Consider the following 56192-nt stretch of genomic DNA (forward strand, 5'->3'; position numbering starts at 1 on the left):
GAAGCGGGCCCTCGGCCCAATCTGATCGGCTCGTCCGGGATTGCCGTTCAACAAGCAAAACGCTCGCTGTATACGCCCGCGATCGCGGTGGTGGCTGCGCAGCAGTCTACCGCCCCACCCTCGGCGGAGCGACCATCCATTTGATGATCGCCATAGCCGGGAGGATCCAGAGGAGCCCGGTCACCAGGAAGAAGACGAAATGGGTAAGCGGCCCGGATTCGGCAAGCTGCGCTACCGCGATCGTCGTCGCCACCAGCGCATAGACGATCACCAGCAGGATCAGGAGAACGGTTCCGATGAGCTTCTTCAGGCGGACGGGCATTGTTTTCGGGTCCTGTGCGAGGTTCGCAATAAGGTCTCCCAGACCTGCGCACAAGCCGTCGGCGGCCTTCCGTGCCCGGCGCGACGGCGTGCCGCGCCGGGCAAAGCCTTGAAAGCGCCGCGCGATTGGTCCACCACTCGGCCGAAAACATCGGAAATGGGCTGGAATGGCATCGATCACGACAGGCGGCGAACCGATCGCTATACGCGACCGCGAATTGCGCAACCGGGCGCTGGTGCGCGGCTGGCTCTATTGCGTGCTCGTCGTGCTGTTTGCTCTGGTGCTGGTCGGCGGCGCGACGCGGCTCACCGACGCCGGCCTGTCGATCACCGAATGGAAGCCGATACACGGCGTCATCCCGCCGCTTTCGGATGCCGACTGGCAAGAAGAGTTCGAAAAATATCGGCAGATTCCGGAGTACCAGCAGATCAATCAGGGCATGAGCCTCGACGCCTTCAAGCGCATTTTCTGGTGGGAATGGGCGCACCGCATCCTGGCGCGCGGCGTTGGTTTCGTCTTCGCGCTGCCTCTGCTGTTCTTCTGGGCGACCGGGCGCATCGAGCGCGGCCTGACGCCGAAGCTTCTGGGCATACTGGCTCTCGGCGGATTGCAGGGCGCGATCGGCTGGTGGATGGTGGCTTCCGGCCTCGTCGAGCGAACCGACGTCAGCCAGTACCGATTGGCTATGCACCTGACGCTGGCGGCGGCAATCTTCGCCGCGACCATGTTCGTGGCGCGTGGGCTGGCGCCGCATTCCGAGGCGGAAGCCGGGCAGGCGACGCGGCGCTTCGCCGGTCTGCTGGTCCTCTTGACGCTGGTGCAGATCTATCTCGGCGGGCTGGTCGCCGGGCTCGACGGCGGCATGAGCTACAACACCTGGCCGCTGATGGACGGGAAGGTTGTTCCCGGCGACATGTTCATCCTCGAGCCCTTGTGGCGCAATTTCTTCGAGAACCCGAAGACCGTGCAGTTCGTCCACCGCCTCGGGGCCTACATCGTCTTTGCCGCCGCTCTCTGGCATATGATTTCCGCCCGCCGCCGCGAGCCGGGAACGACGCATGCGCGCCGCGCCCTTGTGCTGTTCCATCTGGTGCTGGCGCAGGCGCTGATCGGCATCGCCACGCTCGTCATGCAGGTGCCAGTGCACTGGGCGCTGCTTCACCAGGGTTTTGCGCTGATCGTGCTCGGCTTCGCCGCAGCCCATTGGCGCGGAACCAAGGGCGCTTACCCCGCTACCGATGAAGATCGTGGTCGCGCGCTGAGCGGCCGTGCTCGTTTACCGGCCCTGCATGATGCGGATCACCTTGCTGCTGTCAGCTGTCGGCGTGGATAGCTTTCGATAGTCCGCGTAGGTTATGCGCCCGCTTGCAACTGCATTCCACAGACGGGTGCAGTATGTGGCCGGGTAATTTGCCAAGTTTATATTAAACACTTCAGCCGTTTCTCTTTGTGTGGATAGCGGCATGGCCCGTTCTCTCTCAATGCACTCCTTTATTGTTGCCCGCTTACCGGCAGGGCTTCCTCCGACAACTGCTTGAACGTTATTGAACTCGCCTTCGCTCATTGTGGTGCACCCGGCGAGCACCGCAACGCCGAGGATAATGGTCGCAAAACGTATTCTGGTATTCATGAATTTCCCCCTTGAAGCCCGTTGAACAGTTACAGAGCCTCTCGCCACAAGTACAGGTTGCGACAGGGATGTTTACATTTTTTGGACGCTTGGCCGGTCCTTACCCTGAAACCTCTTAATCTGCGCCTAGCGCACGGCCTCACCGCATTTGCGATCGACAGGGTGGTCCAACTCGCCGGGAAATTCCGGAGACGTCAGTGCTTGAGGCCGAGCATGATATCCATGTTCTGGACCGCGGCCCCGGAAGCACCCTTGCCGAGATTGTCGAGCAGCGCGACCAGATTGACCTGCCCCTGGCCCTCCGTGCCGAAGACGTAGAGCTTCATCAGGTCGGTGTCGTTGAGCTCGGTCGGATCGAGGCGGGTAAGCTTCGCGCTCTCCGCAAGCGGCACGACCTGCACGATATCCTGGCCGCCATAGTGCGCCTCCAGCGTCGCGTGGATCTCGCCGAGCGAGGATGTGCCGTTGAGGTCCGACAAATGCAGCGGCACCTGCACGATCATGCCCTGCGCGAAGCGGCCGACGCTCGGCGAGAAGATCGGCCGGCGTTCGAGCAGCCCGTGCTTTTGCATTTCGGGCACGTGCTTGTGCTGCAAGTTGAGGCCGTAGAGGAAATGCGGCGCCGCGATATAGTCCTCGCGCGAGGTGTCCTCCATCTGCGCGATCATCTGCTTGCCGCCGCCCGTGTAACCGGAGACGGCGTTGACCGTGACCGGATGATCCGCGGACAAAATGCCGGCCGCAACGAGCGGACGGATCAGCGCGATCGCGCCGGTCGGGTAGCAGCCGGGATTGGCTACCAGCCGCGCCTCCGCGATCTTGTCGCGCTGTTCAGAATCCAGTTCGGCAAAGCCATAGGCCCAGTCGGGATGGACGCGGAACGCCGTCGAGGTGTCGATGATGCGGGTAGAGTTGTGACCTTCGAGAATGGCGACGGCTTCCCGCGAGGCGTCGTCGGGCAGGCACAGCATTGCAATGTCGGCCGATTTCAGGAAGTCGGCGCGCATGTCCATGTTGCGCCGCTCCGCCTCCGGGATCGACAGGATGTCCAGATCGGCCCGCCGGGCGAGCCGGCTGCGGATCTGCAGGCCAGTGGTGCCGTGTTCGCCGTCGATGAATATCTTTGGTTTCATGCCTGCCGTTCCGTCCAAATCTAGATGCCGCTGCCCTGGTTCAGCGCCGTAATATTGTTGTTGTTCAGCGCCTCGAGCCGCGCCTTACGCTCCGCCAGCAACCCGATATAGTGCAGCGCCACCGACGCGCCTGCAATCGCCGTAATATCGGCATGGTCGTAGGCGGGCGCAACCTCTACGACATCGGCGCCGATAATGTCGATCTGCGTCATCTGCCGCAGCACCGAAAGTATCTTGGCCGAGGACGGGCCGCCGGCGACCGGCGTGCCGGTGCCGGGTGCATAGGCCGGGTCGAGACAGTCAATGTCGAAGGTCACATAGGTCTTCCTGCCGCCGGTGCGCTCGGCGATGGCGTAGGCGATGTCGGCCGCGCGCATTTCCTCGATCTCATAGCCGTGAAGGATCTTTATCCCGAATGTGTCGGGCGCATGGGTGCGCACGCCGATCTGGATCGAGCGGCCGGGATCGATGATGCCTTCGCGCACCGCGCGGGCGACGAAGGAGCCGTGGTCGATGCGCTTGCCGTCGTCGTACCAAGTGTCCTGGTGGGCGTCGAACTGCACCAGCGCCAGCGGGCCGTGCACCGCCGCATGCGCCTTGAGCAGCGGCCAGGTAACAAAATGATCGCCACCGAGCGTCAGCAGGAAGGCGCCCGAGGAGATCAGCCTTGCGGCCTCGCGCTCAATCGTCTTCGGCGTCTTTTGATGGTTGCCGTTGTCCAGCAGGCAGTCGCCATAGTCGACGACGCCGAGCTTGTCGAACAGGTCGAGATGGAAGGGGTATTGCGGGTCATTGTCGAAGATAGCCGAGGCGCGACGGATCGCCTGCGGGCCGAAGCGCGCGCCGGGCCTGTTGGTCACCGCCGCGTCGAACGGAATGCCCCAGATCACGACGTCCGCGCCTTTCACGTTTTTCGTGTAGCGGCGGCGCATGAAGGACAGCGCGCCGGCATAGGTCGGATCGCACGCGGCGCCTGTGTTTCCGCGCGCGGTGAAGGCGTGATCGATGGAGCTGGCTGGCATCGTGCGGGATTCCCCTCTGTTTTGCGGAGGGCAAGCTATTGGCCGGATATGACGCAGGCGCAACAAAAAAGACGGCCGCCGCCAGCCGGGCGGTTCGCCGGGGCTTTCCGATTTCATTTGCCTGTCATGACCGGCCGCTAATGCGTCGCGCAACCACTCGGCCACGGAGCGATTCGCATGCGCATCATTTCCCTGAGCGCGATCATTATCGGGCTGCTCGCTGTTCCTGCCGCCGCGCAGGATTCGCGGATGCAGCAGATTTTGGACCGGCTCGAAAACGCCAACCAGTGGCGCGACCATGTGATGATCGTCGCCCACCGCGGTGGCTGGAAGGAAGGCGGCCGCATCCGCAACGCCGAAAACTCGATGGCCGGCGTCAGGCGCTCGATCGAGCTCGGTGTCGAGATCGTCGAACTCGACGTGCAGAAATCGAAGGACGGCGAGTACATCGTCCTGCACGACAGCTGGCTCGACCGAACCACGACCTGCAAGGGCAGGGCGGTGGAACGGACGCTTGCCGAGCTGCAGGACTGCCGGCTGGTGGTGGAAGGAACCGGCGAGGTCACGGCCGAAAGCGTGCCGGCGCTGCGCGACATGTTCGCCGTCACCCGCGATCGCGTGATGGTCAACATCGATAACAAGATGGAGGTCGAGGATCTTGCCGGCGTCGCCGCGATCGCCCGCGAGATGAACATGGCCGATCAGGTCATCATCAAGCAGAACCTTTGGAATTCCGAGAAGCTCGGCGCGATGACGGAGGCGATGGCCGCGATAGGCGAGGGCGTCCGCTTCATGCCGATCATCGCCGACGATGCGGTCGATGATGTGCGCTTCATTGAAAAAGTGGGCCGGACGTTTTCGGCCGATGTGGTCGAAATGATCGCCTGGCGCGGCGAGGACCAGGGCATGACAGCGAATGGCGGCGCGCTGTTCGGCGCCCGCAGTCGTGCCGTTTCGGCGCGCGGCGACTGGCATTTGTGGGTCAACACCTTCACAATCATCAACAAGCCGGGCGGCTATCTTGCCGGCGGGCGCGGCGACGAACTGGTGCAAGCGGATTACCCGCAGGAGACATTCGGCTTCTGGGCCGAGCAGGGCGCAACGATCATCCAGACCGACGAACCCAAGGCGGCGATCGAATGGCTGGAGAAGAACGGCTACCGCGTTCCCTATGCCGAGCGGATCGAGCCCGCCGACACCGCCAGCATCAATTAGATTGCGAATATTTGGTGCGCATTGAGCACAAACAAAAAGGCCGCCCGGGGGGCGGCCCTTTTGCATCTGCAGAAGAGCGGATCAGCGCTTCGAGAACTGGAAGGAGCGGCGGGCCTTCGCTTTGCCGTACTTCTTGCGCTCGACGGTGCGGCTGTCGCGGGTCAGGAAGCCGCCCTTCTTGAGCACGCCGCGCAGGCCGGGCTCGTAATAGGTCAGCGCCTTGGAGATGCCGTGGCGAACCGCGCCGGCCTGGCCCGAAAGCCCGCCGCCGATGACGGTGGCGACGATGTCGAACTGGCCTTCACGGGCTGCTGCCACGATCGGCTGCTTCAGGATCATCTGCAGCACCGGACGCGCGAAATAGGCCGCGAATTCCTTGTCGTTGACGACGATCTTGCCGGAGCCTGGCTTCACCCAGACGCGGGCGATGGCGTCCTTGCGCTTTCCGGTGGCGTAGGCGCGGCCCTGCTTGTCCAGCTTCTGGACATAGACGGGCGCGGCCGGCTGCGCGGTCGGGGCGACCGTGCCGAGATCGGCGAGCGAGTTGAGATCGGCCATATCAGGAAACCTTCTTGTTCTTGCCGTTCAGCGCGGCGACGTCGAGCGTCTCGGGCTGCTGGGCGACGTGAGGATGGTCGGCGCCGGCATAGACGCGGAGATTCTTCATCTGGCGGCGGCCGAGCGGGCCGCGCGGGATCATGCGCTCCACGGCCTTTTCAAGCACGCGCTCGGGGAAACGGCCCTCGAGCAGCTGGCGCGCGGTGCGCTCCTTGATGCCGCCGGGGTGGCCGGTGTGCCAGTAATACACCTTGTCGGTGTACTTCTTGCCGGTAAACACGACCTTGTCGGCGTTGATGACGATGACGTTGTCGCCGTCGTCGACGTGGGGCGTGAAAGAGGGCTTGTGCTTGCCGCGGAGACGGTTGGCGACGACGGTGGCGAGACGGCCGACGACGAGACCCTCGGCGTCGATCAGCACCCACTTCTTCACCACGTCCGCAGGCTTCTGCGAAAAGGTTTTCATGGACTTTGCTTTCTTCAGGGGACCTTCCGGGGAAGGCGTTTCTTGTTGCTTGGATTTGGAGGGCCGGCAGTTTCCGGTTCGCCAAAAAAGAAACCGCGGCCGGTGGGCCGCTGTTTCGTGACGGCTTATAGGGGAGGGCAAGGGCGGCGTCAAGGCGACATTGTCGAAATTGCGAGCCGAAAAGCAAGCAAAAACAGATATTTGCCTGCAAGGTATTATTTTACCGCATTTTGATTTGACTCTTCTTGTGCCGCAATTAGCAAAATGCTAAGTTAGGAATATGAAGCGAGTGACCTATAGCCGTGATGCTTTGCGGGTTCTCGCGCGAATTCCGGCGAATACGGCAAGGCTGATCCGCGCCAAGATTGACCAGTATGCAGCCGACCCGACATCGCTGGGAAACAATGTGAAGGCGCTCAAGGGAGAGCCTGGCTACCACCGGCTTCGAGTGGGTGACTGGCGTGCACTGTTTCGCGAGGACGGCGTAGTGCTTCTTGTGACCAGAATAGCCCCACGCGGCAGTGCGTATGACTAGGCGGGAAGACCGATGACCAAACAAATCATTACGACGCCGAACGGTGAAAGGATGATTGTTCTTTCCGAAGCGGAATATGAGCGATTGGTGGATCGACTCGAAGATGCGGAAGACATCGCTACCATTCGCCGGTTTGAGCAGAAACTTGCCGCAGGCGAGGAAGAAATGATCCCGGCGGAATATGTCTACCGCATTCTTGACGGCGAAAATCCGGTCGCGGTCTGGCGCGAATATCGCGGCCTGACGGCCAAGGCGCTGGCCGAAGCCGTGGGGATTACGCAAGCCTATCTATCGCAGATCGAGACCGGAAAACGCGACGGCACGGTGGGTACGATGAAAAAGATCGCCGAAGCGCTGAAGGTGACGATCGACGATCTCGTCTGAGACCTCACAATCCGACGCGCTTCGGCGGGATTGAATAGGTTCCCGTCGCGTGCGCCACCGTCTGGCCGTCCGGTCCCGCAACGATGTCTATCTCGAACACCATCAGGGCCTTCCCGAGTTTCAGGATGCGGCAATGGCCGTCGATCGGTCCGGCCGCGGCCTTGCGCACGAAATTGATGTTGAGGTTCGTCGTCACAGACAATGCGTCTGGCCCGGCATGCGAGAGCACGCAGACATAGCCGCCGATGTCGGCGAGCGTGAACAGCGAGGGTCCCGAAACCGTGCCGCCGGGGCGCAGGTGCCGCTCGTCGGCGTTGAGCCGGACCGTGCAGCCGCCGGGAAAAACGTCTACGGCCTCGTAGAAGTCGATCTTGTCGTTGAGTTGCGGATAGACGGATTTCAGCAGTTCGTTGACCTCGCCGGTCGTCATCATCGGTGTCAGGCCTGCTTGAACCGGCATTTCGCGTCTCCGTCGGCTTCAATGATGGCGGCAGTGCCGCTTCCGTTCGCGTAAACGGAAGCCAGAAAACACACGCCGCCCCTGTTCATCAACCCGGTGCGTGATATTTATTCGTCGAGACAGGGAGCATGAGATTGAAATGGCGGAAGTAGTAGCGATCAAGCGCGCTCCGGAAGGACCGGTCGTCTCCACGCTGGAAAACGGCATACTGCGCATCACGCTGGCGCGGCCTCCGGCCAATACACTCTCCATTGCGGCCATGGAGTCTCTGCAGGCGGAGCTCGACCGCGCGCGCGACGACAGTGCGGTGCGCGTCATCGTGCTGGCCGCCGCCTCCGACAAGGTTTTCTGCGCCGGCCATGATTTGAAGGAGATGAACGCGCGTCGAACGGATGCCGACAAGGGCAAAGCGTTCTTCGAGGAGACCTTTGCCATATGCTCACGGTTGATGCAGTCGATCGTCAGGCATCCGAAGCCGGTTGTCGCCGAAGTCGACGGCATCGCCACGGCGGCAGGCTGCCAGCTCGTCGCGTCCTGCGACCTCGCCATCGCCTCCGACCAGGCCACATTCGGGGTCAACGGCATCAATGTCGGATTGTTCTGCACGACGCCGGGCGTGGCTCTTGTGCGCGGACTTAAACCCAAGCATGCAATGGAAATGCTCTTGACCGGCGAAATGGTCGATGCGTCGACGGCGAAGGACTTTGGCCTCGTCAACCGCGTGGTGCCGCGCGAGTACCTGACGCAGATTGTGACGAAGTACGCCCAAACCATTGCGTCCAAATCGCCTTTGACCCTGAAGATCGGAAAGGAAGCATTCTACGCGCAGGCCGAGATGGGCCTGACGGAAGCCTACGAATATGCCTCGCGGGTGATGGTCGAGAACATGCTTGCCCGTGATGCCGAGGAGGGCATCGACGCCTTCATCGGCAAGCGCGATCCGAAATGGACGGGGGAATAGGATGGAACCGCGCATCTCGATCATCACGATTGCGGTCGACGACCTCGATCGCGCGGCGAAGTTCTATGAGGACATGGGGCTGAAGCGTCACCGCATCGCCGACGGCGTGGCATTCTTCCAGATGGGCGGCGCGATACTGTCGCTGTTTCCGCGCGAAAGCGCCGAGCAGGATTCCGGCGTCGGTTTCGGCAATGGGCCGTCGCGCGTCTACCTCGCCTACAACACGCGCTCCGATGCTGAAGTCGACGAGGTTCTGGCTACGGCTGAAAAGGCTGGTGGCCAGGAGATAAAACCGGCGCAGCGCGCTTTCTGGGGCGGATGGTACGGCTATTTCGCCGACACCGAGGGCAATCTTTGGGAAGTGGCACACAATCCAGACTTCCCGATCGACGCGGAAGGCAGGATTTCGCTGCCGGAATAAGCGCCTAGACACCGAAACAGCGGAAGAATTTCCGAAGCCCCGCTGCCGCACCAATCTCCGCCAGCGCTGGCGCCCACCTCCAGGAACAAAACCCCTCCGGCCACCGTTGTCGCTTGGGAGCATTTTGATGCGTGGCCTGGGCCGTTTTCGTGCGTCCGCGGCAATGCAAATGGCGAGCCTTAGGCGATCTGGAGAGGGAAGAGCCGACACTCCGGAAGCGGCGAAACGGAGCGGCCGGCAATCGGCGGGCGCGACGCTGCGGTCTCACGCTGTCCCTGCTAAGGCATGACCATACGCGCCTCCCAGCGACCGTCTACGACCGAGCGGCGCACGAGGTCGAGTATCAGGCTGCGGACGGCCTCGAGCGCATAGGTGGCCGGGCGATCGGCCATCTCGCAGACATAGAGCGTGCGCCACAGTTCCGGCTCGACGATCGGACGATAGTGCAGCAGGCCGCTCTCGATGTGCTCGTACATGAACAGCTTGGTGCCGATGGTGCAGCCGAGGCCTGCGGCGAGCGAGGCGCCGATGGCATGGACAGAGTTCATCTGCAGCTTGGCGCGGCCTTCGAGCTTCTTGAGAAGGTTGGTGTCGTCCATCAGGGCGCGGGCCGAGATGCCCTGCCTGAGCAGGATCATAGGGAGATCGAGAACGTCGGCGAACCGGACCGGCTGGTCGCTGTCGCCGATGATGGCGCGGGTGCCGACCAGCACCATCTGCTCCTCCAGCACAGCTTGCGTCTTCAGGCGCGGGTCGGCAGGCGGATTGTAGACCAGGGCGATGTCGACCTCCGACGCCATCAGGTGCATCAGCGTCGAACCCGACAGGCTCTCCGACAGTGACAGCCGGACCTTGGGATAGTCTGCAACGACACGGCGGGCCAGATCGACTGCGATCGCCTTGACCGCCGAATAGGCCATGCCGACTGAGACCTCGCCCGAAATCTCGGTGCCGGCTTCGCGGATATCCTTCTCGGCCGCGGACATCGCCTTGAGGATCGACTTGGCGTGAACGTAGAGCCGCTCGCCGGCCGCGGTGGGTTGCAGGCCGCGCGGCTTGCGCACGAAAAGCGGCGCGCCGAACTCCGCCTCGAGATTGGCGAGGTGATGGCTGAGCGCGGACACGGCGACGCGGCAGGTCTCGGCCGCACTGGACAGCGTGCCCTGCTCGTAGATGGCGGCGAAGTAGCGGAGCTGGCGCGAGTCCATCGAAGCTTTCTGGATTTTCGAAAGGTGAGTTAGAAACATTATGATTTTCTGACGGCGCCGGCAACGCTAGCGTACGGCGTTCGAGGAGGATGAGATGGACCAGAGCTTCCGGCCCCTGGAGGGGATCAGGGTGGTCGAGATGAGCCACATGATCATGGGCCCGTCCTGCGGCATGTTCCTCGGCATGCTTGGAGCGGAGGTGATCAAGGTCGAGCCGCCCGAAGGCGACAAGACGCGAAACCTCACGGGGATGGGAAGACCGTTCTTCCCGCTGTTCAACCGCGGCAAGAAGTCGGTGCAACTCGACCTCAAATCGGAGGACGGCCGCCGCGCGCTCGACTCGCTGCTGGCCACTGCCGACGTTTTTGTCGAAAACTTCCGGGACGCCTCGCTGTCGAAAATGGGCGCGGATCTCGACGAACTGCGCACGCGCCACCCGCGCCTGATCATCGCCTCGCACAAGGGATTCCTCAGCGGCCCGTATCAGGACCGCACGGCGCTCGACGAAGTGGTCCAGATGATGACGGGCTTGGCCTACATGACCGGACCGACCGGCCGGCCGCTGCGAGTCGGCTCCTCGGCCAACGATATCATGGGCGGGCTGTTCGGGGCATTCTCCGTTCTGGCGGCGCTGATGGAGCGCAAGGAGACCAGCAAGGGCCGCAGCGTGCGCGTCGGTCTGTTCGAGAACTGCCTGCTCCTCGTGGCTCAGCACATGGTGCAGTTCGAACTCGAGGGCACCAACCCGCCGCCGATGCCCGAGAGGACCTTCTCATGGCCGGTCTATGACATTTTTGCCACGGCCGATGGCGGCCAGATGTTCGTCGGCGCCGTTACCGAAGGGCAATGGGCGGCGCTGTGCCGGCTGCTTGGGCTCGATGAGCTGCTCGCCGACCCCGGACTGCAGGCGCGCATGGACCAGATAGACGCGCGCGACCGCACCATCCCGATAGTGGCAAAGGCCATCGCATCGCGTCAGTCAGGACCGCTCGCCAAGGCATTCGAAAAGCTCGGCATTCCCTATTCGCCGATCGCAAAGCCGTCGGACATGTATTCGGACCCGCATGTGATGCGGCCGGGAGGGCTGGCGACGTCGAAGCTGCCGGACGGCCAGAGTTTCCGCGCGCCCTCGCTGCCATTCGATGTCGACGGGGTCATGCTGACGGGCGGCGGCGATGTGCCAGCGCTGGGACAGGACACGGGCTCGGTGCTGGGCTCGCTCGGCCTTGATGCCGAGGCGATCGGCAAGGCGCAGGGCGCGGCGAGGAAAGCGGCATGAGCCGGGTCGCCGCAGCCTATCCGGCCGACCGGGTGAGCCTGCGCGAGGTTGGCCTTCGCGACGGGCTGCAACTGGTGAACGCCTGGCCGTCGACCGACGAGAAGCGCGAATGGCTGACGCGCGAGCATGCCGCCGGCGTGCGCCATTTCGAGGTGGGCTCATTCCTGCCGGCGAGCCGCATGCCGCAATTCGCAGACGTCAGGCAGATGATCGATATGGTCAGCGGCCTCGACCACGCCCGATCGGCGGCTTTGGCGCTCAACGAGCGCGGCTTGGCCGATGCGTTCGAGACAGAGGTCGACGAGGTCGTCTGCGTGATCTCGGCGACCGAGGAGCACAGCCAGGCCAACATGCGCCGCTCGCGCGTCGAGGCTATCGACCTGGTGCGCATGGCGGCGCGGATGCGCGATGAGCGCGGCCACAAGGCGATCGTGAATGCAGGGATCGCCATGGCGTTCGGCTGCTCCATCACCGGCAAGGTCGATCAGGCCGAAGTGCTAAGGCTGGCCGGGGGCTGCATCGAGGCCGGGGCCGACATCGTCGGCATCGCCGACACGGTCGGTATCGCGGGGCCGCGCCAGGTGGCTGAACTCTCGGCAGCCATGGCGAGGCTTTCCGGCGGCGGGGTCTTCATTGTCCATCTCCACGATACGCGCGGCATGGGGATCGCCAATGCATCCGCCGCGCTCGACGCCGGCTGCCGCGTGCTCGACGGGTCGCTCGGCGGGCTCGGCGGCTGCCCGTTCGCGCCGGGCGCGACCGGCAACGTCGTTTTCGAGGACCTGGTCTTCCTCTGCGAGACCAAGGGCTTCGCGACCGGCATCGACCTCGACGCGCTGGCCGCCGTCCGGTCCGTGCCGGAACACGCTATGCCAAAGGAGAAGTTCTATGGCGCCATCGCGCGCGCGGGCCCGCCCCGCATGCTCGACTGGCGCGCATGACCGGGAACGGAGGCCCGGAGCCGTCATCCAAAGAAACCAAAGGGAGGAATGCCATGAACCGCTACACAGCAATGCTCGCAGCAACGCTGCTGCTCTCGGCCTCGGCCGTCACCGTATCGCAGGCGGCAACGCCAATGCGCTGCAGCCATCAATTGCCGCCTGCGCATCATATCGCCATCGTCGTCGACAAATGGGCTGCGGAGGTCGAGAAGCTCTCCGAAGGCGAACTCGACGTTCAGGTGTTCGGGGCCGACAGCCTGGTAAAGGCCAACGACAACATCCTTTCTGTCGCCAAAGGCGACATCGAGTGCGCGTTCTCGCTAAATTTCCAGTGGGGCAAGACGCTGCCGATCATGAACGTCACGGTCGGCCCCTACACAATGTCCTCTATTGAGGCGTGGAAGAAGTGGCCGACATCCGAAGCTGCCGCCTTCCTGGAGGAGAAGCTCGCCGAAAAGGGCGTCAAGAACATCGCCTGGATGTTCCAGACCAATACGAGCGTGTTCACATCCAAGGGTAAGGCCTTGATTACGCCGGACGACTTCAAGGGAATCAAGATGCGCGGCATCGGCCCCGCTTTCGATCGCGGCCTGACGGCAATGGGCGCGACCACCGCCGCTATGCCCGGCAGCGAGGTCTATCAGGCGCTGGCGACCGGCGTCATCGACGCAGCCATAACCGACGTCGCCGCCGCCTATTCGCGCAAATATTTCGAGGTGCAGGATCACATGACGGTAGTGCCTGTGCTGGCCGCTTATCTGCACGGCTATGTCAACCCGGCCTGGCATGAAGGCTTGAGCGACAAGTCCAAGGCGGCGCTGAAGCAGGCCGGTGAAGCCGCCTCGCAATGGGCGCTCGAAGCCTCCATCCAGGCCGCGGCCGACGCGCCGAAGCAGCTCGAGGAGAAGGGTGTCAAGGTCCACATCGCCACCGACGTCGAGAACGAGGCTTTCAACGCGGCGATGCAGCCGGCCTTTGCCGAAGGTTTCGCGGAGGAAACAGGCGAGGACGGCAAGGTGCTACTCGGATTGATCGAGAAGATCCAGTAGCCGCCGTGTCGGAGGACATGTCGACCGACGGGGAGGCGCCGCGCGCCTCCTCCTTTCCCGAACGCGCCGCGGCGGCGATCTCCCGCCTGGGCGGAGCGTTGAGCGCGCTGCTGATCCTTGTGGTTCTGGCGATCACCGCCGTCAGCGTCTTCAACCGCTACTTTCTCGGCAGGCCGCTGATGGGCGTCGACGAAGCGACCGGCTTCCTGGTTGTCGCCATCGTCATGTTCGGCGCGGCCGAGGCCCTTAGACGTGGCGACCATATCCGGATCGACCTGCTGTTCGCCCATGTCGGGCCCAAGGCGCGCTGGTGGCTGGAATTGTGGTCGCTCGCCAGCATGATCGTTTTCGCCGCGCTGCTGCTTGTCACCTCCTGGCATACGGTCGTGTTCTCGCGCCAGTTCGGCGCCTATTCGACCGGCTATCTCAGCCTGCCGATGTGGATCCCGCAATCGACCATGGTCGCCGGCGCCGTGCTGATCGCGCTCGCCGCGTTGGCCGCGATTCTCAGGCTGTTCGGCGGGAAACGGCCATGACGACCTTTCTGATCCTCGGCTTCCTCGTCCTCCTGCTCCTGACGGGTATGCCGATCTTCGCGGCGCTCGGCCTGTCCTCCGCTGCTGTCCTGATGATCTACGAGGGCAGGATCGACTCGATCGCCGACACGATCTTCGCCAGTCTCAACAATCCGCTGCTGGCCACGATCCCGATGTTCGCCTTCATGGCGCATGTCATGATCAAGGCGAAGGTGGTCGACGATCTCTATGACATGGCCAACAGGCTCGTTGGACACATCAAGGGCGGGCTGGGCTTCGCGACCATCTTGTCGTGCACGATCTTCTCCACGATTTCGGGCTCGTCGGTCGCGACCGCCCTGACGATCGGCTCGACCGCGATCCCGCAGATGCAGCGCTTCGGCTATCGCCCACGCGACACTTACGGCATCATCGCCGCCGGCGGAACGCTCGGCATCCTCATCCCGCCGTCGGGGCCGATGATCCTCTATGCGATCGTCACGGACGCCTCGATCGGCGCGCTCTTCCTGGCGGGCATGATCCCCGGACTGATCATGGCCGCCGTCTTCGCCGTCTTCTCGTGGTTCCAGGCAAACGCACATGGCGAGACGAAGACGCAGGCCTGGCCCGGAACGAAGGCGGTGCTTGCCGCCTTCATGAAGTCGATCTGGGCCGTGATGATGCCGCCCATAATCCTCGGCGGCATCTATCTCGGCATCTTCACCGCGGCCGAAGCAGCAGCCGTCGGGGCGGTCTACGCGCTTCTCGTCGCGCTTCTGGTCTACCGCAACGTATCAGTGGCCGATCTCTGGGACTGCACGTGGCAGACCATGCGCACGAGCGCTATGCTGTTCATGATTATCGCTGGCGCGGGGCTGTTCGGCCATGCGGTGACGATCATCCGCCTACCGGCCGAGATCATGGAGGGTGTGACCGCGCTCGGCCTGTCGCAGACCGGCTTCATCCTGGTGGTCATGCTGGCGATCTTCGTGCTCGGCATGTTCCTCGAAACGATCGCCATCATCCTGATCACCACGCCGATCATCCTGCCGGCCATGGTCGCTCTGGACATCAATCTGATCTGGTACGGCGTCATGCTGATGATCAATTTGGAATTGGCGCTGATCACGCCGCCGGTCGGGATGAACCTGTTCGTCATCAAGGGCATCACAAACGCGCCGCTGTCGCAGATCATCCGTGGCTCCTCGCCTTATGTGGCGTTGTTGGTCAGCGGACTCGTGCTGATATGGGCCTTCCCGCAGCTGTCGCTATGGCTGCCGACAAGCGCGGGGTTTGGTCGATAGCCTCGATAATGGGCAGCCCGTATCCGGTCCGCGGTCATGTCAGCGTTGGAATAGCGGTTGCGTTGTCCGACGGATCGGCGGCCGGAAGAGCCACCTGGGTTTCGGCGGGTCCGGTCGAATGACCCTCTATAGAGCGAGATCATCTCGCATGTCGATGACACGAGAGGACCCCGCAATGACTGCCATGTCTATTAACCGGCATTGCAGGCGCGCCCACTGATAGCCCTCGTCGCAATTGCGCCAGCTGCCGCAGGCCTGGGAGAGGGCAGCTCCGGCGGCTGCTCCAAGAGGACCCAACTGCATACAAGTTGATCGCGGGTTTACCGTGGATCGGCGTCCCAGCGCGACCCGCCCAGCATTGAGATTTCAATCGCTTGTCGTGCCGATCGGCACGGAAAACCACGCCGATTCACAGCCTCAGCCGGGCTTAATTCGCAAGGCCGATCCGCACTTCGGCCAGCAGGCAAGCTCAGAAGAACTGGCTGTGCGCCTGCCGGATCTCATCGACCTTTGCGAGCGTGCCCGAAAGATGCCGGCGGACGGCTTCCTGGGCTCCCGGCGCATCCAAGGCCTTCATCCGATCGAGGATCTCGCGATGCGCCGTGAGGATCGTCGCGCCTTTGCCCGGATCCATGAGGTTGAGCTGTCGAAGCCGGTCGATATGACCTGAGCGGGATTGGACGAGCGTCCACAGATCCGGCACGCCGGCGGCCTCGAACATCGTCTGGTGGAACCGTCGGTCGAGTTGGCTGAAGCGCTCCAGATCCTCGTCGACCTTGAGGGCCGTTTCCTGCAATTGGACGATACGGCTGGCGTGAGCGACCACGCTCCGGCCCGCCTCGGTGCTCAGTGATCGAACGACCTCAAGCTCAAGCGACATGCGCAGGAACTGGGTCTCCCGCGCCTGATGAATATCAATGCGTGTCACCTCCGTGCGGGACTGCGGAATGACGGCGATTAATCCCTCCTTTTCCAGCATCTGCAGAGCGTCGCGCACCGGCGTCTGGCTGACACCATAGAACGCGGCGAGATCATTGCGCGACAACTGCATTCCCGGCCGCAGCTCCAGCGAGATGATCCGGCCGCGCAACAGCTCGTAGAGCTGATGCGACGTTGACGTGCGTTTCAGCGCACCGACGAGCGGCTGAGCCAGGGCGGGATCGGGCAGGGCGGAAGGCAATGTCATCTGGTCGTCCTCGATGTGGGATTCACTATAGCGCGGCGGTTGACACGAGAAAACTAATATATTAGTGCATTTCAACAGGAGATGGAGGTCTCCTAATTTCCCATGGGAGGACAGAATGAACGTCAAACTCGCCCTTCTCGCCGGCTGCGCCGCGCTCGCTTTTGCGTCGACCGCACGCGCCGATACGCTTTCGATTCAATCGTCGTTCAATGCCGGCGACTTCTCAATGCAATATCTGACCGAGACCTGGCTGCCCAAAGTTCCGGAGATGACAGGCGGCAGAATCGAAATCACGCTGACGCCGAACGCTTCGGTGGTTCCGGCGAAGGAAACGCCGGACGCGGTGGCGGCGGGGGTGATCGACGGCGACTTCACATCAGTCAACTATTTCTCCGGAATCGAGCCTGCCTTTGCGATCATGGCCGACCTTATCTCGGGTTACGACACGCCGGCACAAATGCTGGAATTCTGCAAGAATGATCGCGGCGAGGAGATCCAGCAGAAGATTCTCGACAGCGTGACCGACGGTGAGGTGAAGCTGATTGCCTGCGGCCCGTATAGCCGCGAATCCCTGCCTGCGCGCATTCCAATCCGGACATTCGAGGACCTGAAGGGCAAGAAGATCCGCGCGCCCGAGGGGCTGGCTTCCGCGATCTTCGCCTCCGCCGGGGCAAGTCCGGTTTCCATTCCCTTCTCGGAAGTCTACGGGGCGCTCGAAAAAGGGATCGTCGATGCGGCCGATGCTTCCGCCTATGTCAATAACGTCGCGACGGGTCTGCACGACGTAGCGCCCTATCCGCTCTATCCCGGCATTCATTCGATGCCGCTCATGCAGTTCACGATGAATCGCGAGCGCTGGGACGCACTTTCGGCCGAAGACCAGAAGGCGCTCAGGGACTGGTGGTATGCAGCCATGGAGGACCTGACCAAGGTCGTGGACGAGCAGGACCAGGAAAAGGCCGCCGCAGATTCCAAAGGCGGAAAGATTGAGGTCATAAACTGGGCGCCGGAAGACCGCGACCAGCTGCGCGAGGTGGCCCGTGCGGAATGGCTCAAATTCGCCGAAAAGAGCGAGCTCGCCCGCGAAGCGCTGGATGCGAATCTGGCCTACATGAAAAAAATTGGCCTGCTCAAGGACTGAATGAGCGGCCTCTCCGGCCGCCCCCTGGCGCGGCCGGAGATAGGCGCGGCAGCACAGCCGGCCCGCAGCATGGCTTTCCGTATGTGTTGGTTCGCTGGAGCTTCAAGTCGCCGCGCGGTGACTAAGGTTCTTTCGTATCGTCGAAACAGAGGAGGAAAATTGCTGTGGGAATGACACGCCGGGATATTCTGTCCCTCGGCAGCGCGGGGCTCGTTGCAGCCGCTGCCGGCAAAGCATGGGGGCAGTCTCTCCCATTTAAGCCGAACCTGCGCTATCCGGACCCTGCAATAGAGATCCTGGACCCGAGCTTCGCCAAATATCGCATTTATGCAAGCTCCGTGGAACAGCTAGCGTCCGGGATGCGGTGGGCGGAAGGGCCGGCCTATTTCCCGGAGGGGCGCTACGTACTTGTCTCCGACATCCCCAACAATCGCATTATGAAATACGACGAGGTGAACAACACCTTCACCGTCTTCCGCTCTCCTGCCAATTTCGCCAATGGCAACACCCGCGACAAAGAGGGTCGCCTGATCACCTGCGAGCATTCGGTGACGCGCCGCGTCGTGCGTGCGGAAAAGGACGGCACAATCACGGTCCTGGCCGACCAGTTCGACGGCAAGCGGCTCAATGCGCCGAACGACGTGGTGGTCAAGTCGGACGGAACGATCTGGTTCACCGATCCGCTTTTTGGCATCAACGGCAACTATGAGGGTGAGCCCGCGAAGCCGGATCAGGCAACAACGAATGTCTACCGCATCGGCGCCGATGGCAAGCTTACCGCCGTTGTCACCGATCTCGTGAATCCGAATGGGCTCGCCTTCTCGCCGGATGAAAAGAAACTCTATGTGGTGGAATGGAAGGGTACACCCAATCGCAGCATCTGGAGCTACGACATTTCAGCCGACGGCGCGGCATCCAACAAGACGAAGCTGGTGGATGCCGCTGATTTCGGCGCGCTCGACGGAATCAAAGTGGACCGCGACGGCAATTTGTGGTGCGGCTATGGCAGCAATGGCGCTCTCAATGCAGAACCTTCCGATGTCGGCGGGCGCAAGATCTACACGCTGAAGGGCAAGCCGGAAGACCTTGACGGCGTGATGGTCTTCAATCCGCAAGGCAGGCCGATCGGCTTCATCCACCTGCCGGAACGCTGCGCCAATTTGACCTTTGGCGGACCAAAAGGCAACCGCCTCTACATGGCGAGCAGCCATTCGCTCTATGCGATCTACGTCGAGACACAAGGCGCTGCGTGACCAGCTCAAATGATCCTTTTGCTGGTGCGGAGAAAGGACTGACCATTCGCCCGGCCGTCGCGCGGCCGGGCATCCCCATCGTGCGACCGGGAGGGATCATGAGACACCTTCTTGCGCGCTATGCCTCGATCATGGACCGCTTCAGCGTCGTCGTCGGGCATGGCTGCTCAATTCTGTTCTTCGCCTGCATCATCGCCTCGGCGATCGAGGTGGCGATGCGCTATGGCTTTGATCGGCCGACCACGTGGTCGACCGAGCTTTCCATGACCCTTTGTGCCACTGCCTGGGTGCTTGCAGTCGGTTATGTGACGGAGCGCAACCGGCACATTTCGATCACCATGCTGGAGATCGTCGTCGGTCCGCGCGTCTGGCGCTTTTTTCGTCTGGTCCAGCTCCTGGCTGCCGTCGCCGCGGTGTTCTTCCTTGCGCGCGCGGTCTGGGGGCCGGCAATGAAAGTCATCGCCCGGCCCGAATATTCCGGCACTGCGATGAACTCCCTGCAGCCGAGCTACCTGAAGGTGCTGCTGCTCGTGGGCTGCGTCTTCTATCTGATGCAGCTTGTCGCCAACATCATCCGCTGGTTCCAGCGCACCGAGAAGGGGATCTCCGGTGGGCATTGAATACATCACCCTGTTGATCGTCATTTCGCTGCTGGCGCTCATGGCCATCGGGATCCCGCTGGGGATCACCACGCTTCTTGTCTCGCTCTGCACGGCGATCCTTTATTTCGGCGAGCGCGCCGGCTTCTTCATCGTCTCGGCGAACGTCACCGAGGTGCTGCACAAATACGAGTTGATCTCGGTTCCGTTCTTCGTCTTCATGGCAAATATTCTGGAGCGATCCGGAATCGCGCATTCGCTGTTCGAATCGATGGCGATCATGGGCGGCCGTTTCCGTGGATCAGTCGGCGTCCAGACCTGCGTTGTCGCGGTGGTGCTGGCCGCAATGTCAGGCATTATGGGCGGCGAGATCGTGATGCTCGGCCTGATCGCACTGCCGCAGATGCTGCGGCTCGGCTACGACAAGAAGCTCGCGATCGGCATCATCTGTGCCGCCGGCGCGCTGGCGACGCTGATCCCACCATCGGTGGTGCTGATCGTCTATGGTCTTGCCGCGCAGGTTTCGATCACCAAGCTTTTTGCCGCCTCGATCGGCCCCGGATTGCTGCTTGCGTCGCTTTACATCATCTACATCCTGGTGCGCGTTCGTCTCAATCCGGCGCTTGCGCCGATCTACGACATTCCCGAGACGGGCCTACCCTTCGTAAAGCGATTGCCCTTCCTGAAAGGGGTGATCCTTCCGGCAATCCTGATCGGCGCGGTGCTCGGCGTGATCTATTCGGGCGTTGCCACCGTCACGGAGGCTGCGGCAGTCGGCGCCGTGGGCGCGGTCGTGATTGCCGCAATCCGCAGGGAACTCTCCTGGGTGAAGATGCGTGATGCCATGCGTCAGAGCGTGCTGACGGTGGGCTCGATCATCTGGCTCGTGCTGGGCGCCGTCGCGCTCATCGGTATCTACAACCGCATCGGCGGCGGCGACTTCCTGCGTGGACTGCTGACCTCGCTCGACGTGTCGCCGATCTGGGTGATCGTGGTGATGATGCTGATCGTGATGGTGCTCGGCACCTTCCTGGAATGGATCGCGATCCTGTTCATCACGGTGCCGATCTTTGCCCCCGTCGTGGTGGATCTGGGCTTCGACCCGATCTGGTTCGGCGTGCTTTTCGCTATGAATATCCAGATTTACTACCTCTCGCCGCCTTTTGGTCCGGCCTGCTTCTTCCTGAAGTCGGTCGCGCCCAAAGAGATCAGTCTGCAGGACATCTTTGCCGCCGTGCTTCCCTTCATCGCGCTTCAGGCGCTGGGTCTGATGCTGGTGCTGTTCTTCCCGCAGATCGCCCTCTTCATCCCGACATCTCTGAACTGAGGAGACCGTCATGACCGATGAGCACGACGTCACCCGCGATCTGATGAAGGGGGACGAGGACATCTCGCCCTCGGAATTCGCCGCGGACGAGGCCAGCGAGCCGGACTTCGGCAACTGGCCCGAAATCGTGGGAGTGGTCGGTACGCTCCTGCTGATCTGGTTTACCTTCGCCTTCACTGGATAGGATCATGACCCGTAGGACCTACGATCAACTGCGCTCCGCGCGCTGGATGGTGCCCGATGACCAGCGTTCGTTCGGGCATCGCTCACGGACCATGCAGATGGGCTACGACCCTATCGACTGGGAAGGCCGCCCGATCATCGCGGTCATCAACACTTGGTCCGACGCCCAGCCCTGCCACATGCACTTCAAGGACCGGGTGGAATGGGTCAAGCGCGGCGTCCTGCAGGCGGGCGGCTTTCCGATGGAGCTTCCGGCGCTGTCGTTGTCGGAGAATTTTGTGAAGCCCACCACCATGCTCTACCGCAACCTGCTGGCGATGGAGACGGAGGAGCTTCTGCGCAGCCATCCCATCGACGGCGCCGTGCTGATGGGCGGCTGTGACAAGACCACGCCGGGCCTCGTGATGGGCGCGCTCAGCATGGGGTTGCCCTTCATCTACCTGCCCGCGGGGCCGATGCTGCGCGGCAACTACGCGGGCAAGCATCTCGGTTCGGGGACCGACGGCTTCAAATACTGGGACGAACGCCGCGCGGGCACGATCAGCAAGGAAGAATGGCAGGGCATCGAGGGCGGCATCGCCCGGTCCTATGGCCACTGCATGACGATGGGGACGGCCTCGACCATGACTGCAATCGCCGAGGCTATGGGCCTGACATTGCCCGGCGCCTCTTCGATCCCCGCCGCCGACGCGAGCCATCAGCGGATGAGCACCCAGTGCGGCCGCCGGATCGTCGACATGGTCTGGGAGGATCTGACGCCGAACCAGGTCGTCACCCCCGCCGCCGTGAACAATGCGGTGACGGTCGCCATGGCGACCGGCTGTTCGACCAACGCGATCATCCACCTGATCGCGATGAGCCGCCGCGCCGGCGTGCCGCTGGAGCTTGACGACCTCGACCGGATCGGCCGCACCACGCCGGTCATCGCGAACATCCGCCCCTCGGGCACGTCCTACCTGATGGAGGATTTCTACTACGCCGGCGGCCTGCGCGCGCTGATGAAGCAACTGGGCGACAAGCTTGACGGCTCGGCCATCACCGTCACCGGCAAGCCACTGACCGATGGTCTGGAACAGGTCAAGATATGGAACGAGGACGTTATCCGGCCCCTGTCGAACCCGGTCTATCACGAAGGCTCGCTAGCGGTGCTGAAGGGCAACCTCGCGCCCGACGGAGCGGTGATCAAGCCCGCAGCCTGCGATCCGAAATTCCACCGGCACTCGGGCCCCGCGCTGGTGGCCGACAGCTATCCCGAGTTGAAGAGAATCATCGACGACCCGGACTACCCGATGACGCCCGATACGGTGCTTGTGCTGCGCAACGCAGGGCCGCAGGGCGGGCCGGGGATGCCGGAATGGGGCATGATCCCGATGCCCAAGGCGCTTCTGAAGATCGGGCTGCGCGACATGGTGCGGATTTCGGACGCGCGGATGTCAGGCACCTCGTTCGGAGCCTGTGTGCTGCATGTCGCACCGGAGGCATTCGTCGGCGGCCCGCTGGCGCTTCTGGAGACCGGCGACACGGTTGAACTCGACATTCCGGACCGCCGCCTGAACATGTTGGTCTCCGATGAGGAGCTTGCGGCCCGCCGCAACGCCTGGACCGCGCCCGCGCCACGCTACGAGCGGGGCTACGGGTTCATGTTCTCCAAGCACATTGAACAGGCGGACAAGGGCTGCGACTTCGATTTCCTCAAGACCGAATTCGGCCGGGTGGTCGATGAACCGGCGATCAACTGACACAACAAGCCGCAGTCCCGTCTGGGCCGCGGCTCCGGCAACATGAACGAAGCGAGGCCGATGATGACAAACTATATTCTTTCAGATGAAACCCGCGCGAAGCTGATAAAAGTGTCCACCGCCTCGGTGGCGACGGCGCTCTACAAGAGGGGCCTTCGCAACCAGTTCGTCCAGAATGTCCGGCCCGTGGCCTGGAAGGGTGTCAACATGGTCGGTCAGGCCTTCACACTGCGTTACATTCCGGCACGCGAGGACCGCAACCCGATCACCGTCTTTCGCAACGCCGATCATCCGCAGCGGGTCGCGGTCGAAACCTGTCCGTCCGGCTGGGTTCTGGTGATGGACAGCCGCAAGGATGCGCGCGCGGCCTCGGCCGGCTCGATCCTCATAACCCGCCTTGCCGTTCGCGGCTGCGCGGGCGTGGTCTCAGATGGAGGCTTCCGGGATGCGGAAGGGATCGGCAGGCTCGACATGCCCGCCTATCACCAGCGTCCGTCCGCGCCAACCAATCTGACTCTGCACGAGGCGCTCGACATGAACGTGCCGATTTCCTGCGGCGATGCACCCGTCTTCCCGGGCGACGTGATGCTCGGCGACGGCGACGGCGTGATGGTCATCCCGGCCTACCTGGCAGACGAGATCGCCGAGGAATGCGCCGGCATGGAGAGCTTTGAGGATTTCGTGCTCGAGCAGGTCCTGGACGGAGCCGCGATCATCGGCCTTTACCCGCCGACGACGCAGAAGGCGCAGGCCGATTATGCGGAATGGCGCAAGAAGACCAGCCGATAAGCTGTTCCAACCACCCGCACTAAGTTCGCTGCCGCGTCAGAGTAAATACTGCCGCGAGATTGCTCCGCATCCTCTGTCGGATGTAGATTCGCTTCCGGATTGCGCGGGGTGGCAACGCGCTCGGCGTCATTGCAAACAGAACCGCAAACGCGCCTTGGCAGCCTGGGGTTCAACACGACCATCGACAACTGCCGCGAGCCGTAAAGCTATGCAGCGTTCGCCGACTCCTCATCCTGAATTTGTACGCTGACAATGCGTGATTCTGATCGAGCGCGGAGCGCGTCAGCGAGGTCATGTGCTTGAAATGCTTGTGGAAGGCGGTGAGGTTCATCGCCGCCGCCGCAAGACGCTCGGTTGGCACGCGCGACCGATACTCGGCCCTGAGGATCGCGATGGCTGCGGCGAGACGGCTTGCGTGGCTGTCCGGATCCGCAAGCGTGCGCAAGGCGGCGCCATGCTTTCCCGACAGCAGCCAAAAATGCAGTTCCAGCATGATTCCGGGGCGCAGGAGCGGCGCGGCATCGGGACGAGGCGAACAACAACAAACCACCGATAGTGTTGAAAAAGTCCGCAACCGAGGCCGTAGGGCTGCGCAGATAGAATTTCTTTCCGCAAATGGACTACCTGGGAATCTTGATTCCAGCAGTACGCTCGGCGAGGAATGCCTTTCTACTTCAGGGGCATGCCCTCCGGAACACCGGATTTTTTCAACACTATCCACCCATAGCCATCATCAGACCGCTCTCTGAACTCTGAAGCGCACGCACTGTTCTATCCCGATCGGTTAGGCTTTGCCGTCGGACATTCACAAATGGCCAGGATGAATGAAGCCGTTCCAATGAGACACGCCACCGCTTTCATCCGCCTTAGAAAGATTTGAGCCACCGGATCACGGGATTGTCCTGTCCAGATCCTGCAGGTTGTCATGGATTTGCTTCAAGGCGTTCTTGAGCCAGGCGACCTCATTATGGCTGAACGTCTTGATGCCGACTTCTTCGAAATGCGCGGCTATCGGCATGAGGTCGTCGACGAGCTTTTCACCCGCCTTGGTCAGATCGATCCGGACCGTTCGGCCATTGTCTTCGGGGCGCACGCGAGAGACCAGGCCCTTCCGTTTCATTGCAGTGACAAGCCGCGAGAGCGTAGAGATCTCGACCGTGACCATGGCGCTGAGATCGCTCAGCCGCTGGGCGCCTTCCTGCCGAAGAACTGCCATGACGCGGTACATAGGAAGAGTGAGGTCGTGCGCCGCGAGCTTCCGCGAAAACAGTTCCCCCATCCTGACGCCGACACGGTTCAGGAGGTATGGGAATGAGCTCGTGAAGCGGTAGGGCATTTTCATTGACAATTGTTGCGCGAATCGAGATTAGCGCCCGCCGCGCCGGCATGCAATCACGGCGCAAATATTATATTTGCAAAATTTGCATTTACAATGTTTATGCTATGCGGGTGTGATAACGCGCTTGATCCTCGTCGCGGCGTTGCCTGCGCGAGCGCACAAGGGAGGACGCCTTGCTTGCATCGTATGGCGGGAAGCAAAGCGCGCGTGCCTAAGCGCTGCGTGCCGATAGACGCGACCTCTCTTCACGTGCTGCGGAGATGCGGTTTCGTGCCTTGCGCCGGGGGAGCAGGCGACTCGGGTCCAACAGGATGGGAGGGTTCCATGTTCAACTAGAAAAGCATGATTATGGCTGCGTTCGCGGTCGGATTGAGCGCGGCCGGCGTGGTTGCGCAGGAATTTACGCTGAAGGTCGCTTCGCCGACCAACAACGACGTCATCCTGAAGTGGATGGAGACCTTCAAGGCCAGCGCCGAGGAAGGCTCCAAGGGAAGCGTCGAAGTTCAGCTCTATCCCGCCAACCAGCTTGGCCAGGCCGCATCGCCGAAAGGCTGATCGACCTCGTGCGCGCCTCCATCGGCCGCGTGCCGGGCAAGCTTCCGCTCACATCGTGGCGATGCTCGCCGCCTACTGTGTTTGGGAAGGCCGCCGGCGTCACGACGACACCGCCCCTGTAAGCTTCAAGGGATTTCTTTCGTGCGCTGCGGTGCGGCATCTGGGCCATGGGTGTGCCGATCATCATTCTGGGCGGCATCTATGGCGGCGTGTTCTCGCCGACGGAGGTGGCAGCCGTCGCCTGCCTCTACGCAGCCTTCGTCACGATGGTCGTCATGCGCGAGCTCACGCCCTGGCGCGTGGTGGATGCAGCGGCGAATACGGTCCGCTTCACGGCGCAAATCCTGATCATCGTCGCCTGCGCGGGGTGTTCTCCAGGGTCGTCACAGTGAATCAGGTTCCTGCAACCCTCGTCAGCTGGATCACCGAAGCGCAATTGCCGGTCCGGCTTCTTCTGCTCGGGATCGATCCGCTGTCCGCGATCCTGCTCTTGACGCCGCTGCCGGTGCCGCTGATCGTGGCGGCCGGCATTGATCCGGTGTATTTCGGCATGATCGTTACCGTCAATCTGGCGATCGGCCTGTTCACACCGCCCTTCGGCATCAACATCTTCGTCATGCAGTCGCTCTTCGGGATGCCGCTGTCGGCCATTTATCGCGGCGTGGTACCCTTCCTCGTCATCTACCTGGCTGCCGCTGGCGCTGGTCACTTACGTGCCCGCGATCTCGCAGTTCGGTGTCCAGCTCCTCACGCATCAATTGTGTTGACAACATTTGTAAATGCAATCATTGTATTTGTTGAGATAGGGAGGAGGAAGCCCTCATGACCTTGACAGTCGCTCCAAACGAAACCGTAGAGACAAACTTTCGCGCCATGATGCGGAAGTTCCCTGCCACCGTCACGGTCGTCACTGGCCGCAATGACGGGGTTGATCATGGGATGACGGTGACGGCCGTCACCTCGGTCTCGATGGATCCGCCGTCGCTGGTGGTCTGTCTCAACAACCGGACCTACCTGCACGAAATGCTGCTTGAGCAGCCGAACTTCGCGGTGAACGTGCTGACGCAGAAGCAGCGGCCTCTCTCCGACGCGTTCAGCGGCAAGGTCGCGCCGGAGGACAGGTTCCGGCCGGACGAATGGGAGCGCCACTCATCCGGCGTCGTCATGCTTGCAGGCGCGCATGCGCGGGTGGTCTGCCGGCGCGTCGCCGCGGTTCCCTACGGAACCCACACCCTTTTCATCGGCCAGGTGATTGACGCCTTCGTGGACGATGTGACCCGGCCTCTTCTCTACGAGGACGCGCGGTACTGCGTTTCGCAGCCCGCGGCCTGAGTCCCGCAATCTATTTCAGGAGGAACCCATGACACTTGGCGCTATCGAGGCCAGGAGGGAGGACGTTGCCGTCATCGGCGGGAGCCTTAAGGACCGCGTGGCGGAACTGTTCCCTCTCATTCGGCAGCGGGCGTTGGCAACCGAGCGCGCGCGGCGCGTGCCGGCGGCCAACATCGCCGCTCTGCGCGAGATGGGCTATTTCGACGTGGTGAAGCCTGCCGCCTATGGCGGTTCGCCGCGGCCTTTCGCCGAACTCGTCGATGCGAACATCGAGCTTTCCGCCGCCTGCGCCTCCACCGGCTGGGTCGCAGGCCTGCTTTCGGCGCATCAATGGCTGCTCGCCATGTTCCCGAAAGAGGCGCAGGACGACGTCTGGGACGAAAATCCCGGCGCGCTCTTGTGCGGCTCCTATGCGCCCACCTCCATGGCCGAGCGCGTCGAAGGCGGCTATCGCCTCAATGGACGCTGGTCCTTCGCCAGCGGCTGCGACAATGCGCAATGGTCGCTGTGCGCGGCCATCCTTCCCACTCGTGGCGAGGAGAAGCCGGTTCCCGCGTTCCTGCTCGTTCCGGCGCACGAATACATGATTGACGATACATGGGAGGTGGTGGGCCTCGCCGGTACGGGGTCGAAGACCCTCGTGCTCGACAATGTGGTGGTGCCGGAGCACCGCGTGCTCACCTTCCCGCAGGCTACCAGCGGCAGGACGCCGGGTGCCAAGGTCTATCCGCGTCAGGGGCTGTTCAACATGCCCTTGCTGACGGGTATCCCTTCCTGCCTGGCTTCAGCTGCCGTAGGCGCTGCCAAGGGGGCGCTGGAAAGCTACGTCGCCTCGATCTCAACGCGCGTTACGCGCGGCGCGGTGGCCGGCGGCAACAATCGCATGGCCGAGTTTCCCACCATCCAGCTTCGCGTCGCGGAAGCGGCGGCGAGCGTCGATGCCGCGCGCGAAATCCTGCTGCGCGATGTCGCGCACGCCGAGGCATTGGCCGGGTCAGGGGCCGGGTCGGGGAATGCGTTCTCGGTGGAGGACCGCCTTGTCAGCCGTCGTGGCCAGGCTTTCGCCGTGAGTCTTGCGCTGCGCGCCGTGGAGGCGCTCAACGCCTCGACCGGCGGCACGGGGCTCAACCTGGAGAATCCCGTCCAGCGTGCCTGGCGCGACGCCAACGCCGTCGGTCGCCACATCAGCATGAACTGGGATGCCGTCGGCACCATGATCGGCCAGCACATGCTCGGCCTCGAACCCAAGGGTCAGTACTGACCCGCGCTCGAACGCACCTCAAGGGAGGAAACATGCAAGGCAAGATCGCGCTCGAGGAGCATTTCGCCATTCCCGAAACGCTGATGGACTCGGCCGGCTTCGTGCCGGGGGACTATTGGACGGAATTGCAGAGGCGGCTGCTCGACATCCAGGACACGCGGCTGAGGCTTATGGACCAGCACGGGATCGATATGATGATCCTGTCGCTGAACGCGCCTGCCGTTCAGGCCATCCCCGACACCGGCAGGGCCCTCGAAATTTCACGCCGCGCCAATGATGCGCTGGCCGAGGAGTGCGCCAAGCGCCCCGACCGGTTCCGCGCCTTTGCAGCCCTGCCGCTGCAGGACCCGGAAGCGGCATCACGCGAGCTGGAGCGCTGCGTCAAGGATCTCGGCTTCGTCGGCGCACTGGTGAATGGCTTCAGCCAGCGCAGCGACACCAGCGATCTGCTCTACTACGATCTGCCGCAATATCGCAGCTTCTGGGCCACGCTCGCCGCGCTCAACATGCCGTTCTACCTGCATCCGCGCAATCCATTGCCGCAGGACAGCCGCATCTATGAGGGCCATCCGTGGCTGATGGGTCCCACCTGGGCCTTCGCGCAGGAAACGGCGGTGCACGCGCTGCGGCTGATGGGCTCGGGCCTGTTCGACGAGCATCCAGGCCTACAGATCATCCTCGGCCACATGGGCGAGGGCCTGCCCTATATGATGTGGCGCATCGACAACCGCAATGCGTGGGTGAAAGTGCCGCCGAAATACCCGGCCAAGCGGCGCATCGCGGATTATTTCAACGAGAACTTCTACATCACCACCTCGGGCAACTTCCGCACCCAGACGCTGATCGACGCGATGCTGGAAATCGGCTCGGACCGCATCCTCTTCTCCACCGACTGGCCGTTCGAGAACATCGATCATGCAGCCGACTGGTTCGACAGCGCCACCATCTCGGAGGCGGACCGCGTCAAGATCGGCCGCACCAACGCAAAGGCGCTGTTCAAGCTGTAAGGAGACGAGGAATGACGGCCAGGCGATATCCGCTCTTCTCCGAAGAGACCTCCGCGGAGGTGGTCAATGCGCGCATGGGCGCGGACGCGGATCCGCGGCTGCGCGAAGTGATGGCGGCGATCGTCCGCCATCTTCATGCGGCGGTGAAGGAAGTGGAGCCGACGCATGAGGAATGGCTGGCGGCCATCGAGTTCCTCACCAGGACCGGCCACATGTGCACGGACTGGCGGCAGGAGTTCATTCTGCTGTCGGACGTACTCGGCGTGTCCATGCTGGTCGATGCGATCAACCATCGCCGCCCATCCGGCGCCACGGAAAACACGATCCTCGGACCGTTCTACGTGCCTGAGGCTCCCAGATACGAGCGCGGCACGAATATCTGTCTCGACGGCAAGGGCGAGCCGCTGGTCGTGGGCGGCAGCGTGCGCGACACGGAGGGAAAGCCGATCGAGGGCGCGCTCATCGACGTCTGGCAGACCAATGACGACGGCTTTTACGACGTGCAGCAGAAGGGCGTGCAGCCGGACTGGAACCTGCGCGGCGTCTTCACCACGGACGCTGACGGCAGCTATCGCTTCCGCTCCGTCAAGCCGCGCTATTATCCCATCCCGGATGACGGGCCGGTGGGCAAGCTGCTGGGCCAGCTCGGGCGGCACCCAAACCGCGCGGCGCACATCCATTTCATCGTTACCGCGCCGGGCTACGAACCACTCATCACCCACATCTTCCCGCCTGACTGCGAATATCTCGACCAGGACGCTGTGTTCGGCGTAAAGGAGAGCCTGATCGCGGATTTCCGGCGTATCGAGGAGCCCGGAACGGACGAAGATGCTGGTCTCGCGGGGCCCTTCTGGAGCGTGAATTGGGACTTCGTACTGACGAGGTCAGGTGGCTGACATGCAGGCATTCACCTATACAGGCCTTCCCACAAGGGTCATCTTCGGCATTGGCACGCTTGACAAGCTCACCGCCGAGGTAGAGCGCCTCGGCGTCTCGCGCGCGCTCGTGCTCTCCACGCCCCGTCAGCGGGAAATGGTGGAGGATGCGGCGCGGCGCCTCGGGGCGCTTGCCGCCGGCATCTTCTCAGAAGCGGCCATGCACACGCCCGTAGACGTGACCGAGCGGGCAATGCGGGAGGTGGAGCGCTGCGGCGCGGACGGCATTGTCGCAATCGGCGGCGGATCGACCACCGGACTCGGCAAGGCAATTGCGCTGCGCACGAACCTGCCGCAGCTTGTGGTGCCCACCACCTATGCGGGCTCGGAAATGACGCCGATCCTCGGGGAGACGGAGCACGGCCGCAAGACCACATTGCGCAACCCGAAGGTGCTTCCCGAAACGGTCATCTATGACGTGTCGCTGACGCTCGAGCTGCCTGTGAAGCTTTCCGCCGTCAGCGGCATGAACGCTATCGCCCATGCGGTGGAGGCGCTTTACGCGCAGGACCGCAACCCTGTGGTCGACCTCATGGCCGATGAAGGGCTCGCCGCGCTCGCCAGGGCGCTGCCGGGCATCGTAGCGAAACCCGACGATCTCGATGCGCGGTCGGATGCGCTTTATGGCGCTTGGCTCTGCGGCATCTGCCTCGGCTCGGTCGGCATGGCTCTGCATCACAAGCTCTGCCACACGCTGGGCGGTATGTTCGATCTTCCCCACGCGGAAACGCACGCAGTCATCCTGCCCCATGCGATGCGCTACAACACGAACGCGGCACCTGCGGCGGCGGCCAAGGTGGCGCGCGCTCTCGGGGCAGGGGACGCCGCAAGGGGTTTGCAGGATCTCGCGCGCCGCGTTGGCGCACCGGTGTCGCTCAGGGAGATCGGCATGACCGCGGAGGGTATCGAGCCGGCGGTAGCGCAAGCGATGTCGAACCCGTATTGGAACCCCGAGCCGCTCGTCGAGACCCGCATCCGTGAACTTCTGGAGCGCGCGTTCCATGGCTCAGATGCGTGAGAGCAGTCGACCACGCAGGGAATATCCGCGTGGTCTATTTCGCGTCGGCCATGGTCATGGGGGCGAAGGAAAGCTCCTTGCAGAAGGCAATGAGGCGCGTAACGGCTTCCGATCCCGGCTGGACCAAAATGGGGTCGGTGCCAATCAAGGTCGCCACGGCCTGCGCTTCTCCCTGCCAGTCGAGGATGGGAGCAGCGATGGCAACAAGGCCGGGAATGAATCTGCCTTCTACCGAGGCGTAACCCTGGGCGCGAATGGTCTCGACCAGCTTATCGATATCCCGCTGCGTTGGCACGAGATCCGAAGCGATTGCCGGGTTCTTGCGGGCGTGGCGCATCTCGGCCTCGCGGATCGCTCGGAGTGGCGCGGGCGGCGCCCAGGCGAGGAAGGCGCGGCCCGTGGCGGAATTGAGCAGGGGCAAGGTGGTGCCAAGGCCCATCGAAGTCACGGTAGGCGATGCCGCGCGCTCCCAGCGGATCACCGTCGCACCCTGATTTCCCCAGACGGAGAGCAGGGCCGTCAGACCCGACTCCGTGCACAGATCGGGCAAGGCGTCGGAGGCACGGTTGACGAAATCATGCCGGGCAAGTGCCGAAAGGCCGAGGGTGACCGCGCCAGGACCGAGATCGTATTTCCCGGAGCGGCCGGCCTGTTCCACAAGACCCGCATGCTGGAAGGAGGCGAGGTAACGGTGAACCTTGCTGGGCGGCATGCGGCACTCGCGGGCGAGCTCCGACAGCGACGCCGGTCCGCGGCGTTCCATCATGGCGCCGAGGAGCCGCAATGCCGCGTCGAGCGATTGGATGCCGCCCGTCTGCCCTTCGCCCTTATCGCCCCTGGCCATTGTCTTCCACCATTCTGCGCAATGCTTCGATTTCCGCGGCGACCATACCGTTATCGGTGCGCTTGAACAGCGCCCGCAACTCGCTCCCCACAACCGTGATGTGGCCGCCGACGCGCCCTTCATAGGAAAGACGCAGGGTTTTGCGGCCCCATTCCTCGACGGAAAGGGTGAGGGTCAGGACATCGCCGTCGCGCATCGGCCGACGGAATTGGGCGCCAGCCTCCATTAGCCCCAGGCCAATGGCTCCCAGTCTTTCGCAGAGCGCGCCATGCCCGCCGAAACGCCTGAGCCAGTCATGGAAGGTGCGGTCGAACCACGCGTAAACGTGCGGATAAAAGACGATGCCGGCGGGGTCGCAATCGCCAAAACTGATCGCCCAATCAAGGCTGTGCACCGTCATAATTTTCTGCTCCATAAAAAGCATTGCATAATCTGGAAAATAACCTATCCTTCTAGTCTCGGTCTGTCGAGTGAGTTTGGGAGGAGGCATGGCTAGGCTGTCCAGCGTCGAGATCTTGGGCGGAGGCCCCGCGGGGCTCTATGCAGCGATCCTGTTGCGACGTTTCCTGTCGGACGCGCGGGTGCGCGTGACCGAGCAAAATCCAGAGGGCGCGACCTTCGGCTTCGGTGTGGTCTTCTCTGACCAGGCGCTGGATTTCCTCAAGGCCGACGATCCCGAGACCCATGATCTTGTGACGCCGCGCATGGAGCGCTGGCGGAACATGACGCTGAACCTGCCCGCTGGGCAGGTGATCCTCGACGGCGTCGGATTTGCCGCCGTCGGCCGGCTGGAGTTGATCGAGATCCTGCGCAAGCGGGCCGAAGCGGTCGGCGTGGAAATGCGCTTCTCGTACACAGTGACCGCGCTTGACGAATTGCAGGCGGATCTGATCATCGGGGCGGATGGGCTGAACTCCCTGGTCCGCCGTTCGCGCGAGGCGGAATTCGCGCCGGTGCTTGAGCACTTCAGCAACCGCTTCGCATGGTTCGGCACGGAACGCCCCTTCGACACGCTGACCCAGACCTTCGTGGAGACCGAGAAGGGGGCGCTGAACGCGCATCACTACCGGTTCGCCCCGAACCGCAGCACCTTCATCGTTGAATGCGATGAGGCCACCTTCGGCGCATACGGCTTCTCGGACATGGACGAGACGCAGAGCGCGCGGCTGTGTGAAACGATCTTTACCGACGTTCTGGAAGGCGCGCCGCTGATCACTAACAAGTCGATGTGGCGGCAGTTTCCAAGGCTATGGTGCCAAAACTGGGTCGCCGGACGGCATGTGCTTTTGGGCGACGCCGCCCATACCGCGCATTTCTCGATCGGTTCCGGCACCCGGCTGGCGATGGAGGATGCCATCGCGCTCGTCCGCTCGCTGGCCGCGCATGACGATATCGATGAGGCGCTGGTCGCCTACCAGGCCGAGCGGCAGCCGGTCGCCAGGAAGATTGTCGACGCCGCCAACACCTCTGCGAATTGGTATGAGAGCTTCGCCGCCAAGATGGCCCTGCCGCCAGTCGATTTCGCTTTCGACTACCTGACGCGATCCGGCCGCATGGACATGGAGCGTCTGCGCAAGATCGCGCCGGGCTTCATGGCCCGCTACGAGGCCGAGAAGGCAGCGGTTGGCAGCGCGCTCGCCGACCCGGTGAAGGACGATGCGCCCGGTGCCGTCGAGATCGGCTTTGACAGGGCGGCACACCCGAACTGCTCGGCCATCCTGTGGAACAATCTCGCCCGCAATGCGGACAAGCCCGCGGTGATTGGGCCGGCTGGTACGCTGACCTATGCCGAACTGGTGGCCGAGGCGGCGCGGTGGGGCAACGCCTTCATCGCCGCCGGGCTGAAGCGCGGAGACCGCATCCCGTTCTTTCTCGATGACACACCGGTCTATCCCGCGGCCTTCTTCGGGGCGGTGCGGGCCGGTTTCGTGCCCGTGCTGCTCAATATCCAAACCACGCCCGACGTTCTGAATTTCTTCCTGCAGGACACCGGCGCACGGATCGCCCTATGCGAGGCGTCCCTGGCGGACCGTTTCGGGCCGGAGACGCTGAAGGGCACCGCGCTGGAACAGGTGGTGATCGCGAACGGCACGGCCGAGGGGGCAGGGCGCATCGCAGCCGCCGACTTCCTCGCCGGCCAGCCGCAGACGCTCGACTGTGCCGACACCGGCCCGGACGACATGGCGTTCTGGATGTACTCCTCCGGCTCCACCGGTCGGCCCAAGGGCATCGTGCACCTGCATCACGACATGGCCTATACGCAGGCGTCCTTCGGTGAGCACGTCTTGAAGCTGCGTCCCGACGACATCTGCTTCTCGGTTCCGAAGATCTTCTTCGCCTATGGTTTCGGGAATGCGATCACCTTTCCCTTCTCGATCGGCGCGACCGCGCTTCTGCTGCCGGGCCAGCCTCGCCCCAACGCTGTGCTGGACGCGATCGAGCGTTTTCGTCCCACGGTGCTCTTTGGCCTGCCGACGCTTTACACCGCACTGGCGCGGGCCGAGGACGTGGAGGCGCGCGACTTGAGTTCGCTGCGCCAGTCCATGTCGGCGGCGGAAATCCTGTCGCAAGAAATCTATGTCTCCTGGAAGGCGCTGACGGGTCACGGCCCCACCGAGGGATTGGGTTCGACGGAGATGCTGCACATCTATCTTTCGAATAGCCTCGACGATCACCGGATCGGTTCTGCCGGCGCGTGCGTGCCAGGCTATGAGGTGCGCCTCGAGACGCCCGACGGCAAGCCGGCCGGTCCCGGCGAGGAAGGCGTGATGTTCGTGCGCGGCCATTCCTCGGCACCCTGCTACTGGAACCGGCCGGACAAGACCCGCGACACCATGCGGGGCGATTGGCTCTACACCGGCGACCGCTTCATCGAGAAGGACGGCTATTACTACTTCCAGGGGCGCGCCGACGAGCTGATCAAGGTGTCGGGCCAGTGGGTCTGGCCGCTGGAGGTGGAGCGCTGCCTTAACGAGCACCCCGACGTGCACGAATGCGCCGTCATGGCGCATGAAATGGCAGACCGCCGGATGACGCTGAGAGCCGTGGTGCGGTTGCGTGATGGCAAGGCCGGGAGCGAGGAGCAGAGCGAAGCCCTGCGCGCCTACATCAAGTCGCGGCTGCAGCCATACAAATATCCGCGCATCGTCGAGTACGTCGCCGACCTGCCCAAGACCGGCACCGGCAAAATAGACCGGCAGGTATTGCTGCGGGTGAAAGAGAAAAGTTTGTGACATCGCCGGGCCGGAGGCCCGATGGGTCGAACACGAGCCGGCATGCCGGTGAGCCGGGAGGCTCCGTGCAACGGTTCGCCAGGCAGTTCTTATCAACGGGAGGAATGAAATGAAGATCAGCAGCTATTTATTCGCAGCCGGCCTGGCGCTCGGGCTCACCGTGCCCGCCGCCGCGCAGGTCAGCTCCATTGCGACCCCGCCGCAGGGATCGGTATGGAACACCATGTCGTCGGTCATCGCCGGTCAGGCGCGTGAAAGCAGCGACCTGCGCATGGTGGTGCAGCCTTACGGCGGCAATGCACAGATGATGCAGGCCCTGAACGAAGGCATCGCGGAATTCGCGCTCAATGATGTCAATGACGCCATTTCGGCGGTCGCGGGCAGCGGCGAATATAGCGCTGCGATGCCCAATCTGCGTGCCGTAGCGCGCATCAATCCCTTCCCGGTAGGGCTTTACGTGAAGGAAAGTTCCGGGTTGACCGCGGTAGCGGATCTCACAGGCAAAAGCGTGCCCTCGGGCTGGGACGGCTTTCCCATCGCGCGATCCCACATCACCGCCATCCTCGCCGCCGGTGGGCTGACCTGGGATGACGTCAGCCAGGTCCCGGTGCCGGAACTGATCCGCGGCTCGGATGACATGGCTTCCGGGCGTGTCGACAGCGCGTTCTTCGCCGTCGGCGGACCGAAGGTTGCGGAGATCGACGCCTCGGTCGGCGGCGTGCGGTTTCTGACCGTCGAAGCCAATGAAGAGAACCTTGCGAAGATTCGGGCGGTCCGCCCGGCCTTCTACTTCTCCGAAGTTACCCCCGCCCCGCCGCGCGTGGGCGTCAAGGAGCCGATGATGTTCGTGACCTGGGACAATGTCCTCGTCGCGGGCAGCCACGTGCCGGATGAGCAGGTGAAGCGCTTCTTGTCCGTCGTCTTCGACAACATCGAAGCGATCGGCAATGCCTACCCGCCGCTCAAGGCCCTCAATCTCGAGACCGCCTACAAGAGCTACCCCGGATTGGAATACCACCCTGGCGCCATCGCCTTCTTCGAAGAGCGCGGTGTCGAGCAGTCGGACTCCGAATAATCTTTAGCTTTGCGAGGGGCGGCTTCACGCCGCCCCGGTCGACCTGGATCGGGAGGGCATAGCGTGACCGAAAACATCCCGCAAATCGCATCCGGAACCCCGGAAGATGTGAGCGGACCGGCATGGGTCCGGCGCCTGGTCCATGCGCTCGCCGGCACCCTGACCCTGGTCGCCGTGGCGCAGGCTGCCGATCTGCCGTCCCGGCTCGGCTACTCGTACTATACCGAGCAGTTCCTGGCGGTGATCCTCGGCTTGAGCCTTGGGCTCGTGTTCCTTGTCCGCCGGGCACGGCAGTCGGAAGACGCAACCAATGCGCCGCCAATCCCCGATCTGGTCCTTGCCGCGCTCGGCCTCGGCCTTTCCTTCTATGTCGCCTGGGCCTATCCGGTTCTTCTGGGCAGCGCCATGTCCTTGCCTTGGGACGCGCTTGCCGTCGGCGGCTTGCTGTTTCTCCTCGTGCTGGAGGGGCTGCGTAGAACGGTGGGCATGACGCTCGTGGTCGTCGTGCTGGCGATCGTGATTTACGGGCTTATCGGCCATCTGGTGCCAGGCATCCTGCAAACCCGCGAGGTTCAGGCGCCGCGCATGGCCGTCTATCTCGCCTTCGATCCAAACGGCCTGTTCGGAATAACGCTCAACGTCGCCGCGACCGTCGTCGTCGCCTTTATCCTGTTCGGGCAGCTTTTGTTGCGCTCGGGCGGCGCCGATTTCTTCAATGACATCGCGCTCGCCACCATGGGCCACAGGCGCGGCGGCTCCGCGAAGATCTCCATCGTTGCATCGGCCCTGTTCGGCTCCATCTCGGGCGTGGTCGTGTCGAACATCGTTGCGACCGGCGTGGTGACGATCCGGCTGATGATCAATTCCGGCTTCCGCCGCACCACGGCGGCCGCCGTGGAAGCGGTGGCCTCAACCGGCGGGCAGATCGCGCCGCCTGTTATGGGCGCAGTGGCCTTCCTGATGGCCGATATCCTGCAAAAACCCTATTCGGAAATCGTGGTAGCAGCGATCGTGCCTGCGCTGCTCTACTACGTCGCGCTCTATGTGCAGGCCGATCTGCAAGCAGCCAAGCACAATATCAGGCCGGTGGAGGGCGAGGAGATCCCGCCCGTGGGCCGCGTCCTGTCGCGCGGATGGGTTTTCGCACTGCCTTTTGCGGCGATCGTTGCCGCGCTGTTCTGGTTCAACCAGCGGGCCGAGACAGCGGCTCTGTGGGGTGGCGGTGCGGCCCTGTTGATCGGGCTTTTCATGGGCTACGGCAAGTCCCGCATGTCGATGCGCGACCTCTGGCGTGCCGCCGTCGAAAGCGGTCAGTCGATCATCGACATCATCATGATCTCAGCGGCTGCCGGTTTCATCATCGGCGTGCTGAATGTCACCGGTCTCGGATTTGCCGTGACGTTCGCTCTGGTCGACCTGGGGCAGGGCAACTTGTTCTTGCTGTTGCTCATTTCCGCTGCGGTCTGCCTCGTGCTCGGCATGGGCATGCCCACCGTGGGCGTCTACCTGCTTCTCGCCGTGCTCGTCGCCCCCTCGCTGATCGAGACGGGCGTGGAGCCCATCGCCGCCCATCTCTTCATCTTCTATCTCGGCATGATGTCGATGGTGACGCCGCCCATCGGCATCGGCGCTTTCTTCGCCGCCTCCATCGCCAAGGCTCCGCCGCTCGCGACGGCCTTCGAGTCGATGCGCTTCGGCTGGACTGCCTATATCATCCCCTTCCTCTTCGTCTTCTCGCCCGCCCTGCTCTTGATCGGCGATCCGGTCGAAATCGCAATCGCGGTCACGACGGCGATCCTTGGGGTCTATGCGATCTCGAGCGGTTTCGTTGGCTGGCTGCATGGCCCCGCCGGCATCGTCCGGCGCATCCTGACGGGGCTTGCAGGCGCGGCGCTGTTGCTGCCGCCGGGAATTCTCGGAGCCGCAACGCTCTGGATCAACGCGGCGGGCTTTGCCGCGCTGGCTCTGCTCTGGCTGCTGGGGCGAGACAGGCAAAGCGCCGTTTCCGTTCCCCACCCTGCGCAATGACGCATCGACCGCAGCAACATTGCTAACTGGCTTCAACAACAAGGAGACACGAATGTCCTACGTCTTTTCTCCCGCACCGGTCGCGACGGTGGCAGTCGCCGACAACCCGGACAGGTTTCCGGTGCGGCGCATCTTCTGTGTCGGGAGGAATTACGCCGCCCATGCCCGCGAGATGGGCAAGGACCCGGAGCGCGAACTGCCGTTCTTCTTCAGCAAGCCGGCAGACACGGTCGTGGATGCGGGCGAGACCGTTACCTATCCGCCGCAGACGGAGAACTTCCATTACGAGGCGGAACTGGTCGTGGCGATCGGCACGGGCGGGCGCAACATTCCCGAGGCGGATGCACTGACGCATGTCTGGGGCTATGCCATCGGCAACGACCTGACCCGGCGCGACCTGCAACTCCAGGCGCGCGACAAGGGACGGCCCTGGGATTTCGGAAAGGCCTTCGACCGCTCCGCCGTTATCGGCCCGGTTCATCCGGTGGCGACCGTCGGGCATCTGGACAAGGGCGCGATCCGGCTCACCGTGAACGGCGAGACCAGGCAGGACGCGGATCTGACCGAGCTGATCTGGTCGGTGCCCGAGATCATCTCGTTCCTGTCGCATTCCATTGCGCTCGCGCCGGGCGACCTGATCATGACCGGTACGCCGGCAGGCGTGGGCGCGCTGGTGCCGGGCGACGTATGCGTGGTGAGCATCGAAGGGCTGGGCGAGATCGCTACCCAGATCGGCCCCAGAGGATAACGATGACCCTGACGCTGCACAATTTCTTCCGCTCCTCGACCTCCACGCGGCTGCGCGCGGCGCTGAACCTCAAGGGCCTTGACTACGACTACGTGCCCTATGTCCTGCGGCGGGGAGACACGCGCAAGCCGGAGTACCTGGCGATGAACCCGGCCGGCCTCGTGCCGACGCTGGAGCGCCCCGACGGCACTTATCTGACGCAATCGCTGGCGATTATCGAGTGGCTGGAGGAAACCCATCCCGAGCCCGCCCTTCTGCCGTCCGATCCCGATGGCAGGGCGCGGGTCAGGGCGCTGGCGCTGATGATCGCCTGCGAGGTCCATCCGCTCAACAATCTCCGGGTGCTGGGCTATCTGGCAGACCGCTTCGGCGCCGATGAGGCGGCGCAAAAGGAATGGTTCACCCACTGGGTTGAAACCACCTTCGATGCCCTTGAAAAGATGTTGTCGTCGGACCCGAGGACCGGCGCATTCTGCCATGGCGACGCGCCGGGGCTCGCCGACCTCTGCCTTTACGCGCAGGTCTGGAACAATCGCCGCTTCGACATCGGCACGTCGGCGTGGCCGACGATCGGCCGCATCTTCGAGCGGCTGGACGCAATCCCCGCCTTCAGTGATGCCGCACCCCCCAACCAGCTGGACGCTACCTGACACCAATTCGCAACCAGGAGGACGCGCGGTGCTCGACAAAGAAGAAGACACTCCCGCCAACGAAATGCAACCCGAGGACACACCTGAGCTGCGCGCGCTCTACAAGGGCTTCGAGGAGCAACATCTGCTGCCGCTCTGGACCCAGCTCGGCGACCTGATGCCGATCCATCCCAGGCCGCGGGCCGTGCCGCATGTCTGGAAATGGGCGGACCTGCTGCCGTTGGCGGAGCGGTCCGGCGAGCTTGTGCCGGTCGGGCGGGGCGGCGAGCGGCGGGCCATCGGCCTGGCCAACCCGGGGCTTGGCGGCCATGCTTATGTCAGCCCGACGCTCTGGGCCGCAATCCAGTATCTCGGCCCCCGGGAGACCGCTCCCGAGCACCGCCATGCGCAGAACGCCTTCCGCTTCGTGGTCGAGGGGGAGGGTGTCTGGACCGTGGTCAATGGCGATCCGGTGCGCATGAGCCGCGGCGATCTGCTCTTGACCCCTGGCTGGCATTTCCACGGTCATCACAATGACACCGACAAACCCATGGCCTGGATCGACGGGCTCGACATCCCCTTTGCGCAGCAGAACGATGTCGGCTTCTTTGAGTTCGGATCGGGCCGGGTGACCGACTACGCCACGCCGCGCTTCTCGCGAGGCGAGCGGCTCTGGTGCCATCCGGGCCTGCGTCCCCTGTCCGGGCTTCGCGACACCGTCAGCTCGCCCATCGGCGCCTATCGCTGGGAGCACACGGACCGCGCCCTGACCGAGCAGCTCCTGTTGGAAGAAGAAGGGCAGCCCGCGACGGTGGAGCAGGGCCATGCGGCCATCCGCTACGTCAATCCCACGACCGGCGGCGATGTCATGCCGACGATCCGCTGCGAGTTCCATCGCCTGCGCGCCGGCACGCAAACGCCAACGCGGCGGGAGGTGGGCTCGTCCGTCTTCCAGGTGTTCGAGGGAGGGGGCGCCGTCGCCATCGATGGGGTGACGCATAAGCTCAATATCGGCGATCTGTTCGTAATTCCGTCCTGGGTGCCGTGGTCCCTTCAGGCCGAAACCCAATTCGATCTGTTCCGCTTCTCCGATGCCCCGATCATGGAGCGGCTGAACTTCGCGCGCACCCACATCGAGGGCAGCGATTGATGGCTGAGAGCATCGAAGAGGCGCGCGCCTCCCTTCGAGCCAGGCAGGGCAATGGCGCCCGATACGACGCGGCCGCCGCACCCGCCCACCAGCTCGATTGGGCGCGGCGCGGCACGGCCTATTTCGCACGCCTCCTCAACGAGCTGTCGGACCGCGATCTCGATGCGCCGTCGGCGCTGCCGAGGCTGTCCCGGCGCCACGTCATTGCGCATGTCGGCTACCACGCCCGGTTTTTAAGCGAAATCGTCGCTTGGGCCCGGACAGGGCAGGAGGCGCCGTTTCCAAAGGCGGCGCAGGTATCGATGAGCGACGTCGCCCTCGGGGCCAGCCTGCCGTCGCGCGCGCTCCGCTATCTCTTTGATCATTCCGAAGTCCACCTCAATGTCGAATGGCGCGACTTGAGCGATGCCGTCTGGGGCGCTTCGGTTCAGGATGTGGCGGGCCGGCGCATTGCGCTGCGCGAGACGCCGGTAATCCGCGCCCGTGCGCTATGGCTCCACGCGGTGGATCTGGGAGCGGGCAGCCGGTTTGCCGACATGCCGCCTGACTTCATAGATGCCTTGATCCGGCACCATGCGGCGGCTTATTCCGGCAAGGTCGCTTTCGCGCTTTCCTTCTCAGACCGGCCGGAACCGCTCGTAATCGGGGACGCGCCCGAGATCACGATCACGGGACAAGCGACGGACGTCGCCCGATGGCTCTGCAGCCGGGGCGTTCGGGAACTGCAGATAGCCGGCGGCACGCTCGCTGAAGCGCCTTGCTCAACTCTCGGCCTTATTGACGCGGTCGATCCCTGGCCCGCGGTCTAGTTGGGCGGCATTGCGAAGCCTTTTGGGAGGCCGCCGACTTCGCGGCTCGCGCTGCCAGTCACGCCAAGCAGATATCTGGAGACTGTTGCTCACGAAACGTGGAGGGTTCAACACGATCCGCTGCTCGCGGTAGGGGCCGGCGAGAATGTTGTGCACACTTCGTCGATAACGACCGCCGTTCTCCGGCCCGCCTTGCTATTCCGTTCGATGTCGCCGTGCGGTGGTCGATCCGCCTCACCCCTGCGCCTTCATGTCGAATACCGAAACCACGCGCCCCTCGGCGCGGAAGAACCGACGCAACTCGTCGACATCGGGACACTCGGGAGCGGGGGGTACGTCGCCATCCGATCGCGGTTCGGCGAGAACCGCGCATGCGAGCAGGGTCGTTCCAGCCTCGACCACCCCGCGCAGTTGTGGCAGCAGGGTCCGCGCCGCCATCACGTTCGTGTTGGAAAGCGGGCTGATGACCTGGGCGGCGCGCGCGTCATAGCCGACGATCACGCTCACGTCCTGGGCTGTTGCGACCTCGGCGCGGCCGGCGGAAACGGCTTCGCTCCAGGCCCCGAAATCGGGTTTGGGAACTGCAAAGCCGCCCTCGACGACCTCCAGTCGGCGCGGGGTAGTCACTTCGTGAAGCCGGACATGCCACCGTCCCGTCGGCACGAGCCAGGTCTGGACGATGACGTCCTCATAGGGCCGCCATCTCGCGTAGATGCGATCGCCGGCGATCAGCGCCGCCTCGCTGCTTTCGCGCATGCGCAAATGCAGGCCATCCTCGGACAACCCGAGCATGCCGTCGCAGGCTGCGCTCGGAAAGTGCCGGTCGTTGCCCTCGAGCGAAAATCCGTAGCGCGTCGAGTAGGCAAATTTCCCGTATTTTTCCGGCGTGCCGCGCCACCGGGCGTATTCCTGGCCTGATGCCAGCGCCACGACGTGACCGGGAAGATGTTGCGCCACCATGCCTGGCTCTGGCAGGGCAACCGGGCTTTCGAAAGTTTCGGGGCCTTCTTCCGCGCAAGCCCAGAACGGATGATCTCCCGGAAGCGCCAGCGGCAGAAATGCCTTCATCGCCCAATAGGGCGACCCGGCGGAATTGTAGCCCTCGCTGATCATGAGATTGGGATAGGCATAGCCGATGGAGAGCACGCCATCGCGGTCGAACATCGGCTGCCTTGCCCACCAGCGCAAATTGCGTAGGTAGTAGCCCTTGATCTGCCCCCAGGGAAGCGCTTCAACGCTGGCGAAGGCGAGCGCGCCCCAGAAGCCGGCGTGGGCGAAACGGTAGGTCAAGCTTCGGCCGAAGGGCAGGGCCGATCCATCCGGAGCGTACCAGTGCCGGATCGAGCGGGCGAACTCCCCGGCCCGCTCGCGATACCGCGCCGCGCGCTCCTTGTCGCCCGAGAGCGCGGCGTAGATCAGCCCGTAGTAGTGAAACGCAAAGGGAATATAGTGGTCCGCGCTGCGGATCGGTCCGTCGCGATACCAGCCATTGCCGATTGCAAAGCCCTCCAGACCGTCGAGATAGGCCTCCCGCTTCCTTGGATCCACCTCGACGCCGCAATGCGCCAGCCCCAGATCGATCAGCACCCGGAAGAATTTCCAGTTGCTGTCGACGAACTCATGCTCGCGCCCGCTGATGAGATAGGCGGCAATCCGTCGCTTTGCGGCGGCGTCCAGCGGGTCCCACAGTTGGCCCTTCGCGATGCGCAGCGAAAAACCGATAGCCGCCAATTCCACCTGGCGCTGGTCGATGTCGGAAATGTCGCCCCAATAGTCGGAGTGATCGGGATCGGTCCCGTTGCTCAGTCCCTCTCGATATCGTGCCCAGTGCTCGAAGTCGCCGCCGCCAGCGACCAGCGGCGCTATGCCCCAGAGCGGACGGGCGAAACCTTCGAGCTCGGCCGCCGCCTGGTCGAAATGCGCCGCGGCTGCGCTCAGGCGCACCCGCGCCGCGGAGGCCGAGAAATGAGGAAGGAGCGGCGAAAAGAGCGCGCCAACCGCGCGCTGGACGTCGGCGCGGGTGCGGAACTGATTGCCGGCGAGGGGATTTTGCATGTTCGGAATGCCGGGATGCGGGGGCCGGCGATCGGGACCGGCCCCGCGTTCTTGTTTGTTGTGCTAGTTGATGTCGGCGACGCCGGCATTCATCTCGGCGATGCCGTCGTCGATCGGCGTGTTGTTGGTCATGATTGCGTCATGCACGCGGTTCAGCACAAGCTCGTATTCGGCTGCCTTCAGGTCCACCGGCATCTCGAGATAGGTGGCCGTGGTAGTCAGAGCCCCGGCGCTGGCGGGGTCCGCAGGAAAGCCCGGCGTGGAGGCGATCAGCTTGACGGACTTCTCGTCGCGCAGTGCCGGAACAGTTCCGGTGCCCGCAACGATCGCGGCGCCCTCGGGCCCGGAAACCCAGGCGACGAAATCCTTGGCCGCATCGATCTGCTTGGAATTCGCGTTTACGCCCAGCGACGTCACCTGACCGGCCGTCGCGCCCGCCGCGATCCCTTCAGGATGCGGGAATTTTACAATCCCCCAATTCTTCGCGGTCGATTCGCCCGACGCGACCTTGGCGATCTGTGTGCCGATGAACCACGTTCCCATCGGCAGCATGGCGATCTCGCTGGCGAACCAGGGACCCGAGTAGTGAGTCTGCGACGTCTTCAGCGAGGCGTAGGAGCGGACGATGCCGTCCTCCTGAAGTGCAAGGGCGCGCTCGTACCAAGGCTTGAGGAAGCCGTAATCCTTGGCAACGAGCGTGTGCTCGCCGCTCTGGATCGCCGGGAGCTGCACGGTGGAGCGCCAGGTGTGCAAATGCGCGCCGAAAATCTTGTCCGGCCCGAAGCCCTTTGTGACGGCGCGCGCCGTCTCGTCGAACTGGGTCCAGGTCATGTCGTTGGTCGGGTAGGGGACGCCGGCCGCATCGAACGCGTCCTTGTTATAGTAGACGATCCAGAAGTCGGTGCGCATCGGCAGACCGTATATACCGCCGTCGACGGTCAGCGACTCGATCAGCCCGCCATAGCCGGAGGTGTCGGCCGGACGGATATCGGCCAGGTTGAGCAGCCGGCCGGTGTTGACCATCTGCGCATAGCCGGGGACGTCCTTGATCGAGACGATGTCGATATCGCCGCCGCTACCGGTCAACTGGGTCATGACCATCTGGTTGTAATCCGCGGAGCCGAGATCGGTATGTTCAATCTTCACATCTGGGTGGGCCGCCTCATAGGCGCTGATCAGCGGTTTGTAGTACGCAACCTTATCCCAGTCCCACAGGGACCAGTTGAGGGTCACCTGCTCCGCCATGGCCTGGCCATGGGCAAGCAGCACGCCTGCCGCGGCGAGTACCGCGGACTTGATCAAGCTCATTTTGGTCATTTTCTTCTCCTCCATCATTTTGAACAATTACGCCGACTGCGTTGCCGGTCTTCCCGCTTTCCCTTCCCCGGCGGCGCTCCCGGTGTGCGAGAAGCCGAATTCGACTCCCTTGAGCACGGCAAAGCTTGTAACCAGAGCGCCGAGGGAGAAATTGACCAGCACCGGTAGAAAGACCGATGCGGGATAGAAAAGGACGTGGGCGAGCCAGAGCAGCGCCACGAACAGGAGCGCCGCCAGGCCCGGAAGGGGCCGCGCCAGCATGCCGGTCGCCGCGACCTTCGCCATATCGCGCAACGATCCGTGATTCCCCAGCGCCAGCACGACGAAGAGATGTGCGAGCCCGAGTGGCAGGAGAATTGCAACCACGACGGCGACCGTGAACGGCGCCACGAACAGAAGGTCTGCCTTGGCCGCCTCCGCGTAAGTGCGGACGGCGAGAACGACCAGCGCCCCGGCGCCGCAGAACGAGAGGCCTAGCAGGGTTGCGGTCAGGAATCGTGACCGGAACGCGCTCCAGAAGTCGCGTAGCAGGTAGACGTTGCGGTCCTCGATCATCGCCAGGCAGATGGCGACCGTCGCCATGTAGGCGGCCGGCAGTGTGACGAGTGGAAGCGAGAAGGCGATAAACAGGAGATTGAGCTTGATCAGCTCCCACCACTCGCGGCCGAGCACATGTGCGAGAAGGCGCATGCCCACGGGCTTGGGAGCATCCTTCGGGATGCCCGGCCCTTCGCGAAAGTAGAAATTGTAGACCCAGTTCATGCCCGTTGGTTCCTTGCGCCTGGTTTCAGGCTCCGATCGCCCTTTCGGTTTCCCTGTCGAATAGATGCGCGGATGAAAGATCGGCGGTCAGCGTCAGCCGGTCGCCCGCCCTCGCTTGGCAGCGGGGCGACACCCGCGCGACGATGGAACGGCTGCGGAGAGCGGCGTTGAGATGCACCTCGGCTCCCATCGGCTCGGCGAGTTCGACATCGACCTCGACTGGAACGGTAAGGGCGGGGTCCACATCGATCGGCGGACGCTCGTGGAAGTTCTCGGGGCGCAGGCCAAGCACGCAATCCCGTCCCGCATAGTCGACACCAACCCGGTCGATGAGCCGCGTAGGAAGCGGCAACGAATTGCCGTCGAATTCGGCGACCGGAACGCCATTCTGCTTGCTGATCGTGACCGGCAGGAAGTTCATCTGCGGAGCACCGATGAAGCCGGCAACGAACATGTTGGTCGGCCTGTCGTAGAGTGCCTGCGGCGTATCCACTTGCTGGATATGGCCGTCCTTCATCACCACGATGCGGTCGGCCATCGTCATTGCCTCGACCTGGTCGTGGGTGACGTAGATGAAGGTGGCGTCCAGCCGCCGATGCAGTTTGGTCAGCTCCGAACGCATGGTCGAACGCAGTTTGGCGTCGAGGTTGGAGAGCGGCTCGTCGAGCAGGAACACGGCCGGAGAACGCACCATGGCCCGACCGAGCGCCACGCGTTGGCGCTGGCCGCCGGAAAGCGCCTTCGGCCTGCGGTTCAGCAGATGCTTGATGTCGAGGATTTCCGCGGTTTCGTGGACCTTCCGGTCGATAAGGTCGCGCGGCGCGCGCCGCAGCTTCAGCCCGAACGCCATGTTCTTGTAGACCGTCATGTGCGGGTAGAGCGCGTAGTTCTGGAAGACCATCGCGATGTCGCGGTCCTTGGACGGCACGTCATTGACGATCGTGTCGCCGATGATGAGCTCACCGCTGGTGATCTCCTCGAGACCCGCGATCATGCGCAGCGTGGTGGACTTGCCGCAGCCCGACGGTCCGACGAGGATGATGAACTCCTTGTCTGCGATCTCTAGGTCGACGTCGTGGACCACCGTCAGTGCTCCGAACGACTTGCGCAGTTTGTGTAGTGAAATGCCGGCCATCTTGCTATCTCTCTCTCGTCCCGGCCGTCACCAATACGGGGTCCAGTCGCGCGAAAGGCGCGTCAGACCCTCGAAATAGTAGTAGTCGCCCCAGGTCACGCACTCGTCGACGCCCTCGCCGCGGCACCTGTTGAACGGTGTCTTCTTTGAATAGGTCGCGTGCAGCAGCAGGCCGTTGGAAACGGCCGGGTCCCGTACCGCGTAGTTGCGCCACAGGCTGCCCAGCATCCGCGCGGCGAGCTCGCGCAGATCGCGCGCCCGCTCCGGCCCGACCATTCCCGCCATATCGAGAAGGCCGCAAGCGACGATCGCTGCCGACGAGGAATCGCGCGGCTCGTCCCCCTCCGTGAAGGTGAGGTCCCAATAAGGCACTAGGTCGTCGGGAAGGCGCTTCAGGTAGAAGCCGAGCAGGTTCTCGAATGCCTCGAGATAGACTTCCTGCCGCTCGTAGCGATAGCAAAAGGCCATGCCGGCAATGCCCCAGGCCTGACCGCGCGTCCAGGCACTCTCGTCGCGAAAGCCCTGTTGGGTCGCGCCACGAACAGGGGCGCCGGTTTCGGGGTCCATATAGAAGGTGTGGTGCGTCGAGTGATCGGCCCGGATGGAGTGCGCAAGCGTAGTGTGAGCGTGCGCCAGCGCCTTCTCTCGGTATCGGGGATCGCCCGTTTCCCCGCTGGCCCAGTGGAGCAGCGGGAGGTTCAGCAGGCAGTCGATGATGAAGCGATAGTTGTCCGGCTCCCCCATCCGCCCCCAAGCCTGGATGAACTGGCCCTTTTCGTGGAAACGCTCCATCAGCTGGTCGGCCGCAAGAAGTGCGGCGTTGCGGGCATCCTCGTCGCAGACCAGCTTCCATGCCGCAACGCAGCTGGGCGAATAGAGAAAACCCATGTCGTGATGGTCGGTGGCGATTCGGTTCTCGATGCGGTGCAGGAAGCTCTGGACCTGGATCTGCGCAGCGTAGCGAAACACCTTGTCGCCGGTAACTTCATAGGCGAGCCAGATCGAGCCGGGCCAGAAGCCGGCGGTCCACTGGTCGTTAGGCACCGCCGGATAAAAATTGCTCACGCTCGAATGGTTCTGCGCCGAGTAGGTGAAGGCCGGCAGGTTGCGCCGGACCTGAGAAACAGAGGTGCGGATCGCGGACGAAATCTCGTCATCGGTGATCGCCGCAATGGCGGAGGCAGGACGGGCGGCCGTCTGAAGCATGAATTATCCCTTGATCCCGGTCGAGGCGATGCCCTCGACGAAGAAGCGTTGAAGAGCGAGAAAGACGATGAGCACCGGAATGAGGGAGACGACCGAGGCGGCCATGATCAGCCCGTATTCCTGCGTATATTGGGTGACGAACATCCGGATGCCGATCTGGATGGTCTTGAGCTCGGTCTTGGTCAGGTAGATCAGGGGTCCGAGGAAGTCGTTCCAGGTGTTCACAAATGTGAAAATCGTCAGCGTGGAGAGCGCCGGCATCGACAGCGGCAGCATGATGCGCCACCAGATGCCATATTCGCTCATCCCGTCGATGCGCGCTGCTTCGCACAACTCGTCCGGGATCGACATGTAGAACTGGCGCATCAGGAACACGCCGAAGGCGGTGAATGCCTGCAGGCAGATGAGCGCCAAATGGGTGTTGTTCAGCCCGAATTCTCGCATCAACAGAAACTGAGGCACCATGTAGACCTGCCAGGGCATGGCGATCGTGGCGATGTAGGCGAGAAACAGCGCGTTACGGTAAGGGAAGCGCAGCTTGGCGAAGGCGTAGGCGGCAAAGCTTGAGGTGAAGAGCTGCAGCAGCGTGACGATGACCGTCAGCTTCGTCGTGTTCCAGACGAAAAGCGCGAGCGGGATCTTGGTCCAGATGTCGATGTAGTTCCGCCAGCGCGGCTCGGCCGGTATCCACTCGATCGGAAAAGCGAAGACGTCCCTGTCCAGCTTGAGCGAGGCCGACAGCATCCACACGATGGGAGTAAGCATGGTCAAAGTGACCAGAATGGCCACCGCATAGGTCAGGATGAGCCCCCAGTTCACCCGGCGGCGGGGACGGCGGAGCGGTGTCGTGGCCGCGCTCATGCCGTGTCCTCATCGCGGTCCTGCGTCCAGCGGAACTGGACGATGGTGATGACGAGCACGAGCAGGAACAGCACCAGCGCCACCATGCTCGAATAGCCGAGGTCCCAGGAGATGAACGCCTCGTTGTAGATGTGATAGACAAGCACGAGCGTCGACGTGCCCGGTCCGCCCTGGGTGATCATGAAGATCTGGTCGAACACCTTGAACGACTGGATGATCAGCATCACAGAGACGAAGAAGGTGGTCGGCGCCAACTGCGGCAGGGTGACGAACCGGAATTTCTGCCCGCCCGATGCACCGTCGATGTCCGCCGCCTCGTACAGCTCCGAGCTGATTCCCTGGAGGCCGGCAAGGTAGATCACCATGAAGTAGCCCATGTTCTTCCAGACCGAGAACATGATCACCGTGGCCATGGCCCAATGCCGGTCCGCCGCCCAGCCGGGCAGGTCCGACGGATCGACCCCCAATGTGTAGAGGACCATGTTCACCGGCCCGAATTCGGGGTGGAACATCATGTTCCAGACGACCGCGACCGCGACGAGGGAGGCCACGTAGGGAAAGAAGGCGACCGTCCGGAAGAAATTGCGCCCGAAGATCTTCTGGTTGAGCAGGACGGCCAGGGCCAGCGAGCATATCAGGGTCAGGGGGACGACGAAGCCGGTATAGATGATCGTGTTCCAGAACGCGGCGTGAAAGACCCTGTCCGAAAACAGCTTCCAGAAATTGTCCAGTCCCGCGAACCGGATGGGGTTGCTGCCGTCCCAGTGCATGAAGGCAAGGGCGAAGGCGAAAACGATCGGCCCGAGCGTGAAGACGGCGAAGCCGATGAAGTTGGGGGCAATGAACGAATAGGCAGTGAGTGCGTTCAGCACCTTGCGCCAGCGCCTTGAGATCGGCGCGCGCGCCGGCAGGGGTCTCGTCGGGGTGTCCGCGATGACACTCACTCGGCCCGCCTCCCTTCAAGCGATCCTGAGCCGCAGCTCGCGCCGGGCGATTGGCACCAGAACGCGGTAGATGCGCTCGGGCCAAGCCAGCCGTAGCCCGGGGTCCGCTATTTCGATCTCCTCGACACGCGGAAGCCCCGCGCCGGCGAGCAGGATTTCACCGCGGTCGCCGACGTCGATGCGCCCATCTGAAAGCACCGGCTTTTCGCACAGCATCAGCGAAAGCTCGGCCTGCCGCGCACCGGCATATCTGTCGACGATCTCGACCGCTCCGCCCTTGGTGAGCCGCAGCGTGCGACGGTAATGCGAAAGCAGGGCCCCCTCGGGATAGGCCCCGGCGATGTCCATGCTGATCGATGACACGGCGTCGCCGAGGGCGACCTCGACATCGCGCGCGGCGAACGCTTCGCCGACTTGCTGCCCGACCCCTTCGAAGCTCGGCAGGTTGTGGAATGCGGACTGCATGGTCCAGATCTCGTAGCGCTGCGGCGAGAAGGTTTTGGCCGTGTATGTTTCCACGCCCACATCGATGAGAAGGGGCAGTCCGTCCTTGTAGACCGTCACGCTTCCGACATCGTTGTGGTTGTGCCCGTCGCCATTGTCGCCTGCCTTGGCGGCGACGACGAAGCGGACGTCGCGCGCGACGAACAAGCCGCAACTGGGATAGTAGATATCCGGTTTCTCAACGGGGCTCGGCTCAAAAGCCGACATTTCCCCAGCCGTCGAGATCGCCAGCAGCCGGTAGTAGAGATTGATCTCCTCCGGCAGTTCCGGCCTTTCGTTGCGGGCGGCGTCGGCTGCGGCGAAGGCGCAAAGCGCCTGCGATCCGACGGCCTTGCCGAACAGGAACTCCCGCGCGCCGCAAGGCTCCAGCACCGCCGATGCATCGGCGAAGTTGATGTAGTAGGGGCCTAGCACGTGGGCGTGGAGGACGAACTCCGCCATGTTGCGGATTTTCGGCGCGCGCCAGAGATTAGAGAACACGTTCGGCGCGACCGTATCCATCACCGTGAGCGCGCCGAACAGGCAGAGCGCGGCATGGCGATAATAGAACGCGCCCTCGTCGCAGGCCCCGTCCTCGCCGTAGCCCTTGAGAAAGGCATCGAGGCTGTGCGCCGCCTTGGTGATGACGGCCCGGCGCACCGCCTGATCGGTCGGGCGCGTGAAGGTGCTGAGCAGGACGTTCTGCGTGCACCAGGGCGTCCAGTTTATCATCGGCTCGTCGCCATTGCCCATCCACCAGAAGTGGCGATCGAGATAGGGGCGGGTGATCCGCGTCTCTACTTCCTGGTCGATCCGTGCGACGATGGCGGGGCTGACGGCGTCGAGCACGTCGCCAAGGATTGACGCTATCACCGCGAGTTGGGCACCGGTTTCCGCCGCAAAGAGATCGATCACAGGCCGGGCCGAGTCGGGTAGCGGATCGCGCGCTTGTTCGCGTTCTTGCGCGTTGTGCGCAGGCAGCTGCCAGCCGCTTTCCTCGCAGACTAGGTAAATCCCGTCGATCAGCGCGTCGACAAACCGCGCGCGCCCTTCGACCGCCTCCGCCAGCGCAAGCGTGTTTAGGCGCCGCCGGCGCGCGAAATAGTCGCGTTCATAGCCGACACGGTCCCCGGTCAGGGTGAAGGCGCGATAGCCCTGTGCGGTGAGAACCGGCCACGGCGACCGGAGTTCCGCCTCGGCGTCGGCGATCAGCCGGGATCTCATGATTTCGGGCAAGCCGGTCCAGAACGGACGATCGGCGGAGGCGGGCGCCGGCGCGAACAGAGGCAGGATGTCGCCAAGCCCTTGCAGGCAGCAGGCGACCCGGGGCCCTGGCTCGGCGCGCTGGAAGATTTCCGCCACGCTGGACACGTTTCCTCCCGTCAGGCTGGTCGGCGAATTCTGGCATCGAAATCAGCCAGCGTTGTGTTGCGAAGTCAAGGAAAATTTGCGATAAGTCGCAACATTGCGAAACTAACGCAAAGTTGCGTCCCTGCCCGCCTTGTGCAGGGCTTTCAGAACCGGTACCCGATTGCGATGATCGCAGCTACATTAGGAGGGGGCGCTGATGGCCGAGCATGATGCGCCTGCCGGCGAGGATACGGTCGTCGCATCGCCTGGCCGGGTTACCCTGCGCGATATTGCTGATGCCGTGGGTGTTTCGATCAGCACTGCATCTCGGGCCCTCAATGGCGCGCCCGGCATTTCCGACGCGATGCGCTCGCGCGTCCAAGTGGCAGCGGAGCGCCTCAACTATGCCGGCGCGTCGGCGGGCTATTCTTCGATAACCGTACTTTACGACGTGCATCTCACCGAGAGTGGTGCTGAGTTCATGCAGGCCGTGCAACGCGGCATGGAGAGGAAGGCGCGCGAACTGGGCATCAATCTCTCCATGAAACTCGTCGGCCCCTCCGGCATGGCGCGGCTGACGCCTGACGACGAGACGGCGGGCTATCTGCTTCTGTCAATGCAGCCGGAGGCCCTGATCCAGCTCTTGTCCGAGCGGGCCATCCCGGCCGTCATCGTCAACGGCCGCGAACCGCTCATGCGGCTGGACGCCGTCGCGCCGGCCAACCGGACCGGCGGCTATCTCGCCGCTTGTCATCTTCTGGAGCTTGGGCACAGGAAAATCCTCGCGCTGGGCCATTCTCCACGCCCGACAATCCGCGACCGCATGGCCGGCAACCGCAAGGCCATGCAGGAGGCCGGGGTGGAGGCCAGCGCCGATCTGGTGATCGATCTGGAGGCTATGCGCACCAACCTGGCCTACCACGCGATCAGACAGCGTCTGGAATCCAGGGGCAGCTGCGACTTCACGGCCATCCTGTGCTGCAATGATTCCTGCGCTTTCGGCGCCATAGCCGCGCTGACGGAGGCAGGGCTAAGCGTTCCCGGCGACGTATCGGTGGTTGGGTTCGATGACATTCCGACGGCCGCCCTGAACTCGGTGACATTGACGACCATACGTGTTGAAACCGAGGACATCGGCGCGCGAAGCGTCAATCGCCTCATCGAACGGATCAGGTCCCAGGACCAGCTGGTGACCTATACGGAGACTGCCGTGAAGCTGGTGGTCCGCGACTCGACCGGTCCGTTGAAGAAATAGTGATGCCTTCAACGGCGCCATCAAGACCCTCAATCTCAACGTCAAGCCCCCGCTTCGAGCGCGTCGAAAACCCCTCCGACAAGGTCCCCAGTTCCGCATGTTCTCCGGTGTGAACAAGCACCGAATGTTAACCCTCTAGCCAAAAAGGTCTCAAATACATGACTTTGCTGACAAATTCGCAACGCCGGTGGGGTCGTCATCGACGCCGGTCGTGACCCACTGACTCCACATTTCGTAACGGCAAATCAAGGCTTTACGCGGCTCCGGCGAGGGGCAACATTCGGTGCCGATTCACAGGAGTATGCCGTCACGAGGGATTGCTTTGAAAAAGGAATGAAATGGGCCGCCAAAACACATTCGATGGGTTATCCGAGTTTTTAGCTGTTGCGAAGCGGCAGAGCGTCCGAAAGGCTGCACTCGACCTTGAAGTGACGCCGGGAGCGGTCAGCCAGGCGCTGCAGAAGCTTGAGCGGCGTCTGGGAGCCTCGCTCTTCCACCGCACGACACGGCGCATATCGTTGACAGAGGCAGGGGAGATCCTGCTTGCAAAAATTGCTCCTGCAGCGCAACTCATCGAGACGAGCCTGGGGGAGACGCTCCATTCTTCAAACGAACCGTCCGGCACTTTGAAGCTCATCGTCGAGCGCCTTGCGTTGCCCCATGTCATAGAGCCGATACTACCGGCTTTTCGCGAAGCTTGGCCGAACGTAAAGATCGACATAACTGTAAGCAACAAGCATGATGACTTCATCGCCGACGGTTACGACGCAGGCATCCTCATCGGATCCTATATCGCCAAGGAGATGATCGCGGTAAGGCTTTCGCCGCCCTTCAAATGGGCGGTCTTCGGGTCACCCGGTTACTTCAGGGAACATGGACGTCCTCAGGTGCCGAGTGATCTCACTAAACATCAGTGTATCCGGTACCGCCGGCCGGGGAAGGGCGACATCTATCGCTGGGAGTTTCTCGAAGACGGACAAAATGTCAGCATCGAGCCAAACGGGCCTCTGACGGTGAACGATGGCCAGCTCATGCAGAACATCGCCTCCCAAGGCTTGGGCCTGATCTATTCATCAACATTTCACGCATCGAGAAAGCTTGCAGATGGCCAGCTTGAACCAGTCCTGCTTGACTATTCACCAGGGAGCGATGGGCTCTTTCTATACTTTACGAAAACAGCGCAAAACCAGCCGAAGCTGCGTGCGTTCATTGACACCTGTTCCCAACTAAGGCGGTCGTTGGCTGCTTAACCAGCGACAGCTCAACTCCCACAGGCCCAAAGAACCGGCGTGAAAAATCTTGCGCGCCGATTAACGGCCCAAATGATGCAAGCCTGCACCGCGAGGCGTTGCGTCGTGAAGGTCTCATGGGGCAGCAAGCGTTTTGAGATACGCGATGATGTCCGACCGATCATCCAGTCTCACAACACTTGTGGTCATGCGGGTGCCCCGCAACATCCTGGCTGGACCCGACAAGTAGGCATCGAGCGTCTCATCAGTTCTAGATTACGCTCGAATTCACGATGGCCGTGGAATAACGATAGCCCTCCCCAGCGCCGGCGTTCCGGCCGAACACGCCATTCAAAGCGGGTCCCGACTTGTTTTGATCCTCAGTCGCCGGCGCAAGAGGCCCGTTAACCCATCTAGCCGTCCGGCCGGCCATTTTTCAGCGCGGTTCCGACTGAAGCGTCTTCCAGGTCGCCACCATCATGAGCAGCAGCAGTAGGGCGAAGGGGAAGCCGGTGGCGATGGCGCTCGCCTGAAGCGCGGCGAGCCCGCCGCCGAGCAGCAGCGCAATGGCGACAAGGCCTTCGAACGTGGCCCAGAAGACGCGTTGCGCCACCGGAGCGTCGACCTTGCCGCCTGCGGTGATGGTGTCGATGACCAACGAGCCCGAATCGGACGATGTGACGAAGAACACGATCACCAGCACGATGCCGATAAGGGAGGTCAGCCCCGCCAGCGGCAGCGGCTCCAGCATCCGGAACAGCGACAGTTCAGGCGTGTAGGCCACGACCGTCTCCTGCACGCCCTGATAACCGTCGTTCAGGAATTGCGAAAGCGCGGTGCCACCAAAGGCCGTCATCCAGAAGATCGACGCGATCGTTGGGATGAGCAGCACGCAAACGATGAATTCGCGCACCGTGCGGCCTCTCGATATGCGGGCGATGAACATGCCGACGAAAGGCGACCAGGAGATCCACCAGGCCCAGTAGAAGGTGGTCCAGCCATGCACGAACTCGTCGTCGGTTCGCCCAAAGGGATTGGACAGCGCAGGCAGATGGGTCACGTAGGACCAGGTGTTGCTAAAGAAGCCGGTGGCGATTTCCCCGGTCGGTCCGAGGGCGAAGACGAAAGCCACCAGCAGCACGGCGAGGACCATGTTGATCTCGGACAGGCGCTTGACGCCCGCGTCGAGGCCGGCGACGACCGAACCCAGCGCGACGGCCGTGATGCCGGTGATGAGCAGAACCTTCATCGTATCCGTCACCGGGACGCCGTAGAGGAAATTGAGGCCGGCCAGCGCCTGTTCCGCGCCAAAGCCGAGTGATGTCGCCAGGCCGAAGAGCGTGGCGAAGACGGCCATGGTGTCGATGACATGGCCGATCCAGCCGCGAACGCGCTCGCCGAAAATCGGATAGAAGGCGGAGCGCACCGACAGGGGCATGCCCTTGTTGTAGGCGGCCAAAGCCAGCGACAGGCCGACGACGGCGTAGATCGCCCACGGGTGCAGGCCCCAGTGGTAGATGGTGGCTGCCATGGCGGCTTCGCGCGCGGCCTCGACCGCGCCGGCATTCACCGCGCCGTCGGCAACCGGGCCGGCGATTCCCAGGGGCGGGTTGTTGAAGTGATACATCGGCTCCAGCACGCCGAAGAACATCAGCCCGATGCCCATGCCGGCGGCGAAAAGCATCGAGAACCAGCCGGCATAGCCGAAATCCGGAACGGCGTCGGCTCCGCCGATGCGCACGCGCCCCAGCGGCGACAGGACAACAGCGAGGCAAAACAGGACGAACAGATTGCCTGCTATAATGAACAGCCAGTCGAAGGTGGAGGTGAGCCATACGCGCAGGTCGCCAAGCGCCGGGCCGACGGAATCCCTGAAGATCAGGGTGAAGATGACGAAGCCGACGATGACTACCGCCGAGACGAAGAAGACCGGATTGTGAATGTCCAGCCCCAGAACCCGGATGTTGTCCTGGCCGGCTTCGAGGCCATGTTCCTCGGTCGCGGTCGTTTCA

At 63.1% G+C, this 56192-nt stretch carries 54 protein-coding genes, 2 pseudogenes and 1 other annotated feature (1 of these 57 running past the window's edge); of the genes and pseudogenes, 35 read left to right on the forward strand and 21 right to left on the reverse strand.

Translation table 11 applies throughout. The features are described from left to right. Nucleotides 1-106: 106 nt before the first annotated feature. Entirely contained in the window at nucleotides 107-322 is a 216-nt protein-coding gene (locus G6N73_RS16510) for a DUF2842 domain-containing protein (RefSeq protein ID WP_165029472.1), read from the reverse strand. A gap of 166 nt (nucleotides 323-488) precedes the next feature. Between G6N73_RS16510 and G6N73_RS16515 the strand changes: the two genes are divergently transcribed. After that, nucleotides 489-1655 carry a COX15/CtaA family protein gene (locus G6N73_RS16515; RefSeq protein ID WP_246252117.1) on the forward strand — a complete coding sequence of 389 codons (1167 nt, stop codon included), beginning with the start codon at nucleotides 489-491 and terminating at the stop codon, nucleotides 1653-1655. A gap of 491 nt (nucleotides 1656-2146) precedes the next feature. Here G6N73_RS16515 and argC read toward each other — a convergent pair whose 3' ends face one another. Together argC and speB are read right to left on the reverse strand one after the other, a co-directional pair. Beyond that, nucleotides 2147-3085, reverse strand: coding sequence for an N-acetyl-gamma-glutamyl-phosphate reductase (argC, locus tag G6N73_RS16520; protein ID WP_165029474.1), 939 nt, complete (start codon nucleotides 3083-3085; stop codon nucleotides 2147-2149). Between the two features lie 20 nt (nucleotides 3086-3105). After that, nucleotides 3106-4107, reverse strand: coding sequence for an agmatinase (speB, locus tag G6N73_RS16525; protein ID WP_165029476.1), 1002 nt, complete (start codon nucleotides 4105-4107; stop codon nucleotides 3106-3108). A 177-nt stretch (nucleotides 4108-4284) separates the two neighbouring features. Between speB and G6N73_RS16530 the strand changes: the two genes are divergently transcribed. Then, entirely contained in the window at nucleotides 4285-5322 is a 1038-nt protein-coding gene (locus G6N73_RS16530) for a glycerophosphodiester phosphodiesterase family protein (protein ID WP_165029478.1), read from the forward strand. An 81-nt stretch (nucleotides 5323-5403) separates the two neighbouring features. Here the strand turns inward: G6N73_RS16530 and rpsI are convergent, their stop codons facing one another. After that, complete coding sequence (rpsI, locus tag G6N73_RS16535; protein ID WP_165029480.1) at nucleotides 5404-5880, reverse strand: 30S ribosomal protein S9; 477 nt, start codon at nucleotides 5878-5880, stop codon at nucleotides 5404-5406. Nucleotide 5881: 1 nt separating this feature from the next. Beyond that, nucleotides 5882-6346: a 50S ribosomal protein L13 gene (gene rplM / locus G6N73_RS16540; RefSeq protein ID WP_165029482.1), complete on the reverse strand. Its 465-nt coding sequence runs from the start codon at nucleotides 6344-6346 to the stop codon at nucleotides 5882-5884. Nucleotides 6347-6626: 280 nt separating this feature from the next. Here rplM and G6N73_RS16545 point away from each other — a divergent pair, with 280 nt between their 5' ends. Next, nucleotides 6627-6881 (forward strand): type II toxin-antitoxin system RelE family toxin, encoded by a 255-nt coding sequence (locus G6N73_RS16545; protein ID WP_165029484.1) that lies wholly within the window; start codon nucleotides 6627-6629, stop codon nucleotides 6879-6881. A gap of 12 nt (nucleotides 6882-6893) precedes the next feature. Further along, nucleotides 6894-7265 carry a helix-turn-helix domain-containing protein gene (locus tag G6N73_RS16550; RefSeq protein WP_165029486.1) on the forward strand — a complete coding sequence of 124 codons (372 nt, stop codon included), beginning with the start codon at nucleotides 6894-6896 and terminating at the stop codon, nucleotides 7263-7265. A gap of 4 nt (nucleotides 7266-7269) precedes the next feature. Here G6N73_RS16550 and G6N73_RS16555 read toward each other — a convergent pair whose 3' ends face one another. Continuing rightward, nucleotides 7270-7725 carry a PaaI family thioesterase gene (locus G6N73_RS16555; RefSeq protein WP_165029488.1) on the reverse strand — a complete coding sequence of 152 codons (456 nt, stop codon included), beginning with the start codon at nucleotides 7723-7725 and terminating at the stop codon, nucleotides 7270-7272. A 139-nt stretch (nucleotides 7726-7864) separates the two neighbouring features. Here G6N73_RS16555 and G6N73_RS16560 point away from each other — a divergent pair, with 139 nt between their 5' ends. Together G6N73_RS16560 and G6N73_RS16565 are read left to right on the forward strand one after the other, a co-directional pair. Further along, complete coding sequence (locus tag G6N73_RS16560) at nucleotides 7865-8686, forward strand: enoyl-CoA hydratase (RefSeq protein WP_165029490.1); 822 nt, start codon at nucleotides 7865-7867, stop codon at nucleotides 8684-8686. 1 nt (nucleotide 8687) lies between these two features. Continuing rightward, nucleotides 8688-9107, forward strand: coding sequence for a VOC family protein (locus G6N73_RS16565; protein ID WP_165029492.1), 420 nt, complete (start codon nucleotides 8688-8690; stop codon nucleotides 9105-9107). A 278-nt stretch (nucleotides 9108-9385) separates the two neighbouring features. On the opposite strand, the gene G6N73_RS16570 is transcribed toward G6N73_RS16565, so the two are convergent. Next, nucleotides 9386-10315 (reverse strand): LysR family transcriptional regulator, encoded by a 930-nt coding sequence (locus G6N73_RS16570; RefSeq protein WP_165029494.1) that lies wholly within the window; start codon nucleotides 10313-10315, stop codon nucleotides 9386-9388. A gap of 94 nt (nucleotides 10316-10409) precedes the next feature. Here G6N73_RS16570 and G6N73_RS16575 point away from each other — a divergent pair, with 94 nt between their 5' ends. From G6N73_RS16575 to G6N73_RS16595, 5 genes are read left to right on the forward strand one after another with little or no spacing between them, the layout of a single operon-like run. Then, entirely contained in the window at nucleotides 10410-11594 is a 1185-nt protein-coding gene (locus tag G6N73_RS16575) for a CaiB/BaiF CoA transferase family protein (RefSeq protein ID WP_165029496.1), read from the forward strand. Beyond that, nucleotides 11591-12535, forward strand: a complete 945-nt coding sequence (locus G6N73_RS16580) for a beta/alpha barrel domain-containing protein (protein ID WP_165029498.1) — start codon at nucleotides 11591-11593, stop codon at nucleotides 12533-12535. Before G6N73_RS16575 ends, G6N73_RS16580 begins: the two co-directional genes overlap by 4 nt. A 53-nt stretch (nucleotides 12536-12588) precedes the next feature. Next, the gene (locus G6N73_RS16585; protein WP_165029500.1) at nucleotides 12589-13584 is read left to right on the forward strand and encodes a TRAP transporter substrate-binding protein; all 996 of its coding nucleotides are present in this window, start codon (nucleotides 12589-12591) and stop codon (nucleotides 13582-13584) included. Between the two features lie 17 nt (nucleotides 13585-13601). Then, complete coding sequence (locus G6N73_RS16590) at nucleotides 13602-14120, forward strand: TRAP transporter small permease subunit (protein WP_165029502.1); 519 nt, start codon at nucleotides 13602-13604, stop codon at nucleotides 14118-14120. Continuing rightward, nucleotides 14117-15403: a TRAP transporter large permease gene (locus G6N73_RS16595; protein WP_165029504.1), complete on the forward strand. Its 1287-nt coding sequence runs from the start codon at nucleotides 14117-14119 to the stop codon at nucleotides 15401-15403. The genes G6N73_RS16590 and G6N73_RS16595 overlap by 4 nt, the downstream gene beginning before the upstream one ends. Nucleotides 15404-15463: 60 nt before the next feature. Next, nucleotides 15464-15518 (reverse strand) — a sequence feature (sul1 is cis-regulatory element that is thought to sense ions involved in sulfur or methionine metabolism; They are found in Alphaproteobacteria). A 354-nt stretch (nucleotides 15519-15872) separates the two neighbouring features. On the opposite strand, the gene G6N73_RS16600 is transcribed toward G6N73_RS16595, so the two are convergent. Next, nucleotides 15873-16589, reverse strand: coding sequence for a GntR family transcriptional regulator (locus G6N73_RS16600; RefSeq protein ID WP_165029603.1), 717 nt, complete (start codon nucleotides 16587-16589; stop codon nucleotides 15873-15875). Between the two features lie 115 nt (nucleotides 16590-16704). On the opposite strand from G6N73_RS16600, the gene dctP reads away from it, so the two are divergent. The 7 genes from dctP (at nucleotide 16705) to G6N73_RS16635 (ending at nucleotide 23620) form a co-directional block, all read left to right on the forward strand. Then, entirely contained in the window at nucleotides 16705-17730 is a 1026-nt protein-coding gene (gene dctP, locus G6N73_RS16605) for a TRAP transporter substrate-binding protein DctP (protein WP_165029506.1), read from the forward strand. Between the two features lie 164 nt (nucleotides 17731-17894). Further along, nucleotides 17895-18983, forward strand: coding sequence for an SMP-30/gluconolactonase/LRE family protein (locus G6N73_RS16610; protein ID WP_165029508.1), 1089 nt, complete (start codon nucleotides 17895-17897; stop codon nucleotides 18981-18983). A 98-nt stretch (nucleotides 18984-19081) separates the two neighbouring features. Further along, on the forward strand, nucleotides 19082-19603 hold the full coding sequence (locus tag G6N73_RS16615; RefSeq protein WP_165029510.1) for a TRAP transporter small permease subunit: 522 nt from the start codon (nucleotides 19082-19084) through the stop codon (nucleotides 19601-19603). Further along, complete coding sequence (locus G6N73_RS16620; protein WP_165029512.1) at nucleotides 19593-20909, forward strand: TRAP transporter large permease subunit; 1317 nt, start codon at nucleotides 19593-19595, stop codon at nucleotides 20907-20909. The genes G6N73_RS16615 and G6N73_RS16620 overlap by 11 nt, the downstream gene beginning before the upstream one ends. Nucleotides 20910-20919: 10 nt before the next feature. Continuing rightward, nucleotides 20920-21093 carry a hypothetical protein gene (locus tag G6N73_RS16625; RefSeq protein WP_165029515.1) on the forward strand — a complete coding sequence of 58 codons (174 nt, stop codon included), beginning with the start codon at nucleotides 20920-20922 and terminating at the stop codon, nucleotides 21091-21093. Nucleotide 21094: 1 nt separating this feature from the next. Further along, the gene (gene araD, locus G6N73_RS16630; protein WP_343044649.1) at nucleotides 21095-22831 is read left to right on the forward strand and encodes an L-arabinonate dehydratase; all 1737 of its coding nucleotides are present in this window, start codon (nucleotides 21095-21097) and stop codon (nucleotides 22829-22831) included. Nucleotides 22832-22894: 63 nt separating this feature from the next. Continuing rightward, nucleotides 22895-23620, forward strand: coding sequence for a ribonuclease activity regulator RraA (locus G6N73_RS16635; RefSeq protein WP_165029519.1), 726 nt, complete (start codon nucleotides 22895-22897; stop codon nucleotides 23618-23620). Between the two features lie 169 nt (nucleotides 23621-23789). Here G6N73_RS16635 and G6N73_RS36910 read toward each other — a convergent pair whose 3' ends face one another. Continuing rightward, on the reverse strand, nucleotides 23790-24194 hold the full coding sequence (locus G6N73_RS36910; RefSeq protein ID WP_246252119.1) for an AraC family transcriptional regulator: 405 nt from the start codon (nucleotides 24192-24194) through the stop codon (nucleotides 23790-23792). 315 nt (nucleotides 24195-24509) lie between these two features. After that, a complete protein-coding gene (locus tag G6N73_RS16645; protein ID WP_165029605.1) occupies nucleotides 24510-24956 on the reverse strand; it encodes a MarR family winged helix-turn-helix transcriptional regulator in 447 nt (148 codons plus the stop codon). Nucleotides 24957-25307: 351 nt separating this feature from the next. Between G6N73_RS16645 and G6N73_RS16650 the strand changes: the two genes are divergently transcribed. The 7 genes and pseudogenes from G6N73_RS16650 to G6N73_RS16685 all read left to right on the forward strand — a co-directional run bounded on the left by G6N73_RS16650 (nucleotide 25308) and on the right by G6N73_RS16685 (nucleotide 31067). Continuing rightward, nucleotides 25308-25514: a hypothetical protein gene (locus G6N73_RS16650; RefSeq protein ID WP_165029521.1), complete on the forward strand. Its 207-nt coding sequence runs from the start codon at nucleotides 25308-25310 to the stop codon at nucleotides 25512-25514. A gap of 167 nt (nucleotides 25515-25681) precedes the next feature. Then, nucleotides 25682-26340 (forward strand): annotated as a pseudogene (locus tag G6N73_RS16660) (TRAP transporter large permease subunit). Beyond that, nucleotides 26337-26846, forward strand: coding sequence for a flavin reductase family protein (locus G6N73_RS16665; protein ID WP_165029527.1), 510 nt, complete (start codon nucleotides 26337-26339; stop codon nucleotides 26844-26846). The pseudogene G6N73_RS16660 and the gene G6N73_RS16665 overlap by 4 nt, the downstream one beginning before the upstream one ends. Before the next feature lie 28 nt (nucleotides 26847-26874). Next, on the forward strand, nucleotides 26875-28107 hold the full coding sequence (locus tag G6N73_RS16670) for a flavin-dependent monooxygenase (protein WP_165029529.1): 1233 nt from the start codon (nucleotides 26875-26877) through the stop codon (nucleotides 28105-28107). A 32-nt stretch (nucleotides 28108-28139) separates the two neighbouring features. Further along, nucleotides 28140-29114: a gamma-resorcylate decarboxylase gene (gene tsdA, locus G6N73_RS16675; protein WP_165029531.1), complete on the forward strand. Its 975-nt coding sequence runs from the start codon at nucleotides 28140-28142 to the stop codon at nucleotides 29112-29114. An 11-nt stretch (nucleotides 29115-29125) separates the two neighbouring features. After that, entirely contained in the window at nucleotides 29126-30010 is an 885-nt protein-coding gene (locus tag G6N73_RS16680) for an intradiol ring-cleavage dioxygenase (protein WP_165029533.1), read from the forward strand. Nucleotide 30011: 1 nt separating this feature from the next. Next, nucleotides 30012-31067, forward strand: coding sequence for a maleylacetate reductase (locus tag G6N73_RS16685; protein WP_165029607.1), 1056 nt, complete (start codon nucleotides 30012-30014; stop codon nucleotides 31065-31067). A gap of 34 nt (nucleotides 31068-31101) precedes the next feature. Here G6N73_RS16685 and G6N73_RS16690 read toward each other — a convergent pair whose 3' ends face one another. Together G6N73_RS16690 and G6N73_RS16695 are read right to left on the reverse strand one after the other, a co-directional pair. Continuing rightward, a complete protein-coding gene (locus G6N73_RS16690; RefSeq protein WP_165029535.1) occupies nucleotides 31102-31911 on the reverse strand; it encodes an IclR family transcriptional regulator in 810 nt (269 codons plus the stop codon). Next, nucleotides 31895-32335 carry an acyl-CoA thioesterase gene (locus G6N73_RS16695; RefSeq protein ID WP_246252121.1) on the reverse strand — a complete coding sequence of 147 codons (441 nt, stop codon included), beginning with the start codon at nucleotides 32333-32335 and terminating at the stop codon, nucleotides 31895-31897. Before G6N73_RS16695 ends, G6N73_RS16690 begins: the two co-directional genes overlap by 17 nt. A gap of 415 nt (nucleotides 32336-32750) precedes the next feature. Between G6N73_RS16695 and G6N73_RS38295 the strand changes: the two are divergent. From G6N73_RS38295 to G6N73_RS16730, 8 genes and pseudogenes are all read left to right on the forward strand, one after another. After that, a pseudogene (locus G6N73_RS38295) lies at nucleotides 32751-33356 on the forward strand (FAD-dependent monooxygenase); the annotation flags it as partial. A 147-nt stretch (nucleotides 33357-33503) separates the two neighbouring features. Next, nucleotides 33504-35144 carry a benzoate-CoA ligase family protein gene (locus G6N73_RS36920; RefSeq protein ID WP_246252129.1) on the forward strand — a complete coding sequence of 547 codons (1641 nt, stop codon included), beginning with the start codon at nucleotides 33504-33506 and terminating at the stop codon, nucleotides 35142-35144. Between the two features lie 160 nt (nucleotides 35145-35304). Continuing rightward, the gene (locus G6N73_RS16705) at nucleotides 35305-36219 is read left to right on the forward strand and encodes a TAXI family TRAP transporter solute-binding subunit (RefSeq protein WP_343044641.1); all 915 of its coding nucleotides are present in this window, start codon (nucleotides 35305-35307) and stop codon (nucleotides 36217-36219) included. A gap of 63 nt (nucleotides 36220-36282) precedes the next feature. After that, nucleotides 36283-38247: a TRAP transporter permease gene (locus G6N73_RS16710; RefSeq protein WP_343044642.1), complete on the forward strand. Its 1965-nt coding sequence runs from the start codon at nucleotides 36283-36285 to the stop codon at nucleotides 38245-38247. A 52-nt stretch (nucleotides 38248-38299) separates the two neighbouring features. After that, on the forward strand, nucleotides 38300-38995 hold the full coding sequence (locus G6N73_RS16715; protein WP_165029541.1) for a fumarylacetoacetate hydrolase family protein: 696 nt from the start codon (nucleotides 38300-38302) through the stop codon (nucleotides 38993-38995). Nucleotides 38996-38997: 2 nt separating this feature from the next. Continuing rightward, the gene (gene maiA / locus G6N73_RS16720; RefSeq protein WP_165029543.1) at nucleotides 38998-39645 is read left to right on the forward strand and encodes a maleylacetoacetate isomerase; all 648 of its coding nucleotides are present in this window, start codon (nucleotides 38998-39000) and stop codon (nucleotides 39643-39645) included. Nucleotides 39646-39673: 28 nt separating this feature from the next. Beyond that, nucleotides 39674-40774 carry a cupin domain-containing protein gene (locus tag G6N73_RS16725; protein ID WP_425484098.1) on the forward strand — a complete coding sequence of 367 codons (1101 nt, stop codon included), beginning with the start codon at nucleotides 39674-39676 and terminating at the stop codon, nucleotides 40772-40774. After that, complete coding sequence (locus G6N73_RS16730; RefSeq protein WP_165029545.1) at nucleotides 40774-41583, forward strand: maleylpyruvate isomerase family mycothiol-dependent enzyme; 810 nt, start codon at nucleotides 40774-40776, stop codon at nucleotides 41581-41583. Before G6N73_RS16725 ends, G6N73_RS16730 begins: the two co-directional genes overlap by 1 nt. Nucleotides 41584-41817: 234 nt before the next feature. Here G6N73_RS16730 and G6N73_RS16740 read toward each other — a convergent pair whose 3' ends face one another. From G6N73_RS16740 to G6N73_RS16775, 8 genes are all read right to left on the reverse strand, one after another. Next, nucleotides 41818-43638 carry a DUF2264 domain-containing protein gene (locus tag G6N73_RS16740; protein WP_165029547.1) on the reverse strand — a complete coding sequence of 607 codons (1821 nt, stop codon included), beginning with the start codon at nucleotides 43636-43638 and terminating at the stop codon, nucleotides 41818-41820. Between the two features lie 63 nt (nucleotides 43639-43701). Continuing rightward, nucleotides 43702-44955 carry an ABC transporter substrate-binding protein gene (locus tag G6N73_RS16745; RefSeq protein WP_425484099.1) on the reverse strand — a complete coding sequence of 418 codons (1254 nt, stop codon included), beginning with the start codon at nucleotides 44953-44955 and terminating at the stop codon, nucleotides 43702-43704. Nucleotides 44956-44982: 27 nt separating this feature from the next. Beyond that, nucleotides 44983-45717, reverse strand: coding sequence for a DUF624 domain-containing protein (locus G6N73_RS16750; RefSeq protein ID WP_165029549.1), 735 nt, complete (start codon nucleotides 45715-45717; stop codon nucleotides 44983-44985). A 25-nt stretch (nucleotides 45718-45742) separates the two neighbouring features. Next, complete coding sequence (locus G6N73_RS16755) at nucleotides 45743-46852, reverse strand: ABC transporter ATP-binding protein (protein ID WP_165029551.1); 1110 nt, start codon at nucleotides 46850-46852, stop codon at nucleotides 45743-45745. Nucleotides 46853-46879: 27 nt separating this feature from the next. Then, on the reverse strand, nucleotides 46880-48058 hold the full coding sequence (locus G6N73_RS16760; RefSeq protein WP_165029553.1) for a glycoside hydrolase family 88 protein: 1179 nt from the start codon (nucleotides 48056-48058) through the stop codon (nucleotides 46880-46882). A 3-nt stretch (nucleotides 48059-48061) separates the two neighbouring features. Further along, nucleotides 48062-48919 (reverse strand): carbohydrate ABC transporter permease, encoded by an 858-nt coding sequence (locus tag G6N73_RS16765; RefSeq protein WP_165029555.1) that lies wholly within the window; start codon nucleotides 48917-48919, stop codon nucleotides 48062-48064. Continuing rightward, nucleotides 48916-49863: an ABC transporter permease subunit gene (locus G6N73_RS16770; protein WP_165029557.1), complete on the reverse strand. Its 948-nt coding sequence runs from the start codon at nucleotides 49861-49863 to the stop codon at nucleotides 48916-48918. The genes G6N73_RS16765 and G6N73_RS16770 overlap by 4 nt, the downstream gene beginning before the upstream one ends. A 15-nt stretch (nucleotides 49864-49878) precedes the next feature. Beyond that, nucleotides 49879-51708 carry a heparinase II/III domain-containing protein gene (locus tag G6N73_RS16775; RefSeq protein ID WP_425484101.1) on the reverse strand — a complete coding sequence of 610 codons (1830 nt, stop codon included), beginning with the start codon at nucleotides 51706-51708 and terminating at the stop codon, nucleotides 49879-49881. 205 nt (nucleotides 51709-51913) lie between these two features. Here G6N73_RS16775 and G6N73_RS16780 point away from each other — a divergent pair, with 205 nt between their 5' ends. After that, a complete protein-coding gene (locus tag G6N73_RS16780) occupies nucleotides 51914-52951 on the forward strand; it encodes a LacI family DNA-binding transcriptional regulator (protein WP_165029559.1) in 1038 nt (345 codons plus the stop codon). Nucleotides 52952-53289: 338 nt separating this feature from the next. After that, nucleotides 53290-54201, forward strand: coding sequence for a LysR family transcriptional regulator (locus tag G6N73_RS16785; RefSeq protein WP_165029562.1), 912 nt, complete (start codon nucleotides 53290-53292; stop codon nucleotides 54199-54201). 415 nt (nucleotides 54202-54616) lie between these two features. Here G6N73_RS16785 and G6N73_RS16790 read toward each other — a convergent pair whose 3' ends face one another. Further along, nucleotides 54617-56192: the 3' portion of a BCCT family transporter gene (locus tag G6N73_RS16790; RefSeq protein ID WP_165029564.1), read on the reverse strand. The gene runs 11 nt beyond the window's last position; the window shows 1576 of its 1587 coding nt (coding positions 12-1587); the start codon falls outside the window, past its right edge — the gene reads right to left on this strand; the stop codon is at nucleotides 54617-54619.

It is taken from the genome of Allomesorhizobium camelthorni (assembly GCF_011045125.1).
GTDB classification, from domain to species: domain Bacteria; phylum Pseudomonadota; class Alphaproteobacteria; order Rhizobiales; family Rhizobiaceae; genus Allomesorhizobium; species Allomesorhizobium camelthorni.

Bases quoted from the DNA above. Each gene is read 5' to 3' on its own strand.
- maiA (WP_165029543.1), top strand. From the start codon at position 38,998: ATGACCCTGACGCTGCACAATTTCTTCCGCTCCTCGACCTCCACGCGG.
- G6N73_RS16715 (WP_165029541.1), top strand. From the start codon at position 38,300: ATGTCCTACGTCTTTTCTCCCGCACCGGTCGCGACGGTGGCAGTCGCC.
- G6N73_RS16565 (WP_165029492.1), top strand. From the start codon at position 8,688: ATGGAACCGCGCATCTCGATCATCACGATTGCGGTCGACGACCTCGAT.
- G6N73_RS16755 (WP_165029551.1), bottom strand. From the start codon at position 46,852: ATGGCCGGCATTTCACTACACAAACTGCGCAAGTCGTTCGGAGCACTG.
- G6N73_RS16760 (WP_165029553.1), bottom strand. From the start codon at position 48,058: ATGCTTCAGACGGCCGCCCGTCCTGCCTCCGCCATTGCGGCGATCACC.
- rpsI (WP_165029480.1), bottom strand. From the start codon at position 5,880: ATGGCCGATCTCAACTCGCTCGCCGATCTCGGCACGGTCGCCCCGACC.
- speB (WP_165029476.1), bottom strand. From the start codon at position 4,107: ATGCCAGCCAGCTCCATCGATCACGCCTTCACCGCGCGCGGAAACACA.
- G6N73_RS16600 (WP_165029603.1), bottom strand. From the start codon at position 16,589: ATGACATTGCCTTCCGCCCTGCCCGATCCCGCCCTGGCTCAGCCGCTC.
- G6N73_RS16560 (WP_165029490.1), top strand. From the start codon at position 7,865: ATGGCGGAAGTAGTAGCGATCAAGCGCGCTCCGGAAGGACCGGTCGTC.
- G6N73_RS16765 (WP_165029555.1), bottom strand. From the start codon at position 48,919: ATGAGCGCGGCCACGACACCGCTCCGCCGTCCCCGCCGCCGGGTGAAC.
- G6N73_RS16785 (WP_165029562.1), top strand. From the start codon at position 53,290: ATGGGCCGCCAAAACACATTCGATGGGTTATCCGAGTTTTTAGCTGTT.
- G6N73_RS16650 (WP_165029521.1), top strand. From the start codon at position 25,308: ATGGCTGCGTTCGCGGTCGGATTGAGCGCGGCCGGCGTGGTTGCGCAG.
- G6N73_RS16635 (WP_165029519.1), top strand. From the start codon at position 22,895: ATGACAAACTATATTCTTTCAGATGAAACCCGCGCGAAGCTGATAAAA.
- G6N73_RS16750 (WP_165029549.1), bottom strand. From the start codon at position 45,717: ATGAACTGGGTCTACAATTTCTACTTTCGCGAAGGGCCGGGCATCCCG.
- G6N73_RS16510 (WP_165029472.1), bottom strand. From the start codon at position 322: ATGCCCGTCCGCCTGAAGAAGCTCATCGGAACCGTTCTCCTGATCCTG.
- G6N73_RS16680 (WP_165029533.1), top strand. From the start codon at position 29,126: ATGACGGCCAGGCGATATCCGCTCTTCTCCGAAGAGACCTCCGCGGAG.
- G6N73_RS16515 (WP_246252117.1), top strand. From the start codon at position 489: ATGGCATCGATCACGACAGGCGGCGAACCGATCGCTATACGCGACCGC.
- G6N73_RS16740 (WP_165029547.1), bottom strand. From the start codon at position 43,638: ATGCAAAATCCCCTCGCCGGCAATCAGTTCCGCACCCGCGCCGACGTC.
- G6N73_RS16615 (WP_165029510.1), top strand. From the start codon at position 19,082: ATGAGACACCTTCTTGCGCGCTATGCCTCGATCATGGACCGCTTCAGC.
- argC (WP_165029474.1), bottom strand. From the start codon at position 3,085: ATGAAACCAAAGATATTCATCGACGGCGAACACGGCACCACTGGCCTG.
- G6N73_RS16550 (WP_165029486.1), top strand. From the start codon at position 6,894: ATGACCAAACAAATCATTACGACGCCGAACGGTGAAAGGATGATTGTT.
- G6N73_RS16685 (WP_165029607.1), top strand. From the start codon at position 30,012: ATGCAGGCATTCACCTATACAGGCCTTCCCACAAGGGTCATCTTCGGC.
- rplM (WP_165029482.1), bottom strand. From the start codon at position 6,346: ATGAAAACCTTTTCGCAGAAGCCTGCGGACGTGGTGAAGAAGTGGGTG.
- G6N73_RS16670 (WP_165029529.1), top strand. From the start codon at position 26,875: ATGACACTTGGCGCTATCGAGGCCAGGAGGGAGGACGTTGCCGTCATC.
- G6N73_RS16780 (WP_165029559.1), top strand. From the start codon at position 51,914: ATGGCCGAGCATGATGCGCCTGCCGGCGAGGATACGGTCGTCGCATCG.
- G6N73_RS16555 (WP_165029488.1), bottom strand. From the start codon at position 7,725: ATGCCGGTTCAAGCAGGCCTGACACCGATGATGACGACCGGCGAGGTC.
- tsdA (WP_165029531.1), top strand. From the start codon at position 28,140: ATGCAAGGCAAGATCGCGCTCGAGGAGCATTTCGCCATTCCCGAAACG.
- G6N73_RS16575 (WP_165029496.1), top strand. From the start codon at position 10,410: ATGGACCAGAGCTTCCGGCCCCTGGAGGGGATCAGGGTGGTCGAGATG.
- G6N73_RS16545 (WP_165029484.1), top strand. From the start codon at position 6,627: ATGAAGCGAGTGACCTATAGCCGTGATGCTTTGCGGGTTCTCGCGCGA.
- G6N73_RS16570 (WP_165029494.1), bottom strand. From the start codon at position 10,315: ATGGACTCGCGCCAGCTCCGCTACTTCGCCGCCATCTACGAGCAGGGC.
- G6N73_RS36920 (WP_246252129.1), top strand. From the start codon at position 33,504: ATGGCCCGCTACGAGGCCGAGAAGGCAGCGGTTGGCAGCGCGCTCGCC.
- G6N73_RS16625 (WP_165029515.1), top strand. From the start codon at position 20,920: ATGACCGATGAGCACGACGTCACCCGCGATCTGATGAAGGGGGACGAG.
- dctP (WP_165029506.1), top strand. From the start codon at position 16,705: ATGAACGTCAAACTCGCCCTTCTCGCCGGCTGCGCCGCGCTCGCTTTT.
- G6N73_RS16585 (WP_165029500.1), top strand. From the start codon at position 12,589: ATGAACCGCTACACAGCAATGCTCGCAGCAACGCTGCTGCTCTCGGCC.
- G6N73_RS16745 (WP_425484099.1), bottom strand. From the start codon at position 44,955: ATGACCAAAATGAGCTTGATCAAGTCCGCGGTACTCGCCGCGGCAGGC.
- G6N73_RS16595 (WP_165029504.1), top strand. From the start codon at position 14,117: ATGACGACCTTTCTGATCCTCGGCTTCCTCGTCCTCCTGCTCCTGACG.
- G6N73_RS16530 (WP_165029478.1), top strand. From the start codon at position 4,285: ATGCGCATCATTTCCCTGAGCGCGATCATTATCGGGCTGCTCGCTGTT.
- G6N73_RS16665 (WP_165029527.1), top strand. From the start codon at position 26,337: ATGACCTTGACAGTCGCTCCAAACGAAACCGTAGAGACAAACTTTCGC.
- G6N73_RS16580 (WP_165029498.1), top strand. From the start codon at position 11,591: ATGAGCCGGGTCGCCGCAGCCTATCCGGCCGACCGGGTGAGCCTGCGC.
- G6N73_RS16645 (WP_165029605.1), bottom strand. From the start codon at position 24,956: ATGCCCTACCGCTTCACGAGCTCATTCCCATACCTCCTGAACCGTGTC.
- G6N73_RS16695 (WP_246252121.1), bottom strand. From the start codon at position 32,335: ATGCTTTTTATGGAGCAGAAAATTATGACGGTGCACAGCCTTGATTGG.
- G6N73_RS16590 (WP_165029502.1), top strand. From the start codon at position 13,602: ATGTCGACCGACGGGGAGGCGCCGCGCGCCTCCTCCTTTCCCGAACGC.
- G6N73_RS16730 (WP_165029545.1), top strand. From the start codon at position 40,774: ATGGCTGAGAGCATCGAAGAGGCGCGCGCCTCCCTTCGAGCCAGGCAG.
- G6N73_RS16690 (WP_165029535.1), bottom strand. From the start codon at position 31,911: ATGGCCAGGGGCGATAAGGGCGAAGGGCAGACGGGCGGCATCCAATCG.